The 42881-nt window shown below is 70.6% G+C and carries 25 protein-coding genes and 3 pseudogenes (1 of these 28 only partly in view); 15 read left to right on the top strand and 13 right to left on the bottom strand.

The window, feature by feature from the left end:
* A pseudogene (locus ACPXCB_RS26270) lies at nt 1-284 on the top strand (hypothetical protein); the annotation flags it as partial.
* A gap of 281 nt (nt 285-565) precedes the next feature.
* The gene (locus tag ACPXCB_RS26265) at nt 566-1108 is read left to right on the top strand and encodes a hypothetical protein (protein ID WP_425878338.1); all 543 of its coding nucleotides are present in this window, start codon (nt 566-568) and stop codon (nt 1106-1108) included.
* Nucleotides 1109-1579: 471 nt separating this feature from the next.
* On the opposite strand, the gene ACPXCB_RS26260 is transcribed toward ACPXCB_RS26265, so the two are convergent.
* The 8 genes and pseudogenes from ACPXCB_RS26260 to ACPXCB_RS26225 form a co-directional block, all read right to left on the bottom strand.
* Nucleotides 1580-4267, bottom strand: coding sequence for a DEAD/DEAH box helicase (locus tag ACPXCB_RS26260; protein WP_425878336.1), 2688 nt, complete (start codon nt 4265-4267; stop codon nt 1580-1582).
* A gap of 32 nt (nt 4268-4299) precedes the next feature.
* Complete coding sequence (locus ACPXCB_RS26255) at nt 4300-6303, bottom strand: hypothetical protein (protein ID WP_425878335.1); 2004 nt, start codon at nt 6301-6303, stop codon at nt 4300-4302.
* Nucleotides 6300-7556: a hypothetical protein gene (locus ACPXCB_RS26250; RefSeq protein WP_425878333.1), complete on the bottom strand. Its 1257-nt coding sequence runs from the start codon at nt 7554-7556 to the stop codon at nt 6300-6302. The genes ACPXCB_RS26255 and ACPXCB_RS26250 overlap by 4 nt, the downstream gene beginning before the upstream one ends.
* Before the next feature lie 618 nt (nt 7557-8174).
* A pseudogene (locus ACPXCB_RS26245) lies at nt 8175-8654 on the bottom strand (transposase family protein); the annotation flags it as partial.
* 21 nt (nt 8655-8675) lie between these two features.
* Nucleotides 8676-9092 (bottom strand): annotated as a pseudogene (locus tag ACPXCB_RS26240) (IS5 family transposase); the annotation flags it as partial.
* Nucleotides 9093-9257: 165 nt separating this feature from the next.
* Nucleotides 9258-11090, bottom strand: coding sequence for a B12-binding domain-containing radical SAM protein (locus ACPXCB_RS26235; protein ID WP_425878331.1), 1833 nt, complete (start codon nt 11088-11090; stop codon nt 9258-9260).
* Complete coding sequence (locus ACPXCB_RS26230) at nt 11087-11893, bottom strand: hypothetical protein (protein WP_425878329.1); 807 nt, start codon at nt 11891-11893, stop codon at nt 11087-11089. Before ACPXCB_RS26230 ends, ACPXCB_RS26235 begins: the two co-directional genes overlap by 4 nt.
* Before the next feature lie 27 nt (nt 11894-11920).
* On the bottom strand, nt 11921-13369 hold the full coding sequence (locus tag ACPXCB_RS26225) for a B12-binding domain-containing radical SAM protein (protein WP_425878327.1): 1449 nt from the start codon (nt 13367-13369) through the stop codon (nt 11921-11923).
* Nucleotides 13370-13742: 373 nt separating this feature from the next.
* Between ACPXCB_RS26225 and ACPXCB_RS26220 the strand changes: the two genes are divergently transcribed.
* The 7 genes from ACPXCB_RS26220 (at nt 13743) to ACPXCB_RS26190 (ending at nt 27130) form a co-directional block, all read left to right on the top strand.
* A complete protein-coding gene (locus ACPXCB_RS26220; protein WP_425878325.1) occupies nt 13743-15002 on the top strand; it encodes an MFS transporter in 1260 nt (419 codons plus the stop codon).
* A 105-nt stretch (nt 15003-15107) separates the two neighbouring features.
* Nucleotides 15108-15356, top strand: a complete 249-nt coding sequence (locus ACPXCB_RS26215; protein WP_425878324.1) for a hypothetical protein — start codon at nt 15108-15110, stop codon at nt 15354-15356.
* A 33-nt stretch (nt 15357-15389) separates the two neighbouring features.
* A complete protein-coding gene (locus ACPXCB_RS26210; protein WP_425878322.1) occupies nt 15390-21281 on the top strand; it encodes an amino acid adenylation domain-containing protein in 5892 nt (1963 codons plus the stop codon).
* Nucleotides 21278-22522, top strand: coding sequence for a cytochrome P450 (locus ACPXCB_RS26205; protein WP_425878321.1), 1245 nt, complete (start codon nt 21278-21280; stop codon nt 22520-22522). The genes ACPXCB_RS26210 and ACPXCB_RS26205 overlap by 4 nt, the downstream gene beginning before the upstream one ends.
* Entirely contained in the window at nt 22519-23613 is a 1095-nt protein-coding gene (locus ACPXCB_RS26200; RefSeq protein ID WP_425878319.1) for an alpha/beta fold hydrolase, read from the top strand. The genes ACPXCB_RS26205 and ACPXCB_RS26200 overlap by 4 nt, the downstream gene beginning before the upstream one ends.
* The gene (locus ACPXCB_RS26195; protein ID WP_425878318.1) at nt 23610-25394 is read left to right on the top strand and encodes a non-ribosomal peptide synthetase; all 1785 of its coding nucleotides are present in this window, start codon (nt 23610-23612) and stop codon (nt 25392-25394) included. The genes ACPXCB_RS26200 and ACPXCB_RS26195 overlap by 4 nt, the downstream gene beginning before the upstream one ends.
* Entirely contained in the window at nt 25391-27130 is a 1740-nt protein-coding gene (locus ACPXCB_RS26190) for a class I SAM-dependent methyltransferase (RefSeq protein ID WP_425878317.1), read from the top strand. Before ACPXCB_RS26195 ends, ACPXCB_RS26190 begins: the two co-directional genes overlap by 4 nt.
* A gap of 13 nt (nt 27131-27143) precedes the next feature.
* Here the strand turns inward: ACPXCB_RS26190 and ACPXCB_RS26185 are convergent, their stop codons facing one another.
* Nucleotides 27144-27719, bottom strand: a complete 576-nt coding sequence (locus ACPXCB_RS26185) for an RNA-guided endonuclease InsQ/TnpB family protein (protein WP_425878341.1) — start codon at nt 27717-27719, stop codon at nt 27144-27146.
* Between ACPXCB_RS26185 and ACPXCB_RS26180 the strand changes: the two genes are divergently transcribed.
* On the top strand, nt 27633-27875 hold the full coding sequence (locus ACPXCB_RS26180) for a type II toxin-antitoxin system Phd/YefM family antitoxin (RefSeq protein ID WP_425878340.1): 243 nt from the start codon (nt 27633-27635) through the stop codon (nt 27873-27875). The two genes, ACPXCB_RS26185 and ACPXCB_RS26180, sit on opposite strands and share 87 nt — an antisense overlap.
* Before the next feature lie 175 nt (nt 27876-28050).
* The gene (locus ACPXCB_RS26175) at nt 28051-28557 is read left to right on the top strand and encodes a hypothetical protein (protein WP_425878315.1); all 507 of its coding nucleotides are present in this window, start codon (nt 28051-28053) and stop codon (nt 28555-28557) included.
* On the opposite strand, the gene ACPXCB_RS26170 is transcribed toward ACPXCB_RS26175, so the two are convergent.
* From ACPXCB_RS26170 to ACPXCB_RS26155, 4 genes are read right to left on the bottom strand one after another with little or no spacing between them, the layout of a single operon-like run.
* Nucleotides 28554-30395 (bottom strand): non-ribosomal peptide synthetase, encoded by a 1842-nt coding sequence (locus tag ACPXCB_RS26170; protein WP_425878313.1) that lies wholly within the window; start codon nt 30393-30395, stop codon nt 28554-28556. The two genes, ACPXCB_RS26175 and ACPXCB_RS26170, sit on opposite strands and share 4 nt — an antisense overlap.
* Nucleotides 30392-32320, bottom strand: a complete 1929-nt coding sequence (locus ACPXCB_RS26165; protein WP_425878311.1) for a condensation domain-containing protein — start codon at nt 32318-32320, stop codon at nt 30392-30394. Before ACPXCB_RS26165 ends, ACPXCB_RS26170 begins: the two co-directional genes overlap by 4 nt.
* Nucleotides 32317-33258 (bottom strand): TauD/TfdA family dioxygenase, encoded by a 942-nt coding sequence (locus ACPXCB_RS26160; RefSeq protein ID WP_210839226.1) that lies wholly within the window; start codon nt 33256-33258, stop codon nt 32317-32319. The genes ACPXCB_RS26165 and ACPXCB_RS26160 overlap by 4 nt, the downstream gene beginning before the upstream one ends.
* Before the next feature lie 33 nt (nt 33259-33291).
* Nucleotides 33292-36552 (bottom strand): non-ribosomal peptide synthetase, encoded by a 3261-nt coding sequence (locus ACPXCB_RS26155; protein WP_425878309.1) that lies wholly within the window; start codon nt 36550-36552, stop codon nt 33292-33294.
* Nucleotides 36553-36880: 328 nt separating this feature from the next.
* Here ACPXCB_RS26155 and ACPXCB_RS26150 point away from each other — a divergent pair, with 328 nt between their 5' ends.
* The 4 genes from ACPXCB_RS26150 to ACPXCB_RS26135 form a co-directional block, all read left to right on the top strand.
* On the top strand, nt 36881-38386 hold the full coding sequence (locus ACPXCB_RS26150) for an AMP-binding protein (RefSeq protein ID WP_425878307.1): 1506 nt from the start codon (nt 36881-36883) through the stop codon (nt 38384-38386).
* 35 nt (nt 38387-38421) lie between these two features.
* Nucleotides 38422-38736: a hypothetical protein gene (locus tag ACPXCB_RS26145; protein WP_425878305.1), complete on the top strand. Its 315-nt coding sequence runs from the start codon at nt 38422-38424 to the stop codon at nt 38734-38736.
* Nucleotides 38737-38996: 260 nt separating this feature from the next.
* Nucleotides 38997-40013, top strand: a complete 1017-nt coding sequence (locus ACPXCB_RS26140; protein ID WP_425878303.1) for a CapA family protein — start codon at nt 38997-38999, stop codon at nt 40011-40013.
* A gap of 1117 nt (nt 40014-41130) precedes the next feature.
* Nucleotides 41131-42881 carry the 5' portion of an AfsR/SARP family transcriptional regulator gene (locus tag ACPXCB_RS26135; RefSeq protein WP_425878302.1) on the top strand. Its footprint extends 1420 nt past the window's final position, so only the first 1751 of its 3171 coding nucleotides appear in the window; its start codon is at nt 41131-41133; its stop codon lies off the right edge, out of view.

The following is a 42881-nucleotide window of genomic DNA, read 5'->3' as shown; positions in this document are numbered from 1 at the left end:
ATCGCGCGGTGGCCGTCTCTCATCTACGCAACACGCCCATCACGGGCAAGTCGTACACCACTTCCGTGGACGCAACCTTCGACCACTCAGGCTGGCATCCCGAGCCGCAGTTGCTGGCGGTCAACACAGAGTTCGAAGGCCGCCCGCTGGAGCGGGTCAAGATCACGGTCAGTCTCGCTGAATTCTGCGAGGAGCACCACTCCCGTATGCCGAATCAGTATTGGCGCGACCCGCTTTCTCGTGCTCGAGAGTACGTGAGCCGGTACATCCCACCGTGGGCGTAGCGCCTCCGGTGCTCGCCTGTTGGCGGAAGCGAGCGCGTCACCTGATCTCACTCAGGTGCCGCACCCTGACGCCCGGTCGGCGGCAGAAGTGTGCACCTGATCTTGGCCAGAGCCGGTCCGTGCGATGCGGTACCGCGTCTGTGACGGCTTGCTCGGTCTGCGCCGAGCCTGGCGCGACATCCAGGCGGACTGCTCGACGCTGGACGACGAATCTTTCGAGCCGTGGGTACTAATCACGACTGACATCTGGCGCTGTCGACGCGCTTGGCGACAATCGTTCTATGAAGACAGTTGTGCACCCTGAGTCCGGTCTCCGGAAGGCCACCTTGACGGACGAGGAACTGGTGGAGACGTCGTGGGACTACTGCCGAATTCACGCGCTCGCTGTCACCGATGACGAGGATCCGCCCGAGGACCTGACCCCGGAGGAGTTCTGGGAGCAGAACGACCTCGATCCCATTGCACCGTCGACCCTGCAGCTGCATCTCGACCTCGACTACATCGTGCGCCGGGTCGAGTCGGGATCCATGTCAGAAGTTCACTTTTGGGTAGCGCCGGCCACGCTGATCTTCAAGAGCGTCTGGGACATCGTCGGCAGCCTGCACTCCGTGTGCCTGCCGATGGAGCTGAAGAACCTGCGTCAGGAGGAGCCCGGCACGCACCTGAAGGAGCCCTGCTGGCACCTGGAGGGGCGCGACATGGACTTACGGTTCCAGGCGTCGCGCTACACCCTGTACGTGCGCAGACCCCCGCGTTACGGCAGACGGGTGCTCCGGATGGCCGAACGGGGTGGCATCAGCTTCGACCCGCACCCGTTCGCCTGACCGATCACTGTTATCCCAGACAGGTCCGCAGGCGCCGTCGAGGCGATGGTCAACGACGGGCATCCATCGATCCCCGGTCTCATCGGCTGGCAGAAGGCAGCCATGGCTCTACCGCTCCGGTGAAGTGCCCCCTATCGGCCACTTCGCTTGCCCGACAGGTGGGGTCTTGTTGTCGATGCTTGTCTCGGCGAGCAGAGGCTCGCACCAAGCTTGAGGTCGCGATGCCGGATCATGGCTAGTGCAGTTGAATCCTCTTGTCGCCGTTGGGGCCGTTCCCGCACGCGTCACGGACCGGCTCGGTTGGTGGATTGCCTCCTTGAACGCCTAAAAGGTCGGTGAGGTGGTGATACGAGGCATAACCCGGCGCGATGTAGGGGAGGGTCTCGCCTGCGTTAGCGCGCTGGCGCGCCGCGCGGGCTCGGGTTACGGCGCCTCCGGCGATGGCGCTCCGGCTCCAGGCTGCGGCGATGGTCATGGACCCACCGGGGTGGCCAGGTCCATGGTGAGGGCCCTGGCGAGCGCTGGGGGAAGCGGGATACGGGCGGCTTGACGTTCGGTGACCCACTCGGAGCTGTCGGGGGACTCGCCCATGACGATGCCGAACCAGCGTTCGCGGTCCTTGACGACCCGGAACATCTTCTCGTCGTGGGTGCCGCCGAGGTACGGCTCGTAGACGACGACAGGCTGGCCGACCCGGGCGGCCTGGGAGCCGATGCGGTCGACACGGCCGGTGCGCTGCTCCAGCGTGCTGGGGTTCCAGTCGAGGTCGTGGTGGATGACATGGCGGCAGGCGTGGTGGAGGTCGACGCCCTCGGCCATGACGCTGCTGGCGATAAGCACCTCGGGGAAGAACGGGGTGTTGAACGTCTGCATGAGCGTCTCGCGGGTGGCTGGCTTCGCCTCCCCGTTGACTAGGCGGACGTTGGGTAGAAGTACTTCGCGGTCGTGGGAGCGCTCGGAGGTGTCGAAGTGTTCGCTGGTGGTGCGGATGCCACCGGTCTGAATGCTGGTTAGGGCGATGAGCACGTCGTCGCGTTCCTTGTCGACCTGTTGGGCAAGGGAGGCGGCGAAGGCCTTGATCTGGTCTGCGAAGGTGGCGCCAGGCTGGCCGCGGTCCAGGCCGGCGAGCAGCCCCGCGATGGTCAGGTTGCGGGAGAGATCGACGTAGCGAGTCAGGAACGAGGGCGTGCGCATGAAGCGGACGGCCACATCCTGTACCCGTTGCGTCGTCTCGTCATCGAGCCCGTTGAGGTAGCTGGCGACTCGTTTCCGGAAGTCGTTGTACCCGCTGACGTCGCTGCGTAGCAGGCGTTCGGCGATCGCGTCGACCTCAGCTAGCACGTCGTCGTCGGTGGGCCTCCCGAGGGCCTGCGCGGCCTGGTTGATGATCTCCTGACGGATGGCGCGCGAGATGTGGTTGCGTAGGGCACGGCCGGTTTCGCGGTAGAAGCAGAAGACCAGGATTTTCTCGCCGCGTCGCCATAGGTCGACCACGCGGCTGACAGTCGCGGCGACCTTCGGGTGCGCTGCCCAGCCGTCGGCGGTGTCGTTCGGCAGAGCCGCCTTGATGCGCTCGACGTACCACCGGAGTTGGTCCTTCGCGGCGGTGGCGGACTTGTCTGGCGTGTAGTCGTGGGGTGTTTCGAGGTCGTCGAGCTTGGCGATCCGGTGGGCTCTCGTGTCGGCGTAGGCCTCGAAGGATGAGGCGAGCCCGTAGGCGTAGTAGCCCCGCACCGGGCTGGCCTTGCCCGCGTTGTTGAGGGCCGCGATGGCCTCGGCGCGGGCGGCGAGCAGGAACGGCAGCACTGCTTCGCCTTCGACGGTCAGGCCTGAACCCGTGTCACGTCCGTCCAGGATCGCCCGGCCGGGGTGGTAGTCGCGACGCTGGGTCCGGCTGGCCCTAGTGTGTCGGATGACCCATGGGCGCAGCAGCTTCTCGGCCGATCGGAGCTCGTCGTGTGCTGCGGCTGCGGCGGTGATCGCCGTACGGACTCGCTCAGACTGCCCTTCCTCAACTTCGAATGTGGCTACGGAGGCAACCTGGGGGGCGTCGGACTCCTCAAGCCGCGACCAGGCCCGTTCCAGTCGCAGCGCAGCGGCACGGCTTCGGTTGAGCCCGTTCTGGAGTTCTTCAACCTGGTCGTCGAATCGCTCCCGCGCCGCCTGCGACGACCAGCGCACGCCATGGAACCTACGCAGGATTCGGATCAGCTCGTCGTGGTTGAGCTGGAACGGTGTGGCGGTGAGGAACAGCATCCTCTCGAACATGTTTCCCAGCGCGCCGCGCTCGTCAACAGTGTTGGCGAACAGGTCGCCGAGCTGGGTCCTGTTCTTGACGTGGTGGGCCTCGTCGAGTATGAGTAGCGGCAGCCGGACGTCCAGGCGCTGCAGGGCGCCCTTCCAGACCTTGCCAAGTGCCCACTCGATCTGTGCCCGAGCGACCTTGAGCCGCTCTCCCAGGTTGGCGGTGCGGTAGACCGGCACGGCAGCCAGCGCCTGCCGTAGGCGCTCGAGGTCGAGCCCGGATACGGCGTCGAGCAGTGCTGCAGGCACCGGGTCGTCGTCGAGCGAATCCTCGGCGCGGGTTCGGTTCCACACCTGCTTCCACCGGCCCGGTTGGGTGTCGAGCAGCGCCGCCACTAAGGCCTGGCCCGCCTCGCCCCGGAACCGGCGTTCCCGTAGCAGCGCGTGGGCATGCTTGGCCAGCACACGGCGGTGCTTGTCCCGTTCGCGGTCGTACCGGGTTGCCTGACGTAGCAGGGCGAGCCGGATCAGCGGGTCGGTGAGCGTGCTGGTGAGCGCGGTGTGCGTGGCGAAGATGAGGTGCTGTCGCTCCCCAGGAGGATCATCGAGCAGCTTGAGCAGGTCGCTGCCTCGCTTGACCGGCCGCGACCCGCGCAGCCCATGGCCGGGCGGGAGGCAGTGCTCGGCGAAGACCTGCCACTCACGCGGCCACTTCTCGGCGACTGCCGCCGGGACCAGGACGACGACAGGGTTGGCGCGTCCGGTCGCTTCCACCATGGAGACCGCCACTGTGAGGGCTACGTAGGTCTTGCCCATGCCGACTTCGTCGGCGAGCACCACGCCGGGTTGGTCGGCCAGGGAGCGCAGGATGGCGTCGGCGGTGCGCAGCTGCCGGGCGGCGTCCTGGGCGGACACGCGGCCGGCCGTAGCAAGATTGATCCCAGGTCTCAGCGGCCACACTTCGCCAAGGCCTCCTTCACCGCGTCGTGGACATAGCGGTCGAGGGCGGCGTCCTGTGACGAGGGCAGGCGCCGCGCCTGCCCTCGGATCTGCTCCAGCACCGCTGTCACTTCCCGTGTGATTACATTCTGCTCATCGACGTTGAGAACGGCCGACCAGTCCACGGCCGCGATGGTGAGAGCGAGCTCGGCGAGCATGAAGTGCTTCTCACCGTTGACCATCTGCTTGTCGGGCGTACGGACCATGCTCTCGGCAAGGGTGAGCGGGCCGAGCGCCCCGTGCAGTCGCCACCGCACCGCATCGAGGTTGCTTGCCGGCCGTGCGAGCCGTTCCTGCAGCCGCATCAGCGCGAGCGAGGACTGCCGGACGCGCTGCATCAGGTGTGCCTTGTCGTAGCGCGTCAGCGGATCCAGCTCGGTGTCCGCGCCGACATCTGCGGCCCGCTCGACTTTGCGTAGCTCCTGCTCGACGGCGACGGGCAACGGTCGCGTCGAGGCGAGCGCGGCGAGCAGGGCGTGGACGGGGATCTCCCGTAGCTCGCTGGGCGGTGGCAGAGCACCGCGGTCGTCGATATTCGCGGTCCAGGTCGACTCAACCTCCTGCCCATTGACGTGCCAACGTACTAGCAGGTAGGCCGGCAGCGGCGTGCCCGGCGCGAGTGGAACCCGTGCTTGAGGCTGGACGGCTGTCGACCAGGCCGCACTGTCGTAGAGAGGGTGACCTGCCGGGTCGAGGATCCGCCAGCTGGCGGGCAGCGTTGCCGGATCGAGGGTGAGGGTTGCGGCTGGCTCGGGTTGCAGTTGCAGGAGGCAGTCGACGAAACCGTGCGGCAACTGGTGCCCGGTCGCCTCGTCCTCGTCGGCTGGCGTCTCCCACTCCTGCGCGTCGGACACGATCGGGTCGCCCTTGGCGGCGAGGGCCCGCAGCGCCTTGCCTTCGGCCGAGTTCAGTTCGCAGCCGATCCAGATGTTGAGCTCGCGGTGCGCGCCTGGGTGTAGGCCCAGGCCGTACCTTGTCACGTTCGACGAGCCGACCATCGCCGCGACCCACGTGTCACTTTCCAAGAGCACGAGCTTGGCGTGCAGTGTCCGCCGCTCCTTGTCAGGCCTCGCGTAGACGGACACGGGTGCGTTCTGATCAATCAGGGATGGCGGTCCCTGCACCTTGCCGGTGAACGGGCTGATGTCGACGAGGATGGTCAGCTGGCGCTCCTGCGCCGGCCGCCCGGTGAGCAGGCGGCGTACTGCGTCAATGCCGGGTGCGGGCGTCCCGGCGTCCCAGAACGGCGAAAGCACGGTCGCGCGCAACGGCTTGCCCCCGCGCCAAATCGCCTCGTGACGGTCAAGCGGATTGACTCCTGGCCGGGCGGGCGCAAGCGCGATGTGGATACCCGCAGCTGGCCAGGCGGGCAAGTCGGCGGCCTCGACGCGCTGCCGGAACAGGGCCAGGGTGGCCAGTGCGCGCGCCTTGGGGCCGAGCTGTGATGGTCCGGGAGCAAGGTCGACGAGGTTGCGCAGTTCGTCGTGCAATTCGATGAAGACCGCCCGTGGTACCTGGCAGTGCTCGTCAAGGTCCAAGGCGAGGCCGAACTCGACCTGCTGCCGGTAGCCGGCGGCGGTGAGGTTGGCCGAGCCGAGCAGCACCCGGCAGTGGCGCTCCCAGAGCAGAAGCGCGGCCTTGGCATGCAACAGACCATCGCCTGGTACGGCGACCGGGAGCAGATCCCAGCGCAGGTTACGCTTTTGGGTGCGCGTGCTGCGGTCGGCAAGCACCGTCACCTGCGTTTCGGCAAGTCGGTCCTCTTCCTCGAGGATCAAGGCGATGGTGGAGATCCGATCGCCGTCGCCGGTGCCCGTCGAGAGCGACAGGAAGCGGGATAGGCAGTCCTGCGCGAAGAAGTCGGCGTCAAAGGTGAAGGTGGTGGCTAGGCATGCCACGGGTCGGCCGGCGTGCTGCGGCGCCGACCAGTGCTCAAGCAGCCGAACGGTCATGACGTGGCCCCGATGAAGCTGCGCAGGGTGTGAACGCGTACGGGATGGACGAAGTAGTTGAGGTCTGGTCGTTCAGGGCTGCCGTAGGGTGGGCGGACCACCCAGCCATCGCGCAACGGCTCGAACCAACTGCGCTTCCCGCCGGGCTTGCCTGCTTGGACCTGCTCGTGATGGCGAAGTACGAATTCTGCAAGGTCCTTCGGCGAGCGGGGGTAGACGAACTCGCCAAGGCGTTGCTCCAGGTAGATGTCATGGGTCACCTCGGCCACGCGGTCGGCCGCGCGTTTGAAGCGCTCGGGGATCTCGCGGGCGCACCGGCCGAGCATCTCGTCGTCGGCGACGTGGGAGGCGGTGAGCGGCTGGCCGCCAAGCGAGTACGACACGCTGCAGAGCAGGCGGAAGGCGGCGTTGACGAGGATCGCCAGCTCCTCGTAGCTGACCACCGCGTCGATGATTCGGCCCAGCTCTTGAGATGCGTGCTTCCGCGCGGCGGCGAGCAGCTGCGGCTCGGTGGCGGTGCGGTCGTCGCGCGCCAGCAGGAGGGCGAGTTCGGCGCGGTGCTCGTGCCTCTTGTCGGTGACAAGCCGGCGCAGCACCCCTGCCTCGGTCGGTCCGATCTTGTCGGGGCGCAGCGTGGTCGCGAGCCGCCCGAGTAGCTGCGCCCCGGTGGCGACCGTAAGGGACCCCTTCTGCAGCGCCGCACGCACCTCCTCGTGGATCCGCCGTCGGATCGCCGCGCCATCCGAGCCGGGAACCTCGTCGGCGAAGCCGGCCAGGCCGTGGTCGTGCTCCCACGCCCGGACCAACTCGACGCACCGCTCGGCCGGCGCCAGATCCTGGGTCAGCACACCCGCGTCAACCGCGAACGGCTTGTAGACGCCGTAGAAGCCGAAGACCCGCGGACTGTTGAGGTAGGTCTGTCGGGACAGCCGCTCGCCCCGGTTGATCGCGGTGCGCGTCTTTTGGCTGCCAGGGACGTCGGAAGGAAGGCCTCGCTCGATCCGGCGCACGAACGCCTCGATGAGTAGCCACTCGAAGCAGATCGCCGGTGTCGAGACGTCGTCGTGGGGCTGCTGATCGGCCAAGGACTCGGTCGCAACCGCCCCGACCGCCATCGCGGTGGTAAACCGCACCCAGCGCATCCGCGCCCGCAGCCCCGGCACCAGCACCTCGGCGAGCCGATCGGAGATCGCGCTCAGACCCATCGGGTCGAGACTCCCCTCACCGGAGGCTGGCGGGTCGTAGGCGGACACCGCCGGGATTGTGAGTCCCATCAATGGCATCGCGAGAATCACCCCCAGGGAGACGGATAAGAATGCGGCGGTTCTGCCAGGCGACTCGTAACGAATCTATCTGCCAGCTACGACAATCCGCGGATGGCCGCGCCCAAGGCCTCAACCCGGGCCGCTGATCGGACGGGCCCCAACGGCGGCACTGGCTTGTCGCTGCTGGGGACACGGGACCTTGGATCGCGCCTCGCCTCGGGACCGGATATGCCGGTACTGTCTGAAAAGCCCCAACGGTCCGGAGCGGGCCCTACGCGTTGCCACTGCGACGTGTCTGTGACGATGCAGCGCGGTGCGGGCGGTTCGGGGATGAGGGTCAGCGATGCCAGACCGAGTGATGTGCTTCAGCTCTGACGACGCAACGCGTCTTTGCCGGCCAATGGAGAGCCGTGCAGAGCTCAGTCTCCTGCCGCTTGACGAGAGCAGCGTTCGGCTGGGCCAGGTCACGGGCGACACGGTCGACGGCGACGTGTGATGGACTCACAGTCATCCCTCCGCTCCGAGTTCGAGCAGATGTTTCGTGACCTCGCTGTCGACGTGGCCCGCGATGTTCTTGAGAATGCCAGGCCGCACATTGAGCGCTTTTCATCGTGGGTTTTGGCTGGTCGGGTCGTGATGTAGGGCGAGGATGGCCTTGATGATCGCGGTGGCGCGTCGGGGGCAGCAGCGGAGCTTGGTCAGGATCTTCCAGCCCTTGAGGGTGGCGACGGCGCGGATCTTGGCGTGGTGTCGGTTGACGGTCTTCTGCCGGCGGGACAGTCGGGGCCGGTGACGGCGGCGCTTGAACGGCGTGTGGATGCTGCCGCCGGCGCCCTGGTACGCCTTGTCGGCGAAGGCCATCACGTTGGCGCTGCTCAGAGCGTCGATCAGGCCGTGGGTGCGGGCGGCGGTCAGGTCGTGCACGGCACCGGGCAGGGCGGGTGAGGCCCAGATGAGGCGTCCCTTGCAGTCCGCGATGACCTGCACGTTGACTCCGTGGCGCTTGTGCTTTCCGGAGTAGTACGGCCTCTGGTCCGCGACCCGGTCGATCGGGATCAGGGTGCCGTAGAGGATCGCGTACGCGAGCTAGGCCGCGTCTTCAAAGGTTCACAACCATTGGAGTAGCGCGGCGATGGTGACGGTGGCCTGGTACGAGGTCGCGGTCTTGTCGTAGCGGGTGGCGAGGCTGCGGCACTGCTTTAGGCGGTTGAAGCAGCGTTCGACGACGTTGCGACGCTTGTAGAGCTGCTTGTCGAATGCCGGTGGCCGGCCGCCTCGGCTGCCGCGCCGGCGGCGGTTGGCTTGCTGGTCGGCGCGTTCGGGGATCGTGTGCCCGATGCCTCGCCGGCGCAGGTCAGCCCTGATCGCGTTGGTGCTGTAGCCCTTGTCGGCGATGACGTGCTCCGGTCGGACGCGAGGTCGGCCAGGGCCCGAGCGTCCGACTCGGATGGCGGCCATGACGTGGGTGAAGCGGGTGCAGTCGTTGACGTTGCCGCCGGAGAGCACGAACGCCAACGTGCGGCCCACCACGCGGCCCGGTGAACAGTCGAGAGTGCGGCTCGGCGACCGAGTCCAGGCGGCGAGCGACGATCGGTCGCACCTCTTCGATCAGCGGTTCCACGCGGCCGCGCTTTCCCTTGGTGCCCTTGCCGATCAGACCGCCGGTGAACCCGCCGAGGCGACGCCGCTTCACTGCTGGGTCGGGACGACCTGCTGGTGCAGCGCGGAGCCGAGGATGTCCGCGGCGAGGCGGTACAGGTCGGAAGCGGCCTCCCCGGTGATGGCGGAGAACTGGTGCGCGGTCTCGAATGCCGGGTGCCGCTCCAGCTTGTCGCGGTAGTCGGGCAACGGCGCGTCCGACCTCATCAGGTCCAGCCACTGGCGGGTGCCGGGATAGGGACTGTTGATGTTCAGCGCCACACACCCGTCCGGGATGCAGCCCTCGCGGTGCAGGTCGGCGATGAGCTGAAGCGTCCGTACCCGCTGCTCGTCGGTCTCGCCCAGGCCGAACTGCAGCGAGGTGCCGACCCGGACACCGGCGGCACGACACCAGCGGGCCACCCGCCGGAACTGCTCCGTCCAGTCCGTCGGCTCCGCGAGCAACCGTAGTCGCTGCACCTTCTGCACCCGTTCGGCGTCCGGCTGGGCCGACTCCACGCCGAAGTAGATGTAGCTGCATCCGGTCCGGCCCATCCGGTGCAACAGCTGCTCGTCCACGTCGTTGATGGTGGTCTGGCAGCCCCACTCGACCTGCCGGCCGGCCGCCTGGTCCGTCTCGAGCATCGCGAGCAGGTCCGACAGCCAGCGGCGGTTCTGCGTGAACGTGCTGTCGTCGAAGAACACCGCCTCGAATCCCTGGTCGCTGCGGAGGCGGATCTCCCGCAGCACGTGCGCGGGCGTACGCTGCCGGATCTTCGGCTGGTTGTAGAGGAACGCGTCCGCGGACTCGTGGCAGAACGAGCAGGAGTACTTGCAGCCGAGAGCGGCCATGACCTGAGCGGTCCGCCGGTTGTCGAAGACGGGGAAGAGGTTCTCGTGGGTGAGCCTGGTGACGTCGATGAACGGCAACTTGTTGCCGTCGATCGGCGTGCCGCTCAGCGGTATCGGCGTGATCCGCCCGGTGTCGTCGTCGACGAGGATGAGCTGCCCGACCCCGGGAAGGGCGGCGAAGCGTTCGGGACTGGCCAGCAGTCTCTTGCGCAGCGCACGGGCATCGGTGGGCAGGTCCTCGGCGATCACCATGAGCACCTCGGGCAGGGCGAAGACCGCGTCCCCGGCGAAGACCAGGTCCACGATGGCGCGTTCCCGCTCCTGGGCGAAGGTCTGCAGGGCCGCCAGCCGGGCCAGCTGCGGGGACGTCAACGAGTACGACCCGTGGACGCCGCGCTGCCGTTCGCTCATCGCCCGGACCCGCTCGGAGGTGGACCGGTAGGCATCCGGGTTCACGGCGTCCTCGTGTTGTCCCCCGAGCAGCACGATGCTGTTCGGGGAGACCGTTTTCACCAACTCGGCGATGCGGATCGCGAAGTGGTGGCCCTCCGACAGGTTGCTGATGCCGACGACCACGGGAAGTTGCTCGGCCACGCACTCGACGAGCGCCTTCTCGAACGCGTCGCTGTAGGCCGGCGGGTTGAGCACACCGACGACCTCCGGCACCCGGTCGCGGGGAAACTCGTCGATGCGCAGCATGCGGTCGAGCAGGCAGGTGGCGTACAGCAGGGGGGTCGGCATTCCGGGAAAGGCGCCGGTGGCGTTCTCCTCGATGTGGGGGGCGCTGACGAACAGGACCGGGAAGTGCTTGAGGCGGTGCCCCTGCCGTTCCGCCTCCGGCCCGCTCGCGGTGCCCAGTCGGGCGATCAGCTGTCGCTCCCGGTCCAACTCGCGCCGCATCGCCGCGGGAGAGACGGTGCCGGGGTCCAGGCCGTCGCCCGGGTACCAGCGCCATCCCCGCTCGTGCTCGGAGAGGTCGCGCGCGATGCGCTCCGCCCGTTGCCGGCGGATGCGCTCCTCTGCACCGGTCACCGGCCGAGGACCTTCAGGACGAACGCAGCGACGTCGGCGTCCGCCAGCAGGCGGCTGCGGTCGACCGGAAACGTGGTCGCGCCGACCAGGAGATCGGCCGGGTATTCGGCGTCCTGCGTACCGGAGAGCACCACGGACCCGAGCGGCGCCGCGGCCGGCGGCTGGACGGCCGACAGCGACGACGCGGCGAGGAACGCGAGGTAGGCGGCGAACCGGTCGGCGAGTTGCCGTTGCATGGCGGCGGGCACGGGCATCGTGCGGCAGGCGGCGGCGAGCGTCGTACGGTAGGCGTCTTCCAGGCCGGTCAGGACCGGCAGCAGCGCGTGGCCCGTTGTCGCGGGCTCCGTGTCGCGGGCCGCGACGGGGGCGAGGGCCGTCGCCAACTCCTCCGGCCCGAGGTGGGCGGCGAGGGAGCCGACCGCCTGCCGGTACTCGCCGCGGGCGATCCGGCTGTCCACGAGGACCGGGTCCACCGTGACGAGGCTCGGGTCGGCCGCACGGGACCCGCGGATCGCGGCCGCGAGTTGGGCGGCGAGCGGTGCGGCGGAGCAGTGTCCCAGGACACCGACGACGGGCGGCCCGTCCGCGAGGGCGCCGGCCAACCACGGCTCGATGTAGGCGCCGGGCTCCGTCACCTCGGTGACGGTCGTCGCCGGCGGTACCGCCTCGAGCACCCGGTACCCGGTCAGGTGCGGGGCGAGCTCCGCGAAGCCGGGGTCGCCGCGTCGCGCCTCGAACGCGACGGTGAGGATCACGCCCGCGCTGCCGTCGGCCAGCAGGCGCCAGGGGGAAGGTGTCATCATGCTCCCGTCCGGTAGGGCCGCGAGACGCTACACATGGGCATCCGCCCAGAACCCGCCATACTTCGACAGGTCGCCGACCGGCGACGCGCCATTGAAGTACGGCCGTTTGCCCATGGCCTCGGCGAATGTTTCCAGCCCGTCCAGGAATACCTGGTAGATCTGGTCCGGAGTGGCCTTGTCGGTGGCATAGACCGGCGGTAGGTCCTCGTGGTAAAGGCTGAAGTCACGATGCAGGATCTTCATTCCGAAGCGCTCGGGATGTTGGAACATGGTGCTTCCGGGATAGGGTACGAGGCCGAACAGGTAGGTCGCCTGCAGTAGATCCTCGTGGATCAGTCCGCTGATCCAGTCGATGCTGCGGGCCATGTCGTCCGGAGTCTGGTCGGGAAAGCCGTTGACCGTGAACGCGCACGTTGCCAGCCCCGCGTCCCGGACTCGTTTCAACGTCTCGGTGGTCGCGTTCAGGTTCATGTGGTGTTTGTGCGTGTGATGCGTGTCCTGCGACCCGGTCTCGAGCCCGATCTCAATCCACTGGCAGCCGCTGCTCTTTAGTTTGCGCAGGACGCGCTCGTCGGTGAGGCAGTTGAGCCGCGTCTGGCAGTCGTATTGGATGTCGCCCTCCCGGGCGAGCGCGTCGAGCAGTTCGAGCGTCCGTTCCGGGTGCAGGGTGAACGTCTCGTCGCCCCAGTAGATGCTGTGGTGGGCGCCGTAATGGGCGCGGTACGCCCGGATCTCCCGCAGCACCCGCTCGATCGGGAAGTATCCGGGGCGGCGGCCGATGGTCTGGATGGTGCAGAACGTGCACTGGTACGGGCAGCCGAGCGCGTAGACCTGGCGCAGGTAACGGATGTCCTCGCCGCTCCTGCGGGGGAACAGGTCGATCTTCGGAAATGGCAGGTCGGCGGGGGCGACGTCGGGGTAGCGGGTTGCGGTCCGCCGGATGGTGCCGTCTTCGCGCTGGTAGACCAGGTTGCCCACGGGCGTCGGCTCCTGCCCGTCGAGCAGTGCGTCGAGCAGTGCGGGCAGGGCGCGCTCCCCACGGTCGACCACGACGTAGTCCACGCTCGGGTGGGCGGCGACCTCGTCGGCCAGCGGGGTCGCGGCCACCCCGCCGTAGACGATGATGGACCTGGGGTGGATCTGCTTGATGACGGTGGAGATCTCGTACGCGTAGCAGAGGTTCACCGTCATCGGGGAGAAGAGGTAGACGTCGGCTGGACTGCTGCGGGCCGCCTCCTCGATGGCGTCCTTCGCCAGGCGACCCGGCTCGATGAAGGTGCCCGGATCGGTGTAGAGGTCGAGGACTCCCATGTCGGAGTAGCCGTGCGCGTCCAGCACTCCGCCGAGCCAGAGCATCCAGTGCGGCAGTTCCCACATGTTGCGTTTCATGTGGCGCAGGCCCGGGTGCACCGAGTGGTATTGGACGTCGAAATTCCGCCAGAACAACTTCCGTTGCGGCACCGGCACGGTGGACATTGGTGTGTGAACGAATGATACCCGCATTTCCGCCCGTCAGGATGATGGACATTCCATGATGGTTTCAGCGATTACCGCTGCGGCGACAGATATCCATGGCCGAGATAAATGCCCCCGTTGAGCCATGCCAAGCCCGCGTTACCGTATGAGCGAGCCTTGCGACTGTATGTCAGCCATTCATGGATGTCAACATAATGATCTTGCGTCTACCGATTTGGCGCCGACCTTGACCGACGTGGAGATGTCATGATGGACTATTCGAGTCCGGTTTGGGGGGCCGCTTGTGTCTAATGATGATCCAGTAACCGCTTCGGATGCGGCTGCCCGAGTCGAAGGAGATGCAGCCTCGCCGAACGGCCGCCCGGCCGGTGCCGTGGCTCCCGGCACCTCACTGTGGCGCGATCCGAACTATCGCACCTTCCTGGGGATACAGACGCTCTCCGCCGTCGGTGACTCGTTCTCCTACGTGGCCATACCGCTGCTCGTCCTGCAGGTCACCGGCTCGCTGGTCCAGATGGGAATCGTCACCGGGCTGACCGGCGTCGCCTCCATCACCACGGGGCTCTTCGCCGGGGTGGTCGTCGACCGCTTCGACCGCAGGACCCTCCTGATGATCTGCGACGGAGCCCGCTGCGTGCTCTACGGAGCCGTCGCGGTCGTCTTCCTCGTCGCCGAGCCGTCCTGGCTGATCTACCTCGTCGTGCCCCTGGCCGGCGTCTTCTCGATGATCTTCCAGGTCACCTACGTGGCCGTGGTGCCCGCCATCGTCGCGGCGGACCAGATCACCAGGGCCAACGGCCACCTCTACGCCACGTACGCGGTCGCGAGCGTCGCCGGCCCGGCGCTCGCCGGCATGGTGGCCGCCGCCTTCGGTCCCGCTGCCGCCATCGGCCTCGACGCCGTCACCTTCGCCGTCGCCGCCGTCGGCGTGCTGTTCATCAGGCTCGCGGCGGGGCGGCCGGACGCCGCCCGGCCGGCCGTCGTGGGCGCGGGCAACGTCCGCAACGAGTTCCTGGCGGGTGCGCGCTTCCTCTGGAACCATCCGCTGTTGCGTCAGCTCACGCTGCTGCTGTCGCTGCTGACGTTCCTGACCTACGGACTCACCGACGCCGTCATCTTCCGGCTGAAGGACGAACTCGGGCAACCGGACACGGTGGTCGGCTACGTCCTGACCGCCGGGACGGTGGGCACCTTCGTGGCGTCGTTCGTGGTGGCCCGGGTCCGCGGGCGGCTGGGCTTCGGCCCCAGCTGGATCGGCGCCTTCAGCCTGGCCGGCCTCGCCGTCGCCGGAATGGGGCTGGCACGCAGCGTGCCCGCGCTCGCGGTGCTGATGGCGGTCATGCTGCTGGGCACCGGGGTGGCGGGCATCTGCTCGATGTCGTTGCGCCAGGAGATCACTCCGGGTCACCTGCTGGGGCGGGTGACCGCCGCCTTCTGGACGATCCACTCCGCGCTGGGACCGCTCGGCGCGGGCGCGATCACCGCCGTCGCCGCCGGGGTCGGCGTCACCCCGGTGCTCCTCGCGGTGGGTACGGCCATGGTCGCCATCGCGCTGTCCGGGGCGTTCAGCAGCATCGGGCGCGCCGGGGCGACGCCGGCGGCCGAGAGAGCCCTGGAGGGCGCGCGTTCGTAGGGGGCCGATCATCCGGTGCGGGAGAGGGGAAACGATGGTGGACATGGATTCCGGCGGGACGCCGGCACCCGGCCTGCGGCGCCGGTCCGGGCGGGAGGCCGCGCGATGATCCCGTACTACCGCGGGCACCTGCTGGCCGAGCTGCGCCGCTTCCCCGGCTGGGTCGAGCCGGAAGGAATTGGCCTGACCGACGAGACGGTGGTCTACGTACGCCAGGACCTGTCCGTCGTGCTGCACCCGGTGCAGGACGACGAGAGCGTGCTGTGGGACGCGGACACCCCGCGGTGGCGGACGTTCTGCGAGTCCGAGCTCCGCTTCGAGGTGCCCGCCGAGTTGCGGGCCGACGCGGACTGACGGCACGGCGTGGACCGGCAGAGGGGAGCGACCGTGCGGGAGCTGACCCAGCGGATCCAGAGCCTCACGCCCGAGCAACGTGGTGCGTTGACCAAGCGGCTGCGCGACCGGGGAATGGTCGGCCCGCTGGCCCTGTACGGCGGAGCCGCCGAGGGCGACGCCCCGGTGTCGTCGGCGCAGCGCCGCATCCTCTTCCTGCATCGGCTGCGGCCGGACAGCGCGTTCTACACCAGTGTCAACCCCTTCCACCTGGCCGGACCGCTGCGGGTCGGTGTGCTGCGGCGCTGCCTGCTCGAGATCGTGTCCCGGCACGAGATCCTGCGGACGACCTTTCCCGTCGTGGACGGGGTGGCCTACCAGCGGGTCCGGCCGACCCTCGAACCGGCGCTGCCCGTGATCGACCTGCGGGGCCTGAAGCCGGACGTCGCGCAGCGGGAGAGCGACCGGCTCGCGTCGATCGAGCGGCGCCGTCCGTTCGACCTGGGCGTCGACCCCCCGATGCGGACCAGCCTCGTCCTCCTCGCGGAGCACGAGTCGGTCCTGCTCGTCACGTTCCACCACGTCGCGGTCGACGGCTGGTCGCTCAGCGTGCTCGGGCGTGAGCTGGACCAGCTCTACCGCGCCTTCGCCGCCGGGCGACCCAGCCCGCTGAGCCCGCTCACGGTGCAGTACGCCGGGTACAGCCGGTGGCAGGCGGACTGGGAGAACAGCGCGGAGGCGCGGGAACAGCTCGCCTTCTGGCAGGCTCAGCTCAGCGGCGCGCCCGAGGCCCTGACGCTGTACACCGACCGGCCACGCCCGGCCGTGCAGAGCCATCGCGGCGCGACCCACCGGTTCGCGCTCGGCGCCGACCTCACGCGGGCGGTGGCCGAGCTGAGCCGCCGCCGCGGTGGCACCGCGCACATGACCCTGCTGGCCGCCCTCGGTGCCGTCCTGCACCGGTGGAGCGGCCAGGACGACATCGTCATCGGTGGCGCGGTGGCGAACCGCCGGCACCCGGAACTGCACGACCTGATCGGCTTCTTCGCCAACTCCGTCCTGTTCCGGATCCGCCCCCGTGGCGGGCAGACCTTCGACGAACTCCTGCGCCACGTACGCGACACGTGCCTGGCGGCGTACGCCCACCAGGACGTCTCCGTCGACCTCATCGCCCAGCGGCTGTTCCCCGAGCGTGACCTCGGCCGTAACCCGCTCTACCAGGTCAACTTCACGCTGCACAACACGCCGCCGCTGGCCGCGTCGCTCTCCGACCTCACGGTGACGCTGCTGGAGACGGGCACCGAGTCGGCCCGCTTCGACCTGGACGTCAACGTCTGGGAGTCCGACCAGGGGCTGGAATGCCTGATCGACTACTCCACCGACCTGTTTGACGAAGCCACCGTCGCCCGGCTGGCCACCTCGTTCCGCGAGCTGTTGGCGGCGGCCACCGCCGATCCGGGTCGGCGCCTGGCCGGGTTGCCGGTCATGTCGGGGGAGGAGCTGCACCGGATCCTGTCCGAGTGGAACGACACCGCCGCGCCGGGCGTCGACGCGCCACTGCACGAGCTGGTGGAGCGGCAGGCCGAACGGAGCCCGGACGCGCCCGCGGTGTGCTGCGCCGGGAGCGTGCTCACCTACCGCGAACTGGTGCGGTGGGCGAACCGGCTCGCCCACCACCTGTGGGACGCCGGCGCCCGGCCCGGCGGCACGGTGGCGGTGCTGTTGTCGCACGCGCCGGACACGGTAGCCGTGCTGCTAGCGATCATGAAGACCGGCGCGGCATACCTCCCGCTCGATCCGCGGCAGCCGCCACTGCGGACCGGCGCCATGCTCGCCGACAGCGGCAGCGCCCTGCTCGTCGTGCCCGACGGCGTGCCGGAAGGTGTGGACCGCTCCGCCCTGCGGGTGGTGAGACTGGACGCCGAACGCGCGTCGATCGCGGCGCGGCCGGCGGAGCCCCTCCCGGTACTGGTGTCGGCCGACCACCTGCTCTACCTGATGTACACCTCCGGCTCGACCGGCCGACCCAAGGCCGCCCTGCTCACCCACCGCAACGTGGTGAACTACCTGCGGTGGGCCGCCCGGTACTACACCGTCTCAGCGGGGACCGGGGTGGCGGTGCACTCGCCGCTGGCCTTCGACCTGGCGGTGACCAGCCTGTTCGCGCCGCTGCTCGCCGGCCAGCAACTGCTCCTCGCCGCTGCCGAGCACGAGGTGCCCGGAGCGGAACTGCGGGCCCTGCTCGACGAGGCCGACGATCTGAGCTTCGTCAAACTGACCCCGTCCCATCTACGTCTCCTGGTCGAGTCCGCGGCGGACGACGCACCGGCCCTGCCGTGCCGGACAGTCATCCTCGGCGGCGAGGGGCTGCGCGGGGAGGCGGTGGCCGGGCTGCGTCGTGGTCAGCCCGAGGTCCGGCTGGTCAATGAGTACGGCCCGACCGAGACGGCCGTGGCCTGCACCGCGTACGACGGTGACCAGGTCACGCCGTACGGCCGGGTGCCCATCGGCACGCCGATCAGCAACGCGCGCGTCTACGTTCTGGACGCCGCCCTGCGCCCTACCTCGATCGGCGTGCCCGGCGAGCTGTACGTCGGTGGTGCCGGGGTCGGTCTGGGCTACTGGCGCCGGGGCGCGCTCACCGCGGCGGCCTTCGTACCGGACCCGTTCGGCCCCGAGCCGGGCGGCCGGCTCTACCGCACCGGCGACATCGCGCGGTACCTGCCCGACGGCTGTCTCGAATATCTGGGCCGCCGCGACGAGCAGGTCAAGGTGCGCGGCCACCGGATTGAGTGCGGGGAGATCGAGGCCGTCCTGGACAGTCACCCCGCGGTGCGCTCCAGCGCTGCGGAACTGGTCCGCCGCGACACCGGTGACGAGCAGATCGTGGCCTTCGTCTGCCTGGAGGGCCAGCAGACGCGGGACGGCGGGTGGGACCGTGACCGCGTCCGGGAGTGGCGGGAGCTCTACGAGGACACCTACCGCGACCTCGACGGCGACCAGGACCCCTTCTTCAACCTCGCCGGCTGGCTGAGCAGCTACTCCGGGCGGCCCCTCGACCCCGCCGAGATGCGGGCCTGGCTGGACGACGCCGCCGGGCGTATCCGGGGGCTGCGCCCGAGTCGGGTGCTCGAGATCGGCTGTGGCACCGGCATGATCCTCGGCCGGGTGGCCCCGACATGCGAGTCCTACCAGGCGACGGACAATTCGCCCGCCGCCGTGGAATACGTCCGGCGTGCCCTGCGCGACGTGGGCGGCGCGTGGTCCGACCGGGTCGAGACCTGGGCCGCGCCGGCCCACGAGAGTCTGCGGGCCGACGCGGCGAGCGCACCGCCGGACACCGTCGTCATGAACTCGGTGGTGCAGTACTTTCCGTCCGTCGAGTACCTGCTGCGGGTGCTGCGCCAGGCCGTCGACGTGCTGCCCGACGGCGGCCACGTCTTCCTCGGTGACCTGCGCAGCCTGCCGTTGTCGGAGCTGTTCCACACGTCGGTGGAGGTGCACAAGGCCCCGGTCGGGCTGCGCCTGGGCGAGCTGCGCCAGCGGGTCCGGCGCGCCGTCGCCCACGAGCCGGAGCTGTGCCTGGATCCCGCACTGTTCCGGGAGATCGGCGCGCGGTGGCCGAGGATCGCGCGGGTCCGGGTGCTGCCCAAGCGCGGCCGTCAGGACAACGAACTGATCACCTTCCGGTACGACGTCATTCTCACCGTCGGTACGCCCGTCGCCGCGGAGGACCCCCCGACCCACGACTGGGGACCCGATTGCCGTACCCCCGCCGACCTGCTCCGCCTGCTCGACGCCGAGCGGCTCGACGCCGTGCGACTGGCCGCCGCCCCGAACGCGCGCCTGTCCTGGGCCCGCCGCCTCAAGCGGTCGATGGACGAGCGGGATCCCGCCTCCTCCGCCGGTGAACTCGTGGCCTGCGCCACCGGTCTGCCGGCGGAGGGGACCGCCCCGGAGGACTGGTGGGAGCTGGCCGGCGACGGATCCGTCGACGTCGAGTTGAGCTGGGCGGCCGGACACGCCGAGGGCGCGTACGACGTCGTCCTGCGCCGTCGCGGGCCGATCGGGGCGCCCGGCCGGCCCGTCCACCGCCCGCCCGAGGAGTCCTGGGACGCCCGGCCGTACGCCAACGATCCGCTCTGGAGCCGGGCCTGCGCGGCGGCGATCCCGGAACTCGCCGGGTACGCGCGCGAGCGGCTGCCCGAACCCGCGCTGCCGGCGCGCTACCTGCCCGTCACCGAGCTGCCGCTGAACTCGAACGGGAAGGTCGACCGCGCCCAGCTGCGCCGCATGGCGGCGAACCCGGCGGTGCTGGAGAACGTCTGGGCGGCCCCCGCACGACCGCTGACCGAAACCGAGCGGGTCGTCGCCGACATCTGGCGCGCGCTGCTGGGCTGCGACGACGTCGGGCCGGAGGACGACTTCTTCGGGCTCGGCGGCCACTCCCTGCTCACCCTGCAGGTGGTGTTCAAGCTGCGCGGGCTGATCGGCGTGGACGTGCCGGTACGGGCGCCGTTCGACCACCGGACCCTGGCCGACCTGGCGAGCTACCTCGACGGCCTGTCCGCCGCCGGAGACGACCTCCCGGCGTTGGTCGCGGTCGATCGGCGCGACCCGCTGCCCGCGTCCTTCGCTCAGGAGCGCCTGTGGTTCATGGCGCAGCTGCGTCCCGGCGACCACCAGTACAACGTCCCGGTATTCGACCGGATCGCGGGCCCGCTGGACGTCCGGGCCCTCGCCGGGACCGTGGACGCGGTGGTCGCCCGGCACGAGGTGCTCCGTACCGTCATCGTGGCCGACGACGACGGCGTGCCCCGGCAGCGGATCCTGCCCGCCGCGCCGGTGCCGATGGCGCTGGTCGACCTGACCGCGCTGCCGGCCGGGCACCGCGAGGCCGAACTGCGGCGGCTGGTCGACCGGGAGTACCACCGTCCGTTCGACCTCGAGACCGGCCCGGTGCTGCGGGCACAGGTGGTCCGGCTCGGCGACGAGGACCACGCGTGGCTGTTGTCGATGCACCACATCGTCCACGACGGCTGGTCCTTCGGGCTGCTCACGGCCGAGCTGGCGGAGACCTACGCCGGCCTGGTGGCGGGGAGCCCACCCGATCCGACGCCGCCGACCCCGCAGTACGCCGACTATGCCGTCTGGCAGCGGCGGTCGTACGGCGACGGGCACCTCGCCGCCCAGCTGGACTTCTGGACCCGACGACTCACCGGCGTCCGCGAGCTGTTCCCGCGCCCGGCGGAGCGACCGGATCCGCCCGACGCGCGGCCCGCCGGGCGCAGCGTGCCGGTTCGGCTGTCGCCGTCGGTCAGCCGCGGCGTGCGGAGCCTCGGTCAGGCGACCGGTGCCACGCCCTTCATGGTGCTGCTGGCCGCGCTGGCGGCGACCCTGCACGCCCTCACCGGTCAGGACGACATCGCCGTCGGCACGGACGTGGCCAACCGGTCGATGCCGGAGACCGAGACCATGCTCGGCTTCTTCGTCAACCAGATCGTGCTGCGGATGGACACCGGGGGCGACCCCACCTGGCGGCAGCTGCTCGACCGGGCCCGCACCACCGTGCTGGACGGACTGCGTCACCACCAGGTGCCGTTCGAACGGGTCGTGCAGGCGCTGAGGCCGCGCCGGTCCGGCCGGCGCACCCCCCTCTTCCAGGTGAAGCTGGTGTTGAACAACACGCCGCGCCGACCGGCGACGCTGCCCGGCCTCGACGTCACCGAGGTGCCGGTCGCCTCCGACGCCGTGCGTTTCGACCTCGCGCTCGTCCTGCAGGACGAGCCCGGTGCGATGACGGGATTCCTGGAGTACGACACGACGCTCTTCGACGAGACGACCGTCGACCGGGTGATCGCTGACTTCACCGCGGCGCTGGACGCGATGATCCTCGACCTCGGCGGACCGGCCGGGACCAAACGGCAGCGGGCTGAGCGGCCGTGACGCCCGAACCCACCGACCGGGAGCTCGCGGAGCCCGATCTCACCGACCCGGCGACCTACCGCCGGACCGACTACCTGGCGCTTTGGCGGGCGGTCCGCCGCCACCGTCCGATCGCCAGACTCGACTCGCCCCGGTACGGCCCGTTCTGGTCGGTGACCACTCACGACCTGGCCTGCCAGGTGCTGGAGGATCCCGTCCGGTTCACCTCGACGCGCGGGATGCGACTGGGCGCGGACGAGGCCGCGGTGGGGGCCGCGGCCGGCCGGATGCTCGTCGTCGCCGACGGCGCGGAGCACGCCCGGCTGCGCGCGGCGCACGCGCCCTGGTTCCGGTCGAACGAGGTGGCGGCGATGCGGGACGCGCTGCGCCGGCGGCTCGAGACCGAGCTGGAACCGATGGTGACGGGCGAACCGGTGGAAATCGTGCAGCGCCTCGCCAGCGCGGTGCCCACCTGGGTGGTGGGGCGGATGCTCGGCACCGACGACGCGGACACCGCCCGGCTCGCCGCCCTCGTCCGCACGGCCTTCGCCGAGGAGACCGACCCGGCGGAGCGCACCTCGCGCCGCGCCGCCAGCGCACACGTCTTCGGCTACTTCGCCGACCTGCTGGAGAGCCGGCGGGCGGATCCGCGCGCGGACGTGGTCAGCGCGCTGGCGCACGAACCGGACCCGGAGCGGCGGCTCACCGACGAAGAGATCCTGCTCAGCTGCGACGGTCTGGTCAACGGCGGGCTGGGCACGTCCCGACACGCCGTCTCCGGCACCCTGCTGGCCTTCGCCCGGCATCCCGACCAGTGGCTGCGGCTGCGGCGGGACGCCTCGCTCCTCCCGTCGGCCGTCGAGGAGGTGCTCCGCTGGGCGTCACCACCGATGCACCTCATGCGCACGGCGACGCGCGAGGTGGAACTGGGTGGTGCCCGCATCGGCGCCGGCGACCGCGTCGTGCTGTGGATCCCGTCCTGCAACCGCGACGAGTCGGTCTTCGCCGAACCGGACGCCTTCCGGATCGACCGGCGGCCGAACCGGCACCTCAGCCTCGGCGCGGGACCGCACTACTGCGTCGGGGCGTCGGTCGGCCGAATGGAGGTGCGCGTGCTGTTGCAGGTGCTGCTCGCCAAGGTGGACCGGATCGAGCTGCGCGCGGAGCCGGTACGCAGCGCCTCGACGTTCCTGCACGGCCTCGACCGGCTCGAGGTCGTTCTCCTGCCCATCCATCGTGCTGACAGGGAGGTGACGGTGTGACCGCCGCGAGGAGTGTCCCGCGCGACAGCGTGGAACTGGAGGTGACGCGGATCTACGAGGACCTGCTCGGCGTGGACGGGGTCGACGTCCACGCCGACTTCTTCACGCTCGGCGGGCACTCGCTGCTGGCCGTCCAGCTGCTCGCCCGGATCAAGAAGACGTTCGGGACGGTGGTGCCGGTCTCCGTGCTGTTCGAGCACGCCGACGAGGAGGCCGCCAGCGTCTCGGTGCTCAGCGGTCTGGTCCGGCGCGGCCTCGGCGGCCGGCAGCCGGACTCCCCGGCGGGCCCGGTGACGCTGCGGCGCGGCGGCGGCGGCCCGGTGTTCTGCGTGCATCCGGCCGGAGGCGACCTCATCGCCTTCCGCGAGTTGGTGCGGCTGCTGCCGCCCGAGCGGCCCGTCTACGGGCTGCCGGCGCCGCCAGCGGACACCGATCCGTACGAGCCGGAGCTGTCCGACATCGCCGAACACCATCTCGCCCGGCTCACCGAGGCGCAGCCGTCCGGGCCGTACTCGCTGATCGGCTGGTCCATGGGCGGGGTGCTCGCGGCCGAGATGGCCGGGCGGCTGCGCGCGGCCGGCGCGCGCGTCGACCTGTTGGCGCTGGTGGACAGCTACCCGGCCGCGGAGACCGACGCGCCGGGCGAGACCGAGATCCTGTCGGCCTTCGCCACCCACCTGGGCGGCATCCTGGGCCGGCCCTTCGCCGTGCCGGCCGACGACCTGCGAGCGCTCTCCTTCGGCGACGGCCTCGCCCGGGTCCTCGCCGCGGCCCGCGCCGCGGGTGCCCTGCCGCCCGGCACCGACATCACCGAACTGCTGACCTGGCTGACGCTCTTCCGCGCGCACGACCGGGCCCGGCGCCGCCACCGCGTCGTCCGGCCGGTGGAGGAACTCCTGTTGGTCTTCGCGTCGGACGCCGACCCGCTGAGACGGGACCGGGCCGCCGACAGCTGGCAGCGGATCACCGAGCGTCCGGTGCGGCGGCACCTCGTCCCGGGCAACCACTACTCGATGCTGACCGAACCGCACGTCAGGGAGTTGGCCACGATCCTCACCGACGCCCTGCGAGCACCGGCGGAGCGGTCATGACCGTCCTGCGCCTGTTCGACGACCGCTGCCGGGCCGTGCCGGACGCCCCCGCCGTGGAGTACCACGGACAGGCCCTCACCTACGCGGCGCTGGACGCGGCGGCGTCCCGGCTCGCGCAGCGGCTGCTGCGCCTCGGCGTGACCGGCCGCATCGTCGGCGTCTCCGTCGACCGTTCCGTCAATCTGCCCGTCGCCGTGCTGGCCGTTCTGCGGGCCGGCGCGGCGTATCTGCCGCTGGACCCGGCCTACCCGCCGGCACGCCTCGCGTTCATGCTGCGCGACAGTGACGTACGGGTGCTGCTGACCCAGCCCGACATCGCCGAGCGTCTGCCGTCACGGGTCGGCGTCCGTACGGTGTGGTTGGACGAGGAGCCGCCGGGCGGTGCGCGGCCCGGGCAGCCGTGGCCCGTGGTCACCGACGAAGAGCTGGCGTACGTCATGTACACCTCCGGCTCCACCGGTGTCCCCAAGGGCGTGGCGATGCCGCACGGCCCGCTGACCAACCTCATCGAGTGGCAGCGCGGGGCGTCGGGCTGTGCGGAGGGCTCCCGCACGTTGCAGTTCTCCGCGTTCAGCTTCGACGCGTCCTTCCAGGAGATGTTCAGCACCTGGGCCGCCGGTGGCTGCCTGGTGCTGGTGGACGAGGACGTGCGGCGTGACCCGCACCGCCTGCTGCGTTTCGTCGACGAGTACCGGATCAACCGGATCTTCATGCCGTTCGTCGCGCTCCAGGCGCTGGCGGGCGCGGCCACCGGGCAGCAACGATTCCCCCAGGCGGTCCGGGAGGTCATCACCGCCGGGGAACAGCTGTATGTCACGCCGGCGCTGCGGCGCTTCTTCGCGGCGCTGCCGGCGGCCACGCTGGTGAACCAGTACGGTCCCTCGGAGACGCACATCGTGACGTCGATCCAGCTCGGGCGCGACCCGGGCGAGTGGCCCGAGCTGCCGTCGATCGGCGCCGCGATCGACGGCGCTGGCATCGTGGTGCTCGACGACCGCGGGCTGCCCCTGCCGGTCGGCGCGACCGGGGAGATCGCCATCGGCGGGCGGGTGCTGGCCCGTGGCTATCTGCACCGCCCGGCGTTGACGGCGGAACGCTTCGTGCCCGATCCGCACGGTGCCGCCGGCGGGCGGCTGTACCTGACCGGGGACCGCGGGCGCCTCGACGTGGACGGAGCCGTCACGTTCCTCGGCCGCGACGACGGCCAGGTGAAGATCCGTGGCCATCGGGTCGAGCTGGGTGAGGTGGAGGTCGCGGTGAAGGCCGTGCCCGGCCTCGCCGACGCCGTGGTGGTCGCGCACGGCCGCCCGGGCGCCGAACGCAGGCTGGTGGCCTACGCCGTCGCCGGTCCGGGCGGGTGGCCCGCCGACGTTCGCGGGCAGCTGACGTCGGCCTTGCCGGCGCACATGGTGCCGGTGGCGGTCGTGCCGGTCGACGGGTTTCCGACGACGCCGAGCGGCAAGGTCGACCGGGCCGCGCTGGCCGCCCGGGAGTTGGTGCTCAGCGGCACCGGTGCGGCGACTGCCGACGGGTCGGTCGAGGACGCGGTCCGCCGCCTGTGGGAGGACGTCCTCGACGCCGTCAACGTGGGCCCGGACGACAACTTCTTCCAGCTGGGTGGTACGTCCCTGCTCGCGGCGGTGCTCACCAACCGGCTCAACGAGGAGTTCGGCATCCAGGCGGAGCTGGAGACCTTCCTGCGACACCCGACCGTGGCGAAGCTGAGCGCCTGGATCGGGGCGCAGCCGATGGCGCCCGCGGCCGGCGGGAGTGACCGGTGAAGCCGCTCTGGACGGCCCCGATGGCCATGCCGGTGCGCACGCTCGCGTGGCGGCGCGACGACGTGCTGGAGGTGTCCTACCACGGCGGACGCGCTCTCCTCGGCACCGACGGCTCGCCGGCCGCCGCCGGGTCGTCCGGTGCCCCGCCCGCCGGGGATCCGGCGTGGTGCGAGCTGGTCGCCGACGGCGCGCGGCTCACCCTGCTGCTGGACGGCACGCCGCTCTGTGTCGCCACCCTCGACGGCCCGATCACCGCCGTCACCGCGGGCGCCGACGGCACGAAGGTCTTCGCCGGCACCACGGCCGGTACCGTGCACGCGCTGCGGCCGTCGCTGACGGCCGCCCAGGCCGCGACTCTTCTGGACGCGGAGCGTCGGCTGCTCGGCACGGTCGACGCGGGCACCCTCGACCGCGCCGCCCGGCTCTACGCCGCCACCGCCGGCCCGTCCTTCGCCGTGCACCGGATACGCCATCTGCAACGCGTCGGCGCGGCCGGCGCCGGGGAGGGCGACGCGGCGGTCGTGGCGGTGGCCCGGGCGGCCGGGGCGGCCCTGCACGGCCACTCGTCCGCCGCGTACGAGGTGGGCCGCGCACTGCGCGACCGGGGCGAGCCGGGCGAGGCGGTCGCCTACTTCCAGGCGGCCACCGCGTCCGCGCGGCTCAGGGCCTCCGCCTGGTACGCCGCCGCGGAGTGCTTCCAGCAGGTCGGCGCCCCGGCCGCGGCGGCGGTCGCGTTCCAGCAGGCGTCGCTCGGCGGTCCCGGCGAGGAGGAGCTCCGACAGCTCTACCACCAGGCCCGGCGCCTGCAGGAGCAGGGCCGCCCCGGCGAGGCCGCCGACTGCTTCGAGGTCCTGCTGGCCTGGGACGTCAGCTACCTCGACGCGCAGGCGCGGCACGCCACCTGCCGTGCGGTGCCCGCCCCGGCCGAGGCACCCGGGTCGGCTCGGCGCACGCCGAGACCGGCGGCGCTGGTCGGGGAACTCGCCGACCGTGGGTTGCTCGACGCCGACGCGACCCGGCTGGACGCCTACGATGCCACGTTCTACCTCCAGTTCGAGAACACCGGGGTGACGGACACCGCGAAGAAGCAGCTCGAGTCGGTCGAGCTGCTGCACGCCCTCGGTCCCGTCGACCGTTACCGCACGTCGCTCGACGTGGGCAGCGGCACCATGCGCTACCCCCAGGTGCTGAGCCGGTACGGCGTCCGGTCGTTCGGCGTCGACCTGAGCGACGCCGGCGTACGGACCTGTGTCGACGGGCGGTGGCAGCGGCGGTTCGCGGTCGCCGACGGGACCTTCCTGCCGTTCCGGACCGGGTCCTTCGACCTGGTCAGCTGCATGATGGGCACCATCAATCACCTCTCGGCCGCGCAGCGCGGGCGGTTCTTCGCCGAGGCCCGGCGGACCCTGCGCCCCGGGGGCCGGCTGGTGGTGAGCGCGTGGAACCCCGACTGCCGGTTCCAGACGTTCCTGTCCTTCTACTCGCCCCGGGAGGTGGCCGAACTGCGCAGGCGGCTCACGCCGCCGGGGACCCTGGCGGGGGAGTGCGCCCGGTCGGGGTTCCGCGACGTCACGACCAAGAGCTTCTGCACGTTCCCGGACTGGCTGATCGCCGGCTCCAGTGTCTCCGGCACGGGCGCGGTGCACCTCTCCCGGCTGGTCGACCTGGACGCGGAGCGCACCGGCAGGGACCCCGCGGCACCGAGTCAGATGTTCATGCTCTGCGCACGCCGTTGACGATCTCCCCGCCCTAAAGGACGGGGAATCCCTCCACGCTTCGCGTGGAACACGCGGCGTCCGGGCGGATTCCTGCTTCCCGGCGCGGTGCCAGCACACGTGCTGGTCTTACCTGCGCTCCACAGGCGTTTAGGCTCTCGGCGCGTCCCGCCGCGAGCACGTTGATGGCCGCGTTGACGTCCCGGTCGTGGGCCGCCCCGCACGGGCAGGCCCACGACCGGACGGACAGCGGTTTCGGTCCGTCGATCCGGCCGCACGCAGAGCACGTCTGCGACGTGGGCGCGAAGCGATCGACCTTGGCGAACATGCGCCCGTACCGGGCGGCCTTGTACTCCAGCATGGCGATGAAACTGGCCCACCCGGCGTCGTGGACCGACTTGGCGAGCCTGGTGCGGCCGAGACCGGTCACACACAAGTCCTCGACGTACACCGCTTGGTTGTCGCGGATGATCCGTGTCGAGAGCTTGTGCTGCCAGTCCCGCCGGGTGTCGGCCACCCGTGCATGTGCCCTGGCGACCTTGACGACGGCCTCCTTGCGGTTCTGACTCCCGCGCTGCTTTCGGGAGAGGGCGCCATGACCGACACGAATGAGATCAGCGTGGCCGACCTGCGGAAGAACCTGGCCGAGATCCTGAACGACACCGCCGTCCGCAACCGGACGATCTACGTGACCCGTAACGGCCGTCGAATCGCCGCCATCGTGCCGGTTCCCGTGGCTGAACAGAACGAGCAGGTTGCGGCCTAAGGCACTGCCCGGGCCTTGGCGGCCCTCCCAGCGCGGCCCTTGGCGGCCCTCCCAGCGCGGCCCTTCACCCCCGCCCTGAAGGGCGGAGCGCTGGCCCGCATTCTGGCGATGAGCAAGTCGGCCAGCGTCGACCGGGTACCGCAACGGCATCGAGCGGCTCAACGAGCGCGGCATCATGTCGTTCGCCTCGTTCATCGCCGGCTTTCCCGGCGAGACGGAGCAGACGGTGCAGAACACGATCGACTTCCTCAACGACGTGGCGCCGACGTTCTTCCGGATCGAGCCGTGGTGGTACAACCACCGGGCCCCGATCCACCGGCAGGCGGCGAAGTACGCGCTGACCGGTAGAGACTTCCGTTGGCGGCACGCGACGATGGACTCGGCGGGCGCGTGCGACGCAGTGGATCGCGTCTTCGCCGAGGTGACGGAGTCGTTGTGGATGCCGATGTGGAACTTCGACTTCTGGGCGTTGCCCTACCTGCTCGGCCGCGGGTTCAGCCAAGAGCAGGTCGTCCAGCTGCACCGGCTGGGCGGTGACCTCGTGGTCCTCAACGACGGTGAGGACACCGGCACCCAGGAGCGCCGCCGGGTCGCGGAGCGGGCCCTGGTCGACTGGTACGCGGGCGTGGACGCGCGGCCCTCACGGTACGGCTCCGCCGCCGTGTCGCCGACGCTGCGCTAGTGGGTGGCGCCGTCCAGCGTCTCGCCGAGGCTCCGGGCGACGAGGATCTGGGTGTACCGCAGCTCGATGCCGATCGCCCGGCACCGGGCGGCCAGCTTCATCGCGGCGATCGAGTCGCCGCCCAGGGCGAGGAAGTCGTCGTCCGCCGACAACTCGCTCAGCCCCAGCACGTCCCGTACGCACCGCAGGAACCGCTCCTCCCGACTCTCCGGCTGCGGGTCGGACGGCTCGGCCACCGGTCGGGGCGCGGGGGCGACCGCCAGCGCGGCGAGGGCGGCCCGGTCAAGCTTGCGGTTGGCGGAGAGCGGCAGCGCGTCCAGTACGACGAACCGGTGCGGCAGCATGTAGTTGGGCAGCCTCCGGGCCAGGCCGGCGCGCAGGGCGGCCGGATCAAGATGCCCGTCCCGTTCAGGTACGACGAATGCGACCAGGGCGTCGCCGGGGGAGGCCACCTTCACGACGGCGGCGGCGCGTACCTCGTCGGACGCCCGCAGGCAGGCCTCGACCTCGCCCAGCTCCACGCGGTGCCCGCGGATCTTGACCTGGTCGTCGGTCCGTCCCACCACCACGAGCCGCCGCCGGTCGTCCAGGCGCACCAGGTCGCCGGTCCGGTACGCCCGGGTACCGTCCGGCAGCGTGACGAAGTTCCGTTCGGTGAGCGTGGGGAGGTTCAGATATCCGCGGGCCAGGCCGAGCCCGCCGATCAGCAGCTCGCCGGTGTCGTCCGCGGTCGCCTCCGGCTCTCGGGGACGCACCGTGAGCAGGGTGTTGGGGATCGGGCCGCCGACCGGCACGGGATCATGGGCGGCGTAGTCGTCCAGGTGGAACCCGGCGGATTCGTCGAGGCACAGGAAGCAGCGCCCGATCACCGTCTCGGTCGGTCCGTAGTGGTTGTAGACGACTGATCCGGGAAAGAGGCGGCGCAGGGTCGACACCTGGTGCGCCCGGAGGATCTCGCCGCCCACGACGACGTACCGCGGCCCGGGTGGTGGCGTCCGCCCGCCCGTGGCGGCGTCCAGCAGCTCGGCGTGCGACGGGGTCACCCGGACGAGGTCCAGCCGCGAGTCCTGGAGCAGTCGGGCGAGGGCCTCGTGGTCGGCGTCCGGCGGCGCCAGCGCGAGGCTCCCGCCGGTCACCAACGGCAGGTAGATGTTGGTGGCGGAGAAGTCGAACGCGATCGAGCTGTGCAGCAGACTGTGCACCGGGTTGCCCGGCGAGAACTCGGCCATCAGCCACCGCACGTAGTTCGCCAGCCCTTGGCGCTCCACCATGACGCCCTTCGGTCGCCCGGTGGAGCCCGAGGTGTACATCACGTACGCCAGGTCCCGTGGGCCGGCTCCGGCCCCGAGCCTCGCCCCGGCCCCGTCCCCGTCCCCGTCCCCGGCCTCGTCCAGGGAGACCAGTTCGTACGAGCCGCCGGCCATCGGGCCGTGCCGCCCGGGTCGGGTCAGCACGATCGACGCGGCGGCGTCGTCGACCATGAAGCGCAGGCGGTCGTCGGGCAGCGCCGGGTCGAGGGGCAGGTAGGCGCCGCCGGACTTCAACACGGCCAGCAGGCCGACGATCAGCTCGGGCGACCGATCGGCGTGCAGGCCGACGATCCGTCCCGGGCCGACGCCGAGGTCCCGAAGCCGCCGGGCGAGCCCGTCGGCGCGCCGGTCGAGCTGCCCGTACGTCAGGTGGGTGTCGCCCATGGTCACCGCGACGGCGTCCGGTGTACCCGCGGCACACCGCTCGACCAGCCCGACCACGTCCGGGATGGCGGCGGCACCGGCCGTCGTCGCGCTGGTCGGCGCGGACCCGGTGCGGGACATCGGCGCCTCGGTCGTCTCGGTCATGTCGACTCGCGCTCCAGGTCTGCCAACATGTCGGCCAGCTCGCCGTCGGTCCCCGCGACGGCAGGCCGCGCGGTCAGTTCGGCCGCGAGCCCGGCGACCGTCGGGTACAGGAAGAAGTCGGCCAGGCTGAGCGGTGCCCCGAGACGCTCCTGGATGAGGGTCACGACGACGGTCGCCAGCAGGGAGTGCCCGCCCAGCACGAAGAAGTTGTCGTGCCGGCCGATGTCGGGGCGGGCGAGTACCTCGCTCCAGATCGCGGCGATCGCGGCCTCGGTCGCGTCCGTGGGGCCGGTGCCCGCGACCCGCGTCTCGACCCCCTCGGCGGGGTGGTCGGGCAGGTACGCGGGCGCCAGGGTCCCGTCCGGGCGCCGCCGGACCAGCCGCCCGGTGCGGGTCCGCCAGCCTCCGCCGACGACCCACAACTCGCCGGGCATAGCCACCGGCGTCGGCAGCCCGTGCACGTCGACGACCTCGCCGTGCAGGTCGTCACCCGCGTCGGGTCCGGCAAGCGCGGCGACGTCGAGCACCTGGTCCAGCGCGGCCCGGGTCACCGGAGCCGGTGGTGCGCCGGACGTACGGTCACCGCCGGGCGCCAGCTCGCGGACCTTCCGGTCCGGGTCCCGGCCGAGGTCGGCGAGGATGGCCAGCCAGCAGTCGGCGAGCGCCACGACGGACGAGCGTGCGAAGAGATCGGTGTCGTAGTCGATCCGCCCGGCGAGCCGCTCCCGCGTCCGGGTGACCGTGCAGACCAGGTCGTAGGTGGAGTTCTCCCGGTCGACCTCGCGCAACGTGCCGGTGGCACCCGGCAGGGCCAACTCAGGGTCCGCCTCTGTGATCATCTGGAACACGACCTGGAAGATCGGGTGGCGGTCCGACCGGCGTGCCTCGCCCCGCGCCGCCACCACCTGCTCGAACGGGACGTCCTGGTGCTCGTACGCGTCCTGGCAGGTCTCCGAGGTGAGCCGGAGCACCTCGCGGGCGCTCCGATCGCCGTCCACCCGGATCCGGAGGGCGAGCATGTTGACGAAGGCGCCGATCAGCGACTCGATCTTCGGCCGGTCGCGTCCTGAGGCCGTTCCGCCCACGACGATGTCCTGCTGGCCCGTGCAGCGGTGCAAGAGGATCGCGAATCCGGCGAGCAGCGCCATGAAGACGGTGGCACCCTCCGCGCGGGCGAGTTCCCCCAGGCGCGCGGTGACGGCGGTGTCGAGGGAGAAGCGGTAGCTGCCACCGCGGTAAGCGGGCCGGGCCGGTCGGGGACGATCCGTGGGCAGGGCCAGCTCCGTCGCGTCCCGCAACTGCTCCCGCCAGTAGGCACTGCCGCGTTCCCAACGGCCGGCCCGCATCAGCCGGTTCTGCCAGGTGGCGTAGTCGGCGTACTGCAGCCGTGGTTCGGGCAGGAGCGCCGGCTCTCCGGTCCGATCGGCACGGTAGAGCGCCGCCAGCTCGGTGAAGAAGATGTCGACCGACCAGGCGTCGGCGATGATGTGGTGGAACGACGTCAGCAGTACGTACCGGCGCGGACCGGTGTGCAGCAGGGTGAGGCGCAGCAGCGGGGCGCGCGCGAGGTCGAACACGCGTACCGCCTCCTGGTCGGTCAGCGCCTGCACCAGTCCCGCCGGCGACGGCGCGGCGTCCCCCGACAGGACGTCACGGACGTCGACGACGCGCAGCCGCGGCTCCCGCTCGGTGATCAGCTGACGCAGGCTGCCGTCGACGACGGCGAAACAGGTCCGCAGGCTCTCGTGCCGGCGCACGGTCCGCCGCAGTGCCCGATCGAGCGCCGCGACGTTCAGCTCACCGTGCAGATCGAGGGCCCGGGTGATGTTCTGCACCGCGCCGTCCGGCACCAGTTGGTCGAGGAAGTGGATGCGACGCTGCGCCGAGGAGGCCTCGCTCGATTCGACCGGACCGGCCCCGCTCATGACGCCGCTCCGACCGTCGGCACCGGTTCGGCCATGGCGACGGCGATCCGGCGCGGGCCCCGGAACGGCTCACGCGCGTGGGAGGTCAGCATGTTGTCGATCACGAGCACGTCGTCGCGCTCGTAGTCGAATCGGGTGCCGGCCGCGCGGTAGCTGTCGCGGACGTGGCCGATGACGTCGTCGGGGATCGCGCCTCCGTCGCCGAAGTAGCTGTTGCTGGGCAGTCCGTCCTCCCCGAACATCTCCAGCAGCCCGGAGCGGACGTCGGGCCCGAGGGTGGTGACGTGGAAGATGGCGGCGTGGTTGAACCACACCCGCTCCCCGGTCTGCGGGTGCCGGTGCACGGCATCGCGGACCGAGGTCGTGCGCAGCCATTGCGGGCCGCGCCACTGCGCCTCGATGCCGTGCTCGGCGCAGTAGCGGTCGACCTGGTCACGGTCGGTGGTGTTGAACACCTCCTGCCAGGGGAGGCCCACGTCGGGAGTGAAGTTGCGCCGGACCATCCACCGGCGCCTGGCGAACTCCTCCAGCACCGTCGGGTCGAGCTCCCGCAGCACGCCGCGGGTGTCGGCCAGCGGGGTGGCGCCCCGCTCCAGGGGCGGCTGTACGCAGTGGAAGTACAGCGTCATCGGCCAGGAACTCTGGTAGGAGTTCTCGTTGTGGAAGAAGATCTCCTCTGTGGGTGGGTAGTCGGTGGAGGTGTAGATCCTCCCCTTGATCGTCGACCGGGGTGAGGAACGCTCCGTGTAGGGCAGCGGATCACCGGACAGCGCCCGCACCGCCGCCTCGAGACCGTCGACTCCGCCGACGTCGAAGGCGCGGAGCAGGACCGCGCCGTTGGTGCGTAACCTGTGCCGGATCTCGGGGCGGTCGGCCGCGATCCGGTCGGTGAGCCTCTCCGCGGGGCGGTCACTGCGGATGACGTACGGAAGGTCCACGGCCTCTCCTTCAGCGCCGGTCGGCGAGCGGGATCACGGCGTTCCGTCAGCGGGGTGACGGACGACTTCACGGGCCACCGGAACGATCTCGTCCAGCCGGGCGAGGTCCCGGTCGGGGCGCTCGTCCTCGGCGTCGATCCTCGCGGCGACCTGCGCGATCGTCGGTTGGCGGAAGAACTGCCGGAGTCCGTACTCGATGCCCCACTCGGCCCGCACGCGCGCCACGAGCTGCATGGCCAGCAGGGAGTCGCCACCGGCGACGAAGAAGTCGTCGTGCACACCGGTCCGCCGCCCGCGGAGCACCCGCGTCCACAGCCGAGCCAGCCGCCGCTCGGTCTCGGTACGCGGCGGCGTCCCGGTGCCCGGCAGGGGGATCTCCCGGCCGGGGCGACCCGCCAGGGCGCGGCGGTCCGTCTTACCGGTCGCCGTGGTCGGTAGCGCGGGCAGCAGCACCAGACGATCGGGAAGCATGTAGTGGGGAAGTGTCGCGCGCAGCGCGGCATGCCAGTCCCGCGTCTCGGCGGTCTCGGCGGCGGCGACGAAGGCATGCACCCGCCGGTCGGTGGGATCGCTGTCGTTTACGACCGCCACCGCGTCGCGGACGCCCGGCAGGCGCCGCAGGGCCGCCTCGATCTCGCCCAGCTCGACCCGGTACGCGCGGATCTTGACCTGCTGGTCGGCCCGGCCGAGATACTCGATCCGCAACCCCTGCGGCGTCCGGCGGAAACGCGCCCGGTCGCCGGTCCGGTACATTCGGGCGCCGGGCAGCGGGCTGAACGGGTCGGGCAGGAAGACCGACGCCGTCCGGCCGGGATCGCCCAGGTATCCGCGAGCCACCGTGGGGCCGCCGACGAAGATCGTGCCGGGCATTCCCGGCGGCACCGGCCGCAGCGCCGGGTCCAGGAGATGGACCGTCATTCCGGGCAGCGGTTCGCCGATGAGCACGGACGTGTCTTCCGGCCAGTCAGGCGGGCAGACGAAGTAGGTGCTGTCCACGGTTGCCTCGGTGAGCCCGTAGCAGTTGACCACCTCAGTGTCCGGCCCGCCGAGCCGCCGGAGGCGGGCCAGCTCGTCCGCGGGTACGGTGTCGGACCCCACGATGACGAGCCGGAGCCCGCCGAGGCCCTGGCCGCTGCGCTCAAGGTGCCCGGACAACGCCCGCAGGACGGTCGGTACGAAGTCCGCGACATCCACCCGTTCGTCCCGGATCAGGGCGAGCAGCCGGTCGGGCGAGAGCAGGAACTCGCGGGGGCAGACCACCAGCTTCGCCCCGGACGTGAGGGACCGGACGAGTTCCCCGAGGAAGCCGTCGAAGCAGAAGTTCGCCATCTGCAGGTGCGACCGGATCCGCCCCCGGAGCCCGAACGCGTGTTCCCACGCCAGGCAGGTGCCCAGCAGGCCACCGTGGGTCGCCATGACACCCTTCGGCTGTCCGGTCGACCCCGAGGTGTAGATGACGTAGCTCAGCTGCCCGGCGGCCGTGGTGCGCGGCGGCCGATCGGTCGGCAGGTGGCCGAACGCCGTGTGGTCCGGGTCGACGGTCAGCACGTGCCGCCGGTCGTCGGCGAGGTCGCCGGCGAGCTGCTCCTGGGTGAGCAGGACGGTCACGCCCGCGTCGGCCAGGATCGCCTCCCGCCGGGCGGCCGGCATGTCGGTGTCGACCGGCACGTACGCTCCGCCGGCCTTCCAGACCGCCAGCACGGCGACGATCGTCTCGACCGAACGCTCCATCAGGATGCCCACCCGCGTCTCGGGTGCCACCCCGAGCTCGCGCAGGCGGTGCGCGAGTTGGTTCGCCCGCTGGTCCAGTTGCCCGTAGCCGAGCCGTACGCTTCCGCAGACGACCGCCTCGGCGTACGGGTCGGCGTCGGCGATCCGCTCGAAGAGATCCAGCGCCGACGTTGCCGGCGGCGCGACGACGGGCGCCCCGGTCGACGCGGCGGCGACCACGGACCGTTCCGCCGGGGTGAGCACGTCGAGGTCCTCGATGTCCGCGTCCGGCCGCTCGCACATGCCGACGAGCACGCTCTGCCAGTGCCCTGCCAGACGGTCGATCGTGGCCCGGTCGTAGCTGCTGGCCCGGTACCGGGCGACGAGCTCCAGGGCGCCGTCGTCCTCCACCACGTCGAGGGTCAGGTCGAGCTTGGCCAGACCGAGCTCGACCTCCCTCAGTGAGGCCCGCAGGCCGGCGAAGGAGTGCCGCTCGCCGGCGCCGGCGACGTACTGGAACAGGATCTGGAAGAAGGGGCTGTTCTCCAGGTCCCGCCCGCCGCCCAGCGCGGCGACCACGGAGTCGAAGGGGACGTCCTGGTTGTCGTATGCGGCGAGGCAGGTGTCGCGTATCCGGAGCAGGGCCTGTCGTACGGTCGGCGCGCCGGACAGATCGGTGCGCAGCGCCAGGGTGTTCAGCAGCGGCCCGACCATGTCCTGGACGTCCGGATCGTCGCGCATCGCGATCGGCGTGCCCACCGTGATGTCGCCGCGTTGCAGGTAACGCGACACGGTGATCTTCAAGCCGGTCAGCAGCACCATGAACAGCGTGACCCGCTCGGCGCGGGCGAGGGCCCGCAGCCGCCCGGCGAGGTCGTCGGCGATGGCGTACCGGGCGTGTCCGGCGGCGTGCCCGGCATCGGTCCTCGCCCCGCGGTCCGCTGGCACGCGGGAATCGCCGGGGATGCCGTCCAGTCGACCGCGCCAGTAATCCAGCTGACGGTCATGTCCGGCGCTGTTCCGCCATTTCTCCTGCCTCGCCACGACGTCCGAGAACTGCGGCCGAGAATGTGTCGGACGGAATTCGCCATTCTCCGCGAGGGCGGCGTACAGATCGCGGAAATCGCGGAACACCACCTGCGCCGACCAGCCGTCGGAGACGATGTGGTGCACGCCGAACAGCACGATGTGCCGGTCGGTTTCCGTGCGGATGACCGCCGCCCGGAACAGCGGGCCACGCTGAATGTCGAATCTGCGATGCGCGAGTCGGTCGACCAGGCCGCCGGCGGTCGTACCGCGTGCCGGGTCCGGCAGCGCGGAGAGGTCGATGAACGGTATCGCCGCCGGTTGGTCACCCGTCGACGTGTCGATGGCCGGCTGGCCGTCCTCGTCCCGGAATCGGGAACGCAGGATGCGGTGCCGGCGGACGACCCCCTGCAGCGCCCGGACCGCTAGCGCGGGGTCGAGCGGGCCCGACAGGTCAATCGCCGAATAGCTGTTGTAGACGGGGACGCCGGGCGTGATCTGGTCCAGGAACCAGAAGCGCCGCTGGCTGGCGGAGACCGCCTCCGGCCGCGACGGCACCTCCGTTCCTTCGTCCGAACGCTGCATCAATCGGCCTCGCGAGTCCTGATCGCCAACAATTCATGAGGTGGACGTTAATTGGCTGCGGCCACTCGGACGCCGCTATCGGTCGTGCCGCCGCCGAAATCGCGGTGCACGATCGTGAAGACCGACCCAGTACAACAAGGCCCGCCGAGTTTCGTCAAGCGCCTGCCACGGCACCCTTGCCAAGATCTGAAAGCCGCCATCAGACATTGGCGCTAATCGACCATTGACGGGGTCGGCATCGGCTGGACGCGAGCGTTGGGGGCGGCTACCCTGACTTGTCTGCGGAGGCTCGGGGGGCGACGTGGAATCGATCCGGCTCGTGGGTGCGGACCTCGCCGTCGGCGAGCCGATTCTTCCTTTGCTGGGCGCCTCCTTCGGCCGGTTCGGGGAGCGGCCCGCCGTGTCCGATCCCGGCGGCTGCCTGACCTTCGCGGACCTGGACACCGAGACCCGCTCACTGGCGGCGGAGCTGCGGGCGGCCGGCGTCGGCGCGGCGGAACCGGTGATTATCCAGACCGCCGCGTCCCGGTGGGCGATCGTCGCGATGCTCGCCGTGCTGCGGGCCGGCGCGCAGTACGTGCCGGTCGACCGGTTGTTTCCCCGCCGGCGGCAGGAGGACGTCATCGTGGCGAGCGGGGCGACCTGCCGCATCATCGAATCCGAGCACCCCGACGCCGGACTCCGGATCACGGGCGCCGCCGCGGGGTCGTCCGGAGCGTCCCCGCGCGCCCGGCCGGCGGGGGAGTCCCCGGCGTACACGCTGTTCACCAGTGGCTCGACCGGTACGCCGAAGGGCGTGGTGGTCACCCACGACGGCCTCGGATACTCCACCCGCGCCCGCATCCACTACTACCCGGAGGCGCCGTCGGTCTACCTGCTCTGCTCGTCGGTATCCTTCGACAGCTCCGTGGCCGGCATCTACTGGTCGCTGGCGACCGGGGCGCACCTCGTCATCCCCGCCCGCAACCCGCTCGACGCCGAGGCCATCGTCACGGCGGCGGACCGCTTCCGCGGCTCCCACCTCCTGCTGCTGCCCACCCTCTACGAGGCGGTACTGGACACGGCCGGCCCGAAGCAGCTCACGAGCCTCAGCACGGTCATCGTCGCGGGGGAGCCCTGCCCGCCGCGCCTCGTCGGCCGGCACTTCGCGCGGCTCCCCGGTGCGGCGCTCTACAACGAGTACGGACCGACCGAGGGCACCGTGTGGACGATGGTCCACCGGTGCCGTCCGGCGGACGCGGGCTCGTCCGACGTGCCGATCGGCCGGCCGATTCCCGGGACGACCGCGTACATCGACCTCGACGGCGAGCGGACCGGCTCCCGAACCGGTGAACTGCGGATCTCGGGCCCGGGCGTCGCAGCCGGATACGCGACCGCGGCCGGTGGGCTCGCGCACTTCCCGGACGTCGAGGGGGCGCGAACCTATCGGACCGGCGACATCGTCAGCCTGGATGCCGAGGATCTCGTCCACTTCGTGGGCCGCCGCGACACCCAACTCAAGATCGGCGGTATGCGGATCGAGCTGGCGGAGATCGAGCAGGCGATCGTACGGCGCGTCGGCGGGCGACCCGCCGCCGTCGGCATCGCCCGCCGAGGCTCGACGGTTTCCAGTCTTGTCGCCTTCGTGGCCTGTGCCGACGCCCGCGAGAGCCTGCCCGACCTGCGCCGGCTGCTCCGCGACGACCTGCCTCGCGGCGCCCTGCCGAGCCGCTGGGAGGCGGTCGAGGAACTGCCGAGACTGCCGAACGGCAAGCTGGACCGGGCCGCGGTCGACCGGATGGCCGCCGACTTCCTGTGTCGCCCGTAGGGCCCGCTGCCCCGCCAGCACTGACGGGTGTCCTCATGACCGTCAGCAGCTATCGCCTCGGCGGCAACAAGATCGCCTGGTACTACGTCATCGACCTGGCACCAGGGCAGGACGGGAAACGGCGCCAGCAGAAGCGTCGCGGTTTCCCCAAAGCCGCAGCGGCTGCTGAGAAGGCCGAGCTGCAGTCCTTCGGGCATGCCGCCTGGCCGCCGACGGCAGCGTCGCCGCTGAACTGCAGAGCTGGCTGGACGAACGCGAACTCGACGTCGAAGAAACCACGCTGTGCAACTACCGTGCGAGGTTGCAGCCTGCCCAGCTCCGCCGGCAGCCGGGCGGTTACGTCGGAGTAAGCCGTCAGGAGACGGTTCGCCAAGACGTCGCCGACATCTGACTCTTCCTGCACCCCGGGAAGGGGATCTTCCTCTTCCCCGGCGCCCTGTTTGAAGCAGCGGCATTATGTGCTGATATGAGGATAATGTCAGCTCTGGTAGTACTCATGATCGCTGTTCTGGCGGGCGGCTGTGACGCGGCGGAGAGGGAGCCGAGAGGCGGGCCACCCCACTCCTCCACCGCCGCCACCAGCCCCGGACCCCGAACCACACTCACCGTGGTGGCGGCCGGCGACCTGCTCGTACACCCCGCGCTCACCGAGCAGGCAGCCGCCGATGCGCGCCGAGCAGGACGCGATGGGCACGACTTCACCCAAGTGCTCGCCGCGGTCCGCGCCCGCGTGAGCGCCGCCGATCTGGCCATCTGCCACATGGAGACGCCCCTGGCCGAGCCGGGCGGTCCGTTCACCGGCTGGCCGAACTTCAGCGTGCCTCCCGCACTCGCCGACGCCGCCGCATGGGCAGGATTCGACACCTGTTCCACCGCATCCAACCACTCACTGGACGTCGGAGCCGAGGGCATCGCCCGCACTCTGGACAACCTCGACCGGGTGGGCCTGCGGCATACGGGCACGGCCCGCACTGCGGCGGAGAGCCAACGCCCAAACGTCATGGACGTGGGCGGCGTGAAGGTCGGACAACTCTCGTACACCTTGAGCTTCAATGACATCCCACTGCCACCCGGACGACCATGGGCGGCCAACCTGATCGACGCGGACGCCATCCTCGCCGAAGCACGGCGGGCCCGCGCTGCCGGCGCGGAGATCGTCATCCTGTCGATGCATTGGGGTACGGAGTACCAGAACGAACCGAACGCCGATCAGGTCGACCTCGCGACCCGACTACTGTCCTCGCCCGACATCGACCTGATCATCGGCCATCATGCGCACGTGGTGCAGCCCTTCGAGAAGGTCGGCGCGAAGTGGGTCGCCTATGGCATGGGCAACCTGACCACCCGGTTCAGTGACGGCTCGGCGGAAAGTACCCAGGACGCGGTTGTTCCTGAATTCACCTTCACTCGCACCCCGTCCGGCGGTTGGGAGGTCACCGCCGTGACCGTGCTGCCAACCTGGATGGAGTACCGACCGACGGCCCGCGTCGTCGACCTGACCGCCGCGCTGAGTGACCCAGTGGTGCCCGCCCCGCGTCGGGCGCACTACGCCGCGATCGTACGGCGGATCAACGGATACGTCGACCTGCGGGGCGCCTTCTCCGCCGGGCTACGGATTCCACACTGAATCGCAAAACGGATACCCCATCAACCCCTGACGATGCGACGAGGACTCTTAGGGAGTGCGGGCTGCGGCAGCGGCTCAACGTGGCACACCCTGGCGTGGCGAGACGCTGCCCCAGGTAAGGGTGGACGGTACGAGGACACTGGCCCGGCTGCTGGCGTTCGGACCGATCAACTCGAGGGGCGGAAGCGGGTCCCCCTCCTCCCGGCTGGCGAGGAATCGCCCTTCGGACGTGCTGAGTTCCACGCCCGGCAGCACCACGAGCGGCGTGCCGCAACCGGATACGCCCAACGTTCCGGCTGTCATCGGCAATTATCCGATAGGGCTTCGCCCAGTTCGGAGCGGGTGTGCCGTGCCGCGATTGTCATGGCTCCGGAGTCGACCCGGGTTCGGCCGTTTTTTGCGGCGCGCCCTGCGGACTCATTCCTGGTGACCGTCGGGTCTCATGTGTCGGGAAGGCGTATTCGCTTGCATCAATCGGGCGGTGGCGGGTGTCGGTCCGTGGGTGACGCCGGGAAGAGTCGCGACCCATTCGTGCCCGCTGCCTCGCGTGTCGTTCCTCCTCGCCATTCGAATGAGATTCGGACGTATCCCAGGTTTTCCTGCCACCTCGCCGGCCAACTGCGGGCCGGAGGCGGGAGTGCCGCCCCGGTTCGGCGCCGAAGAGGGTGACCTGCCAGTCTTTCGTCCACTTTGGTAACTATGCATATTTTGCGGCCAAATTGTCGGTGGCGGCATTGGATGCTTTGCCAGGGCGTCGGGCGTGACTGATAGTTATCGTTTTGCCGGCGGTCGATGCAGATGAGAGGAAGCTGTCCGTTTGGATGATGTTTCCAAGAGACGCGGTGGACCGAGACTGTGCGAGTCACGGTGGCGTGGCGGGAAAATTATCCTTGTTTCAACCTAGGGTATTCATGCAGCTGGCGAGTATTGCGCGGATGGTTAGGGCTATTTTCGGAAAGGGTGGGAGCGCTCCTGTTCCCGCGCGGCAGGTCGGTCCATTTGCTGCGGCGCACCCTCTCCGGGTGGGACCGCGCGGTGGCCCGGTCGTCGAGTGGCCGCTGGCCGATGACCAAACGCCGGCTCGGCTGCGATCGCGCAGGGCACGGAGGGACGTTCGGTGAAGTACGGCATCCTGGGACCGCTGGAGGTGGTTCATGGCACCGAAACCGTGCAGCTCGGTGGCCCGCGCGACCGGGTGATCCTGGCGATGCTGCTACTCGAGGGCAACCAGGTGATCCCGGTGGAGCGGCTGATCGACGCGGTCTGGGACGACCCCCCGTCGACGGCACGCGGTCAGGTGCAGATCTGCATCTCCAACCTGCGTCGGCGGCTCCAGGCGGTCAGCGGGCGGGACCTGATCGACACCCGTAGCCCCGGCTATCTGCTCAATGTCGGTCCGGACGAACTCGACCTGCGGGTCTTCGACGCCCGGGTGGCCGAGGCTCGTGACACCGGTGGTCCGCTCGCCGCTGCCGCGTTGCTGCGCGACGCGTTGGCCCTCTGGCGTGGTCCCGCGTTGTCCGGGATGGACAGCCGGGTGGTCAACTCCTACGTCAGCCGGCTCAACGAGCGCCGGTTGGCGGTGCACGGCGAGTGCATCGACCTGGAACTCCAGGCTGGTAAGCACTACGAGCTGGTCGGCGAGCTGATCGAACTGGTGGACCAGCACCCGCTCCAGGAGCACTTCCGTGCCCAGCTGATGATGGCGCTGTACCGCTCGGGCCGGCAGGCCGAGGCGCTGGAGGGCTACCGCCGCGCCAGCGAGGTGCTGATGGACGAGCTCGGCATCAACCCCGGCGAGGAGCTGCGTCGACTGCACCAGGCCATTCTCGAGGGCGAGTGTCCGATTCCGCTCCCGCCGCACGGTTCCGCTGTCGCGGGGACCATCGCCCCGGCAGCGCAGGTGCGGTCCTTGGTGCCGAGCCTGCTGCCGGCGGCGATTCCGGACTTCACCGGCCGGGCCCCGATCGTCGGCGCGATCCGCGCCCAGCTGGGGGAGCAGGGGCAGGTTGAGCCCGATCGGCCGGTGGTGCGGGTCGGGGTGATCGTCGGGCCGGGCGGGGCGGGCAAGACCACGCTGGCCGTCCACGTCGCGCACCAGCTCGCCCCGGAGTTCCCCGACGGGCAGCTCTTCGCCCGGCTGCGGGTCGGTGACCGTCCGGCCAATCCTGCGGACATCCTGGAACGCTTCCTGCGGGCCCTCGGCGTGAGCGGTGCGGCGATGCCGGACGGGATCGAGGAACGGGCCGAGCGCTTCCGTGACCTGCTCGGCGGGCGTCGGGTCCTGGTCGTGTTGGACGACGCGATGACCGAACAGCAGATCGCGGTGCTGTTGCCGGGCACCGCGAAGTGCTCTGTGATCGTGACCAGCCGTCGCCGGCTCACCGGGTTGCCGTCGGTCAACCGGGTCGAACTCGGCGCGCTCAGCCGGGGCAACGCCGTACAGCTGCTCACCCGGATCGTCGGTCCGGCACGGATCGCCGCCGAGCCGTCGGCCGCCGACGAGTTGTGCCGGCTCAGCGGCGATCTGCCGCTGGCGCTGCGCATCGTCGGCGCCCGACTCGCGGCCCGGCCGCACTGGAGCGTGACCGACCTGCTCGAGCGGTTGGTGGACGAGTCCCGCCGCCTGGACGAGCTCAACCACGGCGAGATGGGGGTCCGGGCCAGCATCTCGGTGACCTACGAGGGGCTGTCCGCGGACGCCAAGGTCCTGCTGCGCCGACTCGCCCTGCTGGATTCGCCCAGCTTCGCGTCCTGGGTGGGCGCGCCGCTGCTGGAGACCGACCATCTGCGGGCGCAGGACGCGCTGGAGGAGCTGACCGAGGCGTACCTGCTCGACACCGAGCCAGGGCCGGCGGCCGGTCAGCT

It is taken from the genome of Micromonospora sp. DT62 (assembly GCF_049847285.1).
Lineage (GTDB): Bacteria > Actinomycetota > Actinomycetes > Mycobacteriales > Micromonosporaceae > Micromonospora > Micromonospora reichwaldensis.
This window is presented reverse-complemented; position numbering and strand designations above follow the sequence as displayed.

What these genes read in the sequence shown, in the direction of transcription:
- ACPXCB_RS26255 (WP_425878335.1), bottom strand. Translation starts at nt 6,303, where the DNA reads ATGACCGTTCGGCTGCTTGAGCACTGGTCGGCGCCGCAGCACGCCGGC.
- ACPXCB_RS26170 (WP_425878313.1), bottom strand. Translation starts at nt 30,395, where the DNA reads ATGACCGAGACGACCGAGGCGCCGATGTCCCGCACCGGGTCCGCGCCG.
- ACPXCB_RS26145 (WP_425878305.1), top strand. Translation starts at nt 38,422, where the DNA reads ATGACCGTCAGCAGCTATCGCCTCGGCGGCAACAAGATCGCCTGGTAC.
- ACPXCB_RS26175 (WP_425878315.1), top strand. Translation starts at nt 28,051, where the DNA reads ATGTCGTTCGCCTCGTTCATCGCCGGCTTTCCCGGCGAGACGGAGCAG.
- ACPXCB_RS26215 (WP_425878324.1), top strand. Translation starts at nt 15,108, where the DNA reads ATGATCCCGTACTACCGCGGGCACCTGCTGGCCGAGCTGCGCCGCTTC.
- ACPXCB_RS26180 (WP_425878340.1), top strand. Translation starts at nt 27,633, where the DNA reads ATGTGCCCTGGCGACCTTGACGACGGCCTCCTTGCGGTTCTGACTCCC.
- ACPXCB_RS26165 (WP_425878311.1), bottom strand. Translation starts at nt 32,320, where the DNA reads ATGAGCGGGGCCGGTCCGGTCGAATCGAGCGAGGCCTCCTCGGCGCAG.
- ACPXCB_RS26230 (WP_425878329.1), bottom strand. Translation starts at nt 11,893, where the DNA reads ATGATGACACCTTCCCCCTGGCGCCTGCTGGCCGACGGCAGCGCGGGC.
- ACPXCB_RS26195 (WP_425878318.1), top strand. Translation starts at nt 23,610, where the DNA reads ATGACCGTCCTGCGCCTGTTCGACGACCGCTGCCGGGCCGTGCCGGAC.
- ACPXCB_RS26225 (WP_425878327.1), bottom strand. Translation starts at nt 13,369, where the DNA reads ATGTCCACCGTGCCGGTGCCGCAACGGAAGTTGTTCTGGCGGAATTTC.
- ACPXCB_RS26265 (WP_425878338.1), top strand. Translation starts at nt 566, where the DNA reads ATGAAGACAGTTGTGCACCCTGAGTCCGGTCTCCGGAAGGCCACCTTG.